The sequence below is a fragment of the Bifidobacterium primatium genome (assembly GCF_002802875.1).
Lineage (GTDB): Bacteria > Actinomycetota > Actinomycetes > Actinomycetales > Bifidobacteriaceae > Galliscardovia > Galliscardovia primatium.
In genome coordinates this window covers 358,367-416,037 of the sequence record NZ_PEBI01000002.1, presented here as the reverse complement: position 1 = coordinate 416,037, position 57,671 = coordinate 358,367, and the positions used below count along the sequence as shown (strand labels likewise).

Below are 57,671 nucleotides of genomic sequence, written 5' to 3'. Positions count from 1 at the left end.
GAACAAACTCGGCCGCATCGAGAAGTTCTACAATCTCGGCAGCCGGTACATACTCCACCACGACTACGTGTTCGACGACAGCGGCAACCTGCTCGTACTCGCCACCGATATGAAGGGCAATTCCGTACAGGACAAGGTCGTGCGCGTGAACCTCGCATCCGGCAAGACCACGCTGGCCGTGGACATGGGCACGCTCATGGCATCGTACAAGGCCGGCACCAAGCACGACGCCGACGCCAAGGCCACGTCGACGGATTCCGGCTCCGACGCATGGGACTGGATCCATCTCAACACCATCCAGTACGTGAGCGACGACAACAGCATCATCGTCAGCTCGCGCGAGACGTCGTCGGTCATCAAGATCGACGACGTGAGTTCCAAGCCGACGCTCAAGTACATCATCGGCGAGAAGACGTTCTGGCAGAGCACCGACTACGCGAAGTACAACCTCACCAAGATCGGTGATTTCCCCAGTTCGGGAGGCCAGCACACGGTGACGTATGTGAAGGACGATTCACTGCCCGAAGGCCAGTACTACATCTACATGTTCAACAACAACGGCGGCGTGAGCTCGACGACCGACTACGACTGGTCGCAGATCCCCGGCATGGTGACGGAGCTGGCGTCGCGGGACACGAGCAACAAATCGTACTTCCAGAAGTATCTCGTCGACGAGAAGGCGGGCACGTACAAGCTGGTCAAGCGCTTCGCGGTGCCGTATTCGGGCTACATCAGCAGCGCCGAGGAGTATTTGGACGGCACAATCATCACCGAGTCGGGCATCAAGGGCACGTGGGGCGTATACAACTCGGATGGCACGCTGCTGCGCGACTACACGATGAAGATCAACAGCGCGTTCATCTATCGCGTGTTCAAGTACGATTTCAAGGGATTCTGGTTCGCGTAGCGGCACGGCGAAGCAGCCCGTAAAAAACGCAGACCGGCGCAGAAACAGGGGCGGATGATCCCGATATCCGGAATTCACGGTGCCTTATGGTCGTTTTCACGGCGAAGAACGACCATAAGGCACCGTTAAAGTCCCGGCTTCCCTGGTTCCGAGATACGCGAAGGGGCCTCTCCCGTTCATGGGAGAGGCCCCTTGTCATGCCGATATCAGACGGATGATCAGCTGTGGAAGCCGGTGTAGTTCGGGGCTTCCTTGGTCATCACGATGTCGTGCGGGTGGGATTCACGCAGCGCGGCGTCGGTGATGCGGATGAACTTGCCCTTCGTCTGGAGCTCCGGGATGTTGTGGGCACCGACGTAGAACATCGTCTGGTGCAGGCCGCCGACCAGCTCGTACAGCACGTAGTTGAGCGGTCCGCGGTAGGGCACCTGGCCTTCGACGCCTTCCGGCACGACCTTGTCGGCGGTGGTGACGTCGGCCTGGAAGTAGCGGTCCTTGGAGTAGGACTTCTTGCCACGCGGGGCCATGGCGCCGAGGGAGCCCATGCCACGGTAGATCTTGTACTGCTTGCCGTGCAGCAGCACCTTCTCGCCCGGAGCCTCCTCGCAGCCGGCGAGCAGGCCGCCGAGCATCACGGAGTCGGCGCCGGCCACGAGGGCCTTGCCGATGTCTCCGGAGTAGTGGATGCCGCCGTCGGCGATGCACGGAACGTCGAATTCCTTGCAGGCGCGGGAGGCCTCGTACACGGCGGTGAGCTGCGGGACGCCGACGCCGGCGACCACGCGGGTGGTGCAGATGGAGCCGGGGCCCACACCGACCTTGACGGCGTCGACGCCGGCCTCAATCATGGCCTTGGCGCCGTTGTAGGTGGCGATGTTGCCGCCGATGATCTGCACGCCGTCGAAGGCGTGGTCGGCCTTGATGCGACGGATCATGTCGAGGGCCAGACGGGCCTCTCCGTTGGCGGTGTCGACGACGAGCACGTCCACGCCGGCCTCCATGAGGGCGGTGGCACGCTGCCAGGCGTCGCCAAGGAAGCCGATGCCGGCGGCCACGCGCAGACGACCCTGCTCGTCCTTGGTGGCGTCGGGGTACTGCTCGGTCTTCACGAAGTCCTTCACCGTGATCAGGCCGGCGAGCTTGCCGTTGCCGTCGATGAGCGGGAGCTTCTCGACCTTGTGCTGGGCGAGCAGACGGTGGGCGTCCTCCTTGGAGATGTCGGCCGGGCCGGTGATGAGGTTCTCCTTGGTCATCACGTCGGAGACGCGGAGGCTGTCGTAGTCGTCGGGGTTCACGAAGCGCATGTCGCGGTTGGTGATGATGCCGACCAGGTGGTCGTCCTTGTCGACGACCGGCAGGCCGGAGACGTGGTAGGCGGCGCACAGCTTGTCGAGGTCGGTCAGCGTGGCATCGGGCTGCACGGTGAGCGGGTCGGAGATCATGCCGGACTCGCTGCGCTTGACGATGTCGACCTGGTTGGCCTGGTCCTCGATGCTGAGGTTGCGGTGGATGACGCCGATACCGCCGTTACGGGCCATGGCGATGGCCATCTGGGCTTCGGTAACCGTATCCATGGCGGAGGAGAGCACCGGGGACTTCATGGTGATCTCGCGCGTCAGGCGGGTCGAGGTATCGACTTCGGAGGGAATGACGTCGGTCTCGTTGGGGAGCAACAGAACGTCATCATAGGCCAGTCCAAGCTGCTGGAATGGAGTGGCGAGCGGTTTGTAAGTGGACTCTTGTTCTGAAGTGTTAGAAGCCATAGATTTACTCTATAGGCGTGCGTAGACCTCATTACCATTTCGTGTCTCGGACACGAAATCGACATCTCAGTCCTCGAAACGATCGCGCTTCGGCGGGTCGACATACGGAACGCGCGACGTGGCCGCCGTATGAATCTCCGCGGCGAGCACGATGGCCGCGCCGATCAGCAGGAACACGGCGCACAGCTTGGGATCGAGCCACTGCGCGTCCTTGATGCCCAGCAGCACCGCCACGACGATGCCGACCTTGATCATCCAGCCCAGCAGGAACCATGTCAGGTACGCGGCGGGGCGCAGATGCAGGCGGCTGAGCACCGACACCAGCACCGGGTTCGACAGGCAGAACAGAATGACCGCGACCAGCGCCATGACCGCCGACCAGATGCCGTGCAGGCCGGAGAACATGTAGCCGGCGATGGCGCTGACCACGGCGAAGACGCCGATGAACAGCAGGCTCTGGTAGATCGCGCGGTACATGAGCTGCCAGACGGTCTCCTCCCCCACACGCGGCGGCTTGTGGAACAGTCCGCGGCCCTTCGTGCCTTCGGAGCCGGAAGCAGTGCCGTCCGTCGTCTCGGTATGCGCAGTCTTGTCGGTGAGATTCGTTTCGTCGCTCATATTCGATGCTCTTTTCTTCCCGTTGTCCGTCATGCCTGGCCGCGCGTATGATTCGTGCCGTCATACGCGACCTGTGGTCACTGGGGTCTTCCGTGCTTTCCGGTAGACACCGTATCCGTGCTGTGTTTCGGCCGGCCCATGTTCTCCCTGGCCGGGTCGCGCGATGCGGCCAATGCCGCGTTCTCCGCGCGCAACTCCGGTATACGCCTACGAAAATACGGGTAGAGGGTGGCGAATGTCAAGACCACGGTGGCGATGGCGAAGCCGATGAGGACGTACTTCACGGGGAAGAACAGCACCATGATGGAGCCGAAGGAGATCAGCGCGGCCCAGCCCCACAGAATCAGCACGGCCCCCTGCACGGTGTGCCCGATCCGCAGCATGCGATGATGCAGGTGCATGCGGTCGGGGTGCATGGGCGACTGGCCCTTCGCAAGACGTCGCGTGATGGCGAGACACATGTCGAGCACCGGCAGGAACAGCACGAGGATCGGCAGCAGAATCGGCATGAACACCGGCAGGTAGATGCTCGCGTGGATGGTGGTCGGGTCGAGACGGCCGGTCATCACGATGGAGGCGCAGGTGACGAGATAGCCGAGCAGCATGGAGCCGGAATCGCCCATGAACAGCTTGGCCGGATGCCAGTTGTGCAGGATGAAGCCGATGCAGATGCCGACCAGCGCCACGTCGATCATGGTGGCCATCGAGGCGTAGCTCGGCGAATTGCGCGCGATGATGTACGAATATATGGCGAAGGCGACGCCGCCGATGGCGACGATGCCCGAGGAGAGGCCGTCGAGGCCGTCGACGAAGTTCACGGCGTTGATGGACGCCACGATGAGTATGGCGGTGATGGCCATCGACATGCTCGGCGAGGCCGCGACCAGGGAGCCGAACGGCAGCGACACCACCTGCAGTCCGCCCCATGCCACGAACACGGAGATGATGAGCTGTCCGGCGAGCTTGAGCATCCAGTCGAGGTCCCAGCGGTCGTCGCATACGCCGAGCAGGCATATGAGCACGGCGCCGATGGTGATGACCCATGGCTGCATGGTGTTGTGGAACAGTCCGCGCGTCAGCGACATCTTGCTGGCGAAGCACATGGCGACCACGAAGCCGAGCATCATGCCAACGCCGCCCATGCGCGGGGTCGGCACGGTATGCACGTCGCGCGCACGGACCTCGCCGACCGCGCCGAACTCGATGGCCAGGTGGCGGATCAGCGGCGTGAGCAGGAATGTGGCGCCGCCCGCGATGGCGGCGATGAACAGATAGACCCTCATGCGCGCTCCTCTCCGTCCTCGTCGTGACCTTCGGTGCCGGCGTGCCGGCCGGCCGTCATATGCAGTGCCTGGCGGATGCGGTTCTGGTCGATCACGCCCTCGCGCAGAATCGCGATGCCGTCGCGACCATGGATGTCTGCGGCCACCACGGTACTCGACAACGGACCCGGCGTGGGACCTCCGTCGAGGTACAGGGCCACGGAATCGCCCAGCGCGTCGGCGGCCTGCTGTGCGGTCTGGGCCGAGTCTCCGCCGGAAAGGTTGGCGCTCGATGCGGCAAGCGGGCCGGTGGCGCGCAGGATGCGCAACGTATCACGCGAATCAGGCACGCGAATGCCCTGCGTGCGGCTCGGATGCATGTTCGGATCGACGCGGACGGTCGCCAGCGGGCATCCGTCACGGGCCACGCAGATCGGCGAGAACGCACCCGGCAGGAACCGGCGGGACAACCTGTCCAGCGGCACGGGAAGATCGAGCGCATAGTCGGCGAGCTCGTCGACGGACGAGAACAGCACCTGCAGCGATTTGGCCGCGGGACGATGCTTGGCGGCGAAGATCTTCGCCACGGCATCGGGGTTCCTCGGATCGCAGGCGACGCCATACACCGTGTCGGTGGGCACCACGATGATTTCGCCGGCGCTGATCGCCTCGGCGGCCAATCGCAATGACTCTTCGTCGATCGGCATGATTCGGGCCATATATTCCTCCCGTGTCCTTAAGCCTCACCATTGCACCACTGCGTGCCGACGATGGGCGGGCACGCCTGTCGACCCATGAATTATGATACGTTAAGAACGTTCTAATGAGAGCGCACACATACATATTGCATATACTAAGGAAGTGCATGATGAGCGAAGAAGCCCAATTCACCGTTCCCCCCGTCGAACCACGCACGCCGCGCGCCAGCGAGCGCGAGGAGATGCTTTCCGGCAAGCTGTACGATGCGTCCGATGCCGAACTCGTCGAACTGCGCAAGAAGGCCGGCGACCTGTGCACGAGGTTCAACTCGCTGTCGCGCAACGACGAGAAGACCCGCGCAGAGGTATTGGATGAGTTGCTGCCGGGTCATGGCGAGGGGCTCGACGTGATGGGGCCGGTGTTCTTCGACTACGGCATCCATACGACGATCGGCAAGCGCGTGTTCGCGAACTTCAATTTCACCGTGCTTGACTGTGCGCCGGTGACGATCGGCGACGACGTGCTGTTCGGACCGAATGTGTCGCTGCTGCCGCCGATGCATCCGCTGCGCTGGCAGGACCGCAACGTGCGTCAGCGCGAGGACGGCACCTTCTACGACTACGAATACGGCAGGCCGATCGTCATCGGCTCGAACTGCTGGTTCGGCGGCAATGTGACGGTATTGGGCGGCGTGACCATCGGCGACGGATGCGTGATCGGCGCCGGAGCCGTGGTGACGAAGGACATTCCGGCGAATTCGGTGGCCGTGGGCAATCCGGCCCGCGTGATCAAGACCATCACCGACAAGGACGCCAGCGTCTATCAGGATTACGCGCAGTAGGCCATTACGCGCAGTAGGCCGCGAACAGGTATCGCGGCCTGCCGGCGAGGTCGTCGCCTGTGCGGGCGTCGGCGAATCCGTGCGCGGCGGCGTATTCACGCAGCGCCTCGCCCTGCGAGATGTCGTGTTCCATGACGAGTGCGCCGCCGTCGCGCAACAGCGCCGCCGAACGGTCGATGATGCGTTCGGGGATGCGCAGTCCATCCGCCGAGCCGCCGTATAGGGCGAGCTCGGGGTCGTGGTCACGGACTTCGGGCTGTTCCGGCACGTTGGTTTCGGGGATGTACGGCGGATTGGATATCACCAGGTCGATGATGCCGTCGAGATCACGCAACGTGTCGGCGTCCGTGGCGTCGCCGAGCGTGAGATGATAGCGGTCTTCGATGTCCGGATGGTCTGCGGCCACGCGACGTCGGTTGCGCTCGGTCCACGCGTGGGTGGTTTCGCTCAGCTCGACCGCCCAGACCTCGCTGCCGGGGATTTCGACGGCGACGGACAGGCCGATGACGCCGCTTCCGGCGCACAGGTCGACGACCTGCGGATGATCGATTCCACGCTCGGAAAGCCAGTCGATTCCGGCCTGCACCACGGTTTCGGTTTCCGGCCGGGGGATGAACACGCCCGGTCCGACTTCGACGTCGATGTAGCGGAACGGCGCATGACCGACGATGTATTGCAACGGCTCGCGTGAGACGCGTCGGGCCATCATGGTGTCGAACGCGGCCTCGTCGAGGGGCAGGGCGTCGCCGAGCAGTATCGCCTTGTCCACGTCGCGCGGTTCCACGCCTGCGGCGTGGGCGAGCAGCAGCTTCGCATCGAAGGCCGGCGTATCGATTCCCGCCGCAGCGAGCCGACGCGCGGCCTCTTTAAGCGTTGCGGCGATGTTCATGTGTTCCGCCATGGCGGTATCCCTCCCCTCAGCCTCGCTTCGCGAGCCAGCTCCCCTCAGCGAGGGGAGCCATTGGCGGCGCCTTCAATCTCATGCCGCGAGCCAGCGTCCCCTCCATGAGGGGAGCCATTGCCCGATTTCCCTATTCTGGCTCCCCTCAATATTGAGGGGAGCTGGCCGCCGCAGGCGGTCTGAGGGGAGTTATCCCCAATATGCCATGCGCGCGGTCACTGCTTGTCGGCGGCGGCGAGACGGGCGGCCTCGTCGGCCTGGATGTCGGAGTCGATGACGGCCTGCAGGTCGCCGTCGAGCACCTGGTCGAGGTTGTACGCCTTGTAGTTGGTGCGATGGTCGACGATGCGGTTCTCGGGGAAGTTGTAGGTGCGGATGCGTTCGGAACGGTCGAGGGAACGCACCTGCGAATGACGCATGTCGGCGGCCTCGGCGGCCTCCTGCTCGTGCTTCATGGCCAGCAGGCGGCTCTTGAGCACGCGCAGCGCGGCGGCGCGGTTCTGGATCTGCGACTTCTCGTCCTGCATGCTCACCACGATGCCGGTGGGGATGTGCGTCATGCGCACGGCGGAGTACGTGGTGTTCACGGACTGGCCGCCGGGACCGGAACTCATGAAGATGTCGATCTTGAGGTCCTTCTGGTCGATCTGAATCTCATCGTCGTCGTCATCGGCCTCGGGGAACACGATGACGCCGGCGGCCGACGTCTGGATGCGTCCCTGCGATTCGGTGACGGGCACGCGCTGCACGCGATGCACGCCGCCCTCGTACTTGAGCGACGCCCAGACGCCGTCGGCGGGAGCCACGGCGCCCTTGGCGCGGATGGCCACCTGCACGTCCTTGACGCCGCCGAGCTCGGTGCCGTTCTGGCTCTGGATCTCGGTCGCCCAGCCTCGGCGTTCGGCATAGCGCATGTACATGCGCAGCAGGTCGCCGGCGAACAGTGCGGCCTCCTCGCCGCCGGCGCCGGCCTTGATCTCCATGATGGTGTCGCGCGCATCGTCGGGGTCACGCGGGATCAGCGCGGTACGCAGCTTCTCGCGGGCGTCGGGAATCTCGACCTCAAGACGCTTGGCCTCCTCGGCGAAGTCCGGGTCCTCGGCGGCCATCTCCCTGGCGGCCTCGTAGTCGTCGTTCAACGACGTGTAGCGCTGGTATGCGGAGACGATGGCGCTCAGTTCGGCGTGACGACGGCCGAGCTTGCGCATCTTGTCGGGGTTGGAGGCCACCTCGGGCTGGCTCATCTCCTGCTCGATGCGGTGGTACTCCTCCAATGCGGTCTTCGCCGCGGGGAACTCTTCTGCCATGATCGCCTTTTCTATAGGGAAGTCGTCTATCGGGAAGTCTTAGTAAGTCTTTTCAAGCATACAAAAACGCCAGCCCGTGGCGGAAACAAGCGTTTCCACACGGACTGGCGTTGCAACGTCTGCTACTTGGCCTTCTTGCCGTAACGCTTCTCGAAGCGGGCCACGCGACCACCGGTGTCCAGAATCTTCTGCTTGCCGGTGTAGAACGGGTGGCACTTCGCGCACACATCGGCCGTGATGTGGCCGGAGGTGACGGTGGAGCGGGTGACGAAGGTGTTGCCGCACGAGCACACAACCTCGGTCGGCACGTATTCGGGGTGGATACCCTTCTGCATAGTTAACTCCTAAGGATCTATTTCAGGACCGGGTCGCCACGCCCCTACGGCGCAACGTGAACCGGAACCTTCGAGATTATACGCGAGCGGGCGGACGAACGCAAAAACAGGGATGGCCCCGATGCCGGGTCGCCGTCAACGCTTCCCCCGGCGATCCGAGGCCGCACCGCCGAAACGGGTGAACCGGCATGCATACCAGAGTTCGGCGACCGTCTGCGGATCGGCAAGATCGACGGAAAGGGCCTTGGATATCCTCGCCATGTATTTCGTGACGGTGTGGCGATGCAGGCCGAGCGCGCGGGCGACCTCCTCCGCCCGCCCCCGGCAGCGCAGCCACGTGCGCAGCACGTCCACGGCATGCAGGGTCATGCCCTCCCCGGAGCCACCGGCCGGCGTCTTCCTCCCCGACGAACGCGTGTTCTCGCCGTGGGGGCCGACCGACAGATTGAATTCGAGCGATGCGATCGGCGCGAGCTTGAGGTCGGCGAAGGCGCGCATCTTGGACGGCTCCACCATGTTCTCCAGCGAGCCGCCGCCTTCGGACTGGCCGTACCGCAGCGACTGCTCGCCCGAGGTCATCGCCTCGGACGCCGCCTGGTACGCCTCGTGGCGGGCGCGCGGCAGGTCGCGCCAGATGCATCCCGACGACTGGCCGACGACCACGCGCGAGTCGCGCAGCAGGCTCGTCATCCACTCCCCCGCGTTCGACTGCGAGACCACGGCCCAGAGATCGCCCTCGATCATGCCGAACACGGCCGGGTTCATGTTCTTGGCCAGAGACTTCCTGAACGGCTCGAACAGACGCTGGGCCGTCTCCAGGGCCTCCTGCTCGCCGGTGACGCGCAGCACGGCGAGCGGTTCGGCCGGCATGCCGTCCCACAGGTCGGAGGCATACGGACGCACCATCTCCGCGCCGCCTTCCAGGCATTGGCGCACCATGGCGGAGCGCAGACGGCCCAACGCGCGGTTGGCGTCGGCGGAGCTGCTGATCGCCAACGACAGCAGGGCCGCCGCCTGTGCGACCAGGGGATGGTCGAGCGTGCCCTTCTCGCCGCGGTATCCGGCCACCAGGTAGCCGAGCGTCTGGCCGGTCGGGGAGACGATGTGGAACACGGCGATGTCGTAGCCGCGCATGGCCACGAACTTCGCCTCGCCGAGCGTGCTGAACGTGAGGGTGTCGCCCAGCGCGGATATCTCGATGGGCAGGAAACGGTGCGACGACTCCACGACGGCGCCCGCCGGGTTGAGCAGTGCGGCCCAGCCTCCGATGAGCTCGGCAGTCCTGGAGATGATGGTGCTCACCGGATCGAGCGTATGCACGGAGCGCATGAGCTGCTGCTGATTGCGGTACAGGCGGGCGAACCCCTGCTGCTTACTGTCGGCCACGCCGCGCGAGATGGTCTTGGTGATGGCGATGAACGAGATCTCCAGCGGCACGGAGAACAACGGCATGTCGCTCATCTCGCACTGTCTGACCAGCCATTCGGGGATGTCCGCATGATGGACGCCCACGCCGAACCCGATGCCGCGAATCCCGGTGTCGGCCAGACGCGCCACATACCGGCGGAACCGCTCGTCCGGCGCGTCCTCCGGCATGAGCAGTCCGGTCAGCAGCAGCAGTTCGCCGCCCTCGAGATACGGCGTCGGGTCGGCGGATTCGGAGGAATGCACCCAGGATATGGGGGTGTCGATGGCCCCGGCGGCCCCCTCCACCACCAGGGAAAGCTTCAGCGAGCGCTGTTCCAACAACGTGTTGAGGGTGATCGGCATGGTTCACATCATATCAATCGATATACGGCGCCAGTCAATCGTTTCCACTACGAAACACATAATCATGGACAGAGCGTCCACGTTTCCACGCTATTTGCTCCAGCGCGTCCATGCCATGACGATTTTCGGGAAATTATCTTGAGAGCCAACGAACGCAGACCACGAAACGAAAAGAGTCCGCCATGACCACGCCGAACATGACAGCACAACGCATCCAACCGCAGTCGATGGCAACCGCAGCCGCCAACATCCTCGACTCCGCCAAGCCGGCCGAGCCGGCGCTCAAGCGCACGATGGGACTGCGTTCCGTCGTCCTGCTGGGTCTCGCCTACATGTGCCCAATCATCGTGCTCGGCACGTTCGGCGTGATCGCCGCCGCCTCGCGCGGCGCCACGGCCATGAGCTACACGGCCGCCACGATCGCCATGCTGTTCACGGCGGGCAGCTACGGCCGCATGGCCGTGCTCCACCCCGAAGCCGGCAGCGCCTACACGTACGTGGGCAAGACGATCAGCCGCAAGCTCGGATTCCTCGTCGGCTGGGCCGTGCTGCTCGACTACATGTTCCTGCCCATGGTGGTGTGGCTGATCGGCGCATCCTATCTTTCGGCGCAGTTCCCCGCCGTGCCGATCTGGGCGTGGGTGCTCGGCTTCATCGTGCTGACCACGGGCATCAACATCGTGGGCCTGAGCGTGGCCGACAAGGTCAACTTCGCGCTTATGTCGTTCCAGGCGGTCGTCATCGTGGTGTTCGTGGCCCTTTCCATCCGCTCCGTGCTCGGCGGCACCGGAGCCGGCACGCTGGTGAGCGCCGAGCCGTTCCTCGGCCAGGGCTCCTCCCTTTCCGCAGTGGTCGCCGGCGGTGCCATCGCGGCCTACTCCTTCCTCGGATTCGATGCCGTCACCACGCTGAGCGAGGAGACGAAGAACCCGAAGAAGACGATGCCCCGCGCCATCCTGCTCATCGCCGCGGTCGGCGGCCTCATCTTCATCGCCGTCTCCTACTTCACCCAGCTGGTGCACCCCGGCGGCGTGTTCATCGACGAGTCCTCCGCGGCCTATGAGATCGCCGCGCAGATCGGTGGCAACCTGTTCACCTCCGTGTTCATCGCCGGCCTGTGCTTCGGCCAGTTCACCTCCGGCATCGCCACCCAGGCCAGCGCGTCCCGACTGCTGTATGTGATGGGCCGCGACGGCGTGCTGCCCAAGAAGTTCTTCGGCCGTCTCAGCGCCAGGTTCGACACCCCGGTCCCGTCCATCCTGCTCGTCGCCGCCGTGGGTCTGATCGCCATGTTCCTCGACGTGGCCACCTCCACCTCGTTCGTCAACTTCGGCGCCTTCACCTCGTTCACGCTCGTCAACGTCTGCGTGATCGTGGCCTACGCCAAGGCCGATGCCGCCACCCGCAAGGAATACTTCTCCGGCGGCGTGCTGCGCAACATCCTCCTGCCGATCCTCGGCGCACTGTTCTGCCTCTACCTGCTCGTGCACCTCGACATCCACGCCCTCGTGCTCGGCCTGTCCTGGCTGGTCATCGGCGTGGTGATCCTCGCCGTGCTCACCAAGGGCTTCAGGAACGATCCGCCCGAGTACACGCACGACTGACCGGTCGGCCCTCGTGGCCGATCATCAACACTTGGCCTGCCGCTCAGCTGCAGCAAACCGCGCGGCAGGCCACCAAACCAAACACAACGATCAGACATCGAATTTTTCATCAATCAGAAAGGAAACAACCATGTCAGTCCCTCAGGTCGCCCGTAAGATCGCAACCGCCATCCCCGGCCCGAAGTCCCAGGCCCTCGAAGAGGAGCACAAGCAGTACGTGAGCGCCGGTGTCGGCCAGCTCATGCCGGTCTTCGCGGAGAGCGCCTCCGGCGCCACCATCACCGATGTGGACGGCAACCGCTTCATCGACCTCGCCTCCGGCATCGCCGTGACCGGCGTGGGCAACTGCGCCCCCGAGGTCGTCAAGGCCGTGCAGGACGAGGTCGCCAAGCTCACCCACACGAACTTCGCCACCACCCCGTACGCCAACTACATCGAGGTGTGCAAGAAGCTCGCCGAGCACACGCCGGGCGATTTCGCCAAGAAGAGCGTGCTGGTGAACTCCGGCGCCGAGGCCGTGGAGAACGCCATCAAGATCGCCCGCAAGTACACGGGCCGCTCCGCCGTCGTCGTGATGGAGAACGCCTTCCACGGCCGCACCAACCTGACCATGGCCATGACCACCAAGTCCATGCCGTACAAGCAGGGCTTCGGCGCCTTCGCCCCCGACATCTACCGCGTGCCGTTCAGCTACCCGCTGCGTGACGGCTTCGGCTCCGACGGCGCCGCCGCCGCGAAGGCCGCCGCCGCGAAGATCGAGCTGCTGGTGGGCCACGAGAACGTCGCCGCCATCATCGCCGAGCCCGTCCAGGGCGAGGGCGGCTTCATCGTCCCGGCCCCCGGATTCCTCTCCGGCCTGGCCGACTGGGCCCACGAGCACGACGTACTCTACATCTCCGATGAGATCCAGGCCGGCTTCTGCCGCACCGGCAAGTGGTTCGCCTGCGAGTACGACGGCGTGACCCCGGACCTCATCACCACCGCCAAGGCGCTGGGCGGCGGCATGCCGATCGCCGCGGTCACCGGCCGCGCCGAGATCATGGACAGCGTGCAGGCCGGCGGCATCGGCGGCACCTACGGCGGCAACCCCGTCTCCTGCGCCTCCGCCCTCGCGGCCGTCAAGCTCATGGAGGACAAGGGCCTGCCGGCCCGCGCCGCCCACATCGGCGAGCTGGCCGACGCCGCCCTCAAGCCGCTGGTCGACGAGCTCGACACCGTGGCCGAGGTCCGTGGACTCGGCGCCATGATCGGCATCGAGTTCGTCAAGCCCGGCTCCCTCGAGCCGAACAAGGAGCTGGTCGGCCGCATCGCCAAGCGCACCGTCCAGGAGGGCCTCATCGTGCTCACCTGCGGCATCAACGGCAACGTCATCCGTCTGCTGCCGACGCTGACCATCACCGACGAGGAGTTCGGCGAGGCGCTCGACGTCCTCAAGGAGATCATCACCGAGGAAAGCGCCAAGTAAGGCAAGCGATCCAACCGCGATACCCGCAACAACGAATGGCGTCGGCCGGAGGCCAGAGGAATCGGCCTCCGGCCGACGCCGTCTTCGGCGGCGAAAGCCGCCATATCATCGTATTGACCACCGGTCGATTCCATATATAAAAGGACATCATCATGAAACTGCTTACCGTCGGACCGAAGGACATCTTCAGGTTCCCCACCGTCGAGGCGTTCGCCAAGGAGTTCGAGCTCGGCGAGAAGGACCTCGTCGTCAGCATCGAAATGATCTACGAGAAGTTCCTCAAGCCGTATCTCAACGGCGCGAACGTGCTGCTCGTCGACAAGTACGGCAACCAGGAGCCCACCGACGTAATGATCGACGAAATCATCGCCGACGCCGGCAAGTTCGACTACGACCGCATCGTCGCCATCGGCGGCGGCGCCGTCATGGACATGTCGAAGATCGTGGCCGTGGCAGGCGGCGCCAGCATCGACGACGTCATCGACCATCTGCCCGACTTCAAGCGCAAGGTCGGTCTCGTGCTCATCCCCACCACCTGCGGCACCGGCAGCGAGGTCACCGAGATCGCGGCCATCAACCGCACGCGTCTCGGCTGCAAGGCCGGCATCGCCGGCCCCGAGATGTTCGCCGACCACGCCGTGCTCATCCCCGAGCTGCTGTACGGCCTGCCCGACCATGTGTTCATGACCAGCTCGCTCGACGCGCTCGTCCACTCTGTCGAGTCGACGCTTTCGCCGAACTCCACGCCGTACACGAAGCTGTTCGGCTACGAGGCCATGAAGACCATCCTCAACGGCTACAAGGCCATCGTCGAGGCCGGCGAACCGGGCAGCGAGGAGCGCCGCGCCAAGCGCAACGAGCTCATGGACGACTTCCTCATCGCCTCCGACTACGCGGGCATCAGCTTCGACACCGGCGGCTGCGCGGCCGTGCACGCGCTGAGCTACCAGCTGGGTGGCAAGTACCATGTGCCTCACGGCGAATCCAACTACGCGATGTTCACCGGCGTGCTGCGCAACTACATGGAGATCAAGTCCGACGGCGAGATCGCCAAGCTCAACGCCGTCATCGCCGACGTGCTCGGCTGCGACGTGGCCGACGTGTACGACGAGATGGAGAGCCTCATCAACCAGCTGCTGCCGAAGAAGGCTCTGCACGAGTACGGCGTGACCCGCGAGGACCTGCCCGAGTTCACCGAACGCGTGATGACCACGCAGGAGCGTCTGATGCGCAACAACTTCGTGCCGCTTGACGCCGACCGCGTGCGCAAGATCTTCGAGGAGCTGTACTAGGCGACACTAGCCCCGCAAGCTTCCGCGATCGCGCGAATCCCCCTTGGCCCTCTCTTCGGAGAGGGCCTTCTGCGTTTCGGCGAGCTGCGAGGCGAGCATGTCGATCTTGGCCTCGAGGCGGGCGGCGCGCTCGTCGTCGTGGCGGCTGTCCTCGTCGAGTTCACGGTTCACGCCCGCCTGCAGCTGCTTCGCGAGATTCGCCTGGTTGCCCACGGCCACGCGTTCCATGATCCACGAGGCCACCATGGCGGAGACCACGCCGATGAGCGTGATGCCGCCGAGCATGAGCGCCGCCGCGATGAGCCTCCCCTGCCAGGTGACCGGCGCATAGTCGCCGTATCCCACCGTGGTCATCGTGACGAACGACCACCATACGGCGTCGCCGAAATCGTCGATCTGCCGATGCGGCGCGAACCGCTCCACATCGTAGATGGCCAGCGACCCGACGTATATCATCATCGACACCGCGCCGATCACGTAGACGGTGATCCGGCCGCGCAGCGCCATGCCCGACGTGCGGTTGAGCATCTTGAGCACCATGAACAGGCGCAGCAGCCGAAGCGGCCGCAATACGGGCAGCACCACCGACGCCAGGTCGAACAGATGGCGGAAGAACCACATCTGCCGGTTCTCCGCCAAGGCCAGGGACACCACGTAATCGACGACGAACAGCGCCCAGATGACGTTCATGACGATTTCCGTGGGCATCGTGTTCTCCGGCCGGGCCAGCACCTGATACGAATACACGACGAGGAACACCACGGCCGCGGCCGTCATCGGCCATTCCGTGCGCCTGCGCCATTGTTCCAGCGTCATCGACGGGAACGTCGTCGTTCTGTCGGTCATGATTCCAGCGTAGCCGAACGACGGCATGGGCATCCGTGCATCGGCGATTCACCTTCAATTGAACAAAGGTTCATCCAGATGAATGGACATTTGTAAAAATCGGTGGTAGACTCATAACCACAAGGCAGCCAACGACGGCGGCCCCTTCACAATCCAGTGAATAATCAGAAAGGCACAGCCCATCATGTCCCTCACCCAGGCTCAGCTCGCCAAGTACATGGACCACACGCTCCTCAAGGCCAACGCTACCGCCGAACAGATCGACAGCACCGTGGCCGAAGCCATCAAGTACAACACCGCATCCGTATGCATCAACCCGTATTGGATTCCGCGCGTCTCCAAGGCCCTCGCCGGCACCGGCATCGCCACCTGCACCGTGATCGGATTCCCCCTCGGCGCCAACACCACCGACGTGAAGGTGTTCGAGACCAATGACGCCATCGACAAGGGCGCCGACGAGATCGACATGGTCATCAACATCGGCGAGCTCAAGGGCGGCAACGACGATGTCGTCCTCGCCGACATCAAGGCCGTGGCCGACGCCACCCACGCCAAGGGCAAGCTGCTCAAGGTGATCATCGAGACCGCGCTGCTCACCGATGACGAGAAGGTGCGCGCCTCCAGGCTCACCGTCGAGGGCGGCGCCGACTTCGTCAAGACCTCCACCGGCTTCTCCACCGCCGGCGCGACCGCCCATGACGTCAAGCTCATGCGCGAGACCGTGGGCCCCGACTTCGGCGTCAAGGCCGCCGGCGGCATCCACAGCCTCGCCGACGCCTACGCCATGATCGAGGCCGGCGCCACCAGGCTCGGCGTCTCCGCCTCCGTGGCCATCCTCGAGGAGGCCGCGCAGCAGTAAGTCGCGCACGAGACGCGACATCCCACACTTCGGGAGGCCGGCTCTTTTTCTCTCCCCGAGCCTCCCGAACACGAATCACATTCGCTCATCTTTTCCTATGATTTAGATTCTTCTGTCTTTCAACGGCGAAAGGAAGCCTTCCCATGGCATACACCTACAAACGCGTCCTGGCCATCGCGCTGGACTCCATCGGCATCGGCGAGGCGCCGGATGCCGCCAGATTCGACGACGTCGGCGCCGATACGCTCGGCCACATCGGCGAGTTCTTCAACGGCGGCCTGCATCTGCCCAACCTCGCCCGCATCGGACTGGGCAACATCCGCGCCGACAACCCCATCAAGGGCGTCCCCGCGGCCGAACCGGCCGTCGGCTGTTTCGGCAAGATGACCATCACCTCGCACGGCAACGATTCGCTCGACGGCCACTGGGAGATGATGTGCCTGCCGGTGAAGTTCGAGATGGCGACCTTCCCGAACGGCTTCCCGCAGAGCATCGTCGACAAGCTCGAGAAGTTCTCCGGCCGCAAGGTCATCGTCAATAAGCCGTACTCAGGCACCGAAGTCATCCATGACTACGGCGAGCACCAGATGGCCACCGGCGACCTGATCCTCTACACCTCGGGCGACTCGGTGCTCCAGATCGCCGCCCACGAGGACGTGATCCCGATCGATGAGCTGTACCGCATCTGCGAGTACGCCCGCACGCTCATCAACGGACCCGAGATCGTGATGGGCCGCGTGATCGCCCGCCCGTACGTAGGCCCCGACAAGGACCACTTCACCCGCACGTCGAACCGCCACGACTACGGCCTCGAGCCCATCGAGCCGACGGTGCTGGACTTCCTGCACGACGCCGGATACGACGTGCTCGCCGTCGGCAAGACCAACGACATCTTCTCCGGCCACGGCATCACCAAGGGCTGGCGCAACAAGAGCAACATGGACGGCATGGACCATGTGGACGAGGCCATGGCCTCCGACTTCACCGGTCTGTGCTTCACCAACCTCGTGGACTTCGACGCCATGTACGGCCACCGCCGCAACGCCCAGGGCGACGGCGAGGCGCTCATGGCCTTCGACGAGCGTCTCGGCCACGTGATGGAGAACATGCACGACGACGACCTGCTGCTCATCACCGCCGACCACGGCAACGACCCCACCTACAAGGGCACCGACCACACGCGCGAGTTCGTGCCGATCCTCGCCTACTCCCCCGGGATGACCAACCCCGGCACGTCGCTCGGCATCCGCGAGACGGCCTCCGACATGGGCGCGACCATCCTCGACAACTTCGGCGTCGAGGGCAATGGCAACGGCACGAGCTTCCTCGCCCAGGTCGGCTGACCTACGGTCCCCGACCAGTCAATAACCGATCAACCAGCCAAACGTCACCATCATCGAAAGGACCATCATCATGGCAACTCCCCACATCGAAGCAGAACCGGGCGATTACGCCGACGTCGTGCTCATGCCCGGCGACCCGCTGCGCGCCAAGTACATCGCCGAGACGTTCCTCGAGGACGTCGTGCAGGTCAACGGCGTGCGCAACTGCCTCGGCTTCACCGGCACCTACAAGGGCCATCGCGTCTCCGTGCAGGCCAGCGGCATGGGCATCCCGTCGCTGTCCATCTACACCAACGAGCTGGCCACCATCTACGGCGTGAAGACCATCATCCGCGTGGGCTCCTGCGGCGGCATGGCGCCGGACGTCAAGCTGCGCGACGTGCTGCTCGCCTCCGGCTCGACCACCGACTCCGCCGTGGTGACCAACACGTTCGGCCACGGCGTGCACTACGCCCCGCTGGCGAACTTCGAGCTGCTCGACACCGCCTACCACGTGGCCAAGAAGCAGGGCGTCGACGTGAAGGTGGGCGACATCTTCGCAGCCGACCGCTTCTACAACGACGAGCTCGACATGAAGAAGCTCGCGGACTATGGCGTGCTCGGCACCGAGATGGAGTCGGCCGGCCTGTACCTGCTTGGTGCGAAGCTGGGCTTCCGTGCCCTGTCGATCCTCACCGTCTCCGACCTCATCTTCGGCGAGGGCAAGACGACGAGCGAGGAGCGCGAGAAGACCTTCAACGACATGATCACCATCGCGCTGGAGACCGCCATCGCATAACGCGCGAGGCGTCATCCAGACGCAGCCGACGACCGGACGGGAGACAGGCATGAACACCCAGGCGAAGAAGACCCGCGACGCCCTGAAGGTGGCCAAGCTGTACTACCAGCAGGACTACAGCCAGAACGACATCGCCAAGGCCATGCACATCTCCCGCCCGACCGTCTCCCGTCTGCTGCAGTATGCGCGGCAGACGGGCCTGGTCCGCATCGACATCGCCGACCCGCTCGGCGAGGCCCCCGACCTCGCCGATGCGCTCGAGCAGCGGTACGGCCTGAAGAAGGTCATCGTGGTGCCGATGACCAACATCGCGCCCAAGGACCGGCTCGACACCGTCGGGCAGGCCGCCGCCGACTACATCGAATCCATCGTGCGCAGCGACGACGTCATCGGACTGGGATGGGGCCGCACGCTCTACGCCATCGGCACGCATCTGGCCCCGAAGGACGTGCACGACGTGTCCGTCGTGCAGATCAAGGGCAGCATCTCGAACACCGAAAGCAACAACTACGCCTTCGAAAGCGCCAACGCCTTCGCCGCGGCGTTCCACACCCTGCCGCAGTATCTTCCACTGCCGGTGATCTTCGACCGCCGCGAGACCCGTGAGCTCGTGGAGCAGGAGACCTACATCTCGCATATCTTCGACATGGGCAGGCGCGCGAACATCGCCGTCTTCACCGTGGGCTCCGTCCAGGATTCGGCGCTGCTGTTCCGCCTGGGATACCTGACCCGCGACGAACGCGACCGGCTGCGCCGCGAGGCCGCCGGCGACGTGCTCTCCCGGTTCATCGACATCCGGGGCCGCATCGTCGACGACGACATCGACGCCCGGACGATAGGGCTCCGCCCCGAGGAGCTCAAGACCAAGCCGCACAGCATCCTCGTGGTCTCCACGCCGGTCAAGGTGCCGGCGGCCCACGGCGCCGTCGTGGCCGGATACGCCAACACGCTCGTCATCGACGAGAACAGCGCGGCGGACCTGCTGGAATATGGCGACTGAACCGACGTTCATCGTCGATGACATCACAATTGAACAAACGTTCTTAAAACGACACGCACATTTGTAAAATCCACGGTTTTGATTTACCGTTTTATCATCATCAGGCAAAGGAGCCATCATGAGAATGATCGACGTCATCGACGCCAAGCGCAGCGGAGGAACCCTGACCAAGGAGCAGATCGACTTCTTCGTCGAAGGCTACACCAACGGCGAAATCCCCGACTATCAGGTCAGCGCCCTGCTCATGGCCATCTGGTTCAACGGCATGACCGCCGACGAGACCCGTGACCTGACCATGGCCATGCTGAACTCCGGCGACCGTCTCGACCTGAGCGACATCCCCGGCAAGAAGGTGGACAAGCACTCCACCGGCGGCGTCGGCGACAAGGTGAGCATCCCGCTCGCCCCGCTCGTGGCCTCGCTGGGCATCGTCGTGCCGATGATCTCCGGCCGCGGCCTCGGCCACACCGGCGGCACGCTCGACAAGCTCGAGGCCATCCCCGGCTACACCGTGGAAATCGAGGAGGACGCCTTCAAGCGTCAGCTTCGCGACGTCGGCTGCATCATCGCCGGAGCCACCGGCAACATCGCCCCCGCCGACAAGAAGATCTACGCGCTTCGCGACGTGACCGACACCGTGGACTCCATCCCGCTGATCGCCGGTTCCATCATGAGCAAGAAGATCGCCAGCGGCACCGACGCCCTGGTGATGGACGTCAAGACCGGCGCCGGCGCGTTCATGAAGGACGAGAAGGACGCCGTGGCGCTGGCCCACGCGCTGGTCGACATCGGCAAGGGCGTCGGCATGGACTGCATGGCCGTCATCTCCGACATGAACCAGCCGCTCGGCCTCGCCATCGGCAACGCACTGGAGATCGAGGAGTCGATCGCCGTGCTGCGCGGCGAAGGCCCCGCCGACCTGACCGACCTGGTGCTGACCATCGGCAGTCAGATGGTCGTGATGGCGGGAGAGGCCGCCGACCTCGACGAGGCCCGAGGCAAGCTCGAGGCGAAGATCGCCGACGGCTCCGCACTCGAACGCTTCCGCGCGATGATCGAGGCGCAGGGCGGCGACGGACGCGTGATCGACGATCCGACGATCATGCCGCAGGCCAAGTACCGCATCCCGATTCTCGCCGACAAGGACGGCGTGATCACTGGCATGCGAGCCGACGAGATGGGCATTGCCTCGATGATGCTCGGCGGCGGCCGCTCCACCAAGGACGACCAGCTCGACTACGCGGTCGGACTGATGCTGAACCACAAGGTGGGCGACGAGGTCCATAAGGGCGACGTGCTGCTCACCGTGCACAGCGACCGCGAGGACATCGCGGACGTTGAACGACTCATCCGCGACAACATCACCATCGGCGAGGAGGCCGAACCCATCACGCTGATCCACCAGGTCATCGTCTGACATCCGACGGTCGAGGCGGGTGGACCGCGTCACAATCACGGGCTACCGTGGATAGTGCAAACGCTTGAGCGATCAAGAACTGCAATGAGAAAGAATTAAGGAAGGGATCACATGTATCTCGCGATCAACATCGTTGGCCTACTGGTCTTCCTGGCCTTGGGCTGGGTATTCTCCCACGACAGAAAGAACGTCGACTTCAAGTCCGTCGGCTGCATGGTGGTGCTGAACCTCGTCATCGCCTGGTTCCTCACCAGCTTCGAATGGGGCCGCGCCGCCGTGAAGGCCGCCGCCGACGGCTTCGCCGCCATCGTCAACATCTCGTACAAGGGCGTCAACTTCGCCCTGGCGAACTGGGTCGGCGCAGACGGCACCAACCCCGCCCCGGTGAACTTCATCGCCAGCGCCCTGCTGCCGATTCTCCTCATCGTGCCGCTGTTCGACATCCTCACCTACATCGGCTTCCTGCCGTGGATCATCAAGTGGATCGGCCGCGGCCTGAGCTTCGTCACCCGTCGCCCCAAGTTCGAGACGTTCTACGCCGTCGAGATGATGTTCCTCGGCAACACCGAGGCGCTGGCCGTCTCCAAGGTGCAGCTGCAGCGTATGAAGGCCGGACGTAACGTGACCCTGGCCATGATGTCGATGAGCTGCGTCACCGCCGCCATCATCGGCTCCTACATCCAGATGGTCCCCGGCGAGTTCGTGATCACCGCCATCCCGCTCAACTGCATCAACGCCCTGATCGTCAGCCACATGCTCTACCCGGTCACCGTCTCCAAGGACGAGGACGTCATCTACTCGCTGGGAGACCCGGCGTCCGAGGACGAGGTCGTCGAGCTCACCGCCGAGGAGCAGACCGCCAAGGACAAGGCCATCGAGGAGTACAAGGCCCTCCCCTGGTACAAGAAGCTCACCACGCACAACCCGAGCAAGCCGGTCAAGGAGCCGTTCTTCTCCTTCCTCGGCGACTCGATTCTCGGCAGCGGCAAGCTGATTCTCATCATCACCGCCAACGTCGTCGCCTTCGTGGCGCTGGCCGCCCTCATCGACGCCGGCCTCGGCATGATCTGGGACAAGCTCTCGCTCGAGTCCATCCTTGGCGTCGTCATGTACGTGCCGGCCTGGCTGCTCGGCCTCGACCCGGGCACCGCCTGGGAGTTCTCGCAGCTCATGGGCCTTAAGCTCGTGACCAACGAGTTCGTCGTCATGGGCCAGATCACCGGCGAGGTCGCCACCTACGCCGCCCACTACAAGGCCGTGCTGACGGTGTTCATCACCTCCTTCGCCAACTTCTCCACGCTGGGCATGGTCATCGGCTGCTTCAAGGGCATCGTCGACAAGGAGAAGAACGACGCCATCTCCAAGCAGGTCGGCCGCATGCTGCTCTCCGGCATCCTGGTCTCCCTGCTGTCCGCCGCCACCGTCGGCCTGTTCGTCTGGTAATCCGCAGACAATCCACGTAAGGGGCATTCCATGACCAAGAAGCTCATCCTCGATCTCGACACCGGCATCGACGACACCCTCGCCACCGCCTATGCGCTGGGCAGCCCGGAGGTCGAACTCATCGGCATCACCGGCACCTACGGCAACGTGCTGCTCGAACAGGGCGTGCGCAACGCCCTGGCGGTCACCGACCTGTTCGGACACCCCGAGGTGAAGGTGTACAAGGGCCTGCCGCATGCCAGCACCAAGGACTCGTTCGAAGTGCAGCCGGTCTCCGCGTTCATCCACGGAGCCAACGGCATCGGCGACGTCGACATCCCCGATTCGAACCGCGAGCCGGAGACCGAATCCGCCGTCGACTTCATCATCGACGCGGTGAAGACCTACGGCAAGGACCTCGTCTACGTGCCGACCGGCCCGATGACCAACATCGCCGCAGCGCTGGACAAGGCGCCCGAGATCAAGGACGAGATCGGCGGCATCGTGCTCATGGGCGGTGCGCTCACCGTCTGCGGCAATGTCTCCGCGTGGAGCGAGGCGAACATCTCGCAGGACCCGGACGCGGCGAACCAGCTGTTCCGCTCCGGCGCGCCGGCCACGATGATCGGCCTCGACGTCACGCTGCAGACGCTGCTCACCTACAAGGAGACGCAGCGCTGGCGCGACCTCGGCACGCCGGCCGGACGATTCCTCGCCGACATGACCGACTACTACATCAAGGCCTACGAGACCACGTCGCCGCATCTCGGCGGCTGCGGCCTGCACGACCCGCTTGCCGTGGGCGTGGCCGTGGACCCGAGCCTGGTGACCACGCTCGACATCAACATGCAGGTCGATGTCGACGGCCCGACCCGCGGCCGCACCATCGGCGACAACGAACGGCTCAACGACCCGGTCAAGACCATGAAGGTCGCCGTCGGGGTCGATGTGCCCAGGTTCCTCGACGAGTTCATGAACCGCATCACCGGACTCGCCAAGGCCTGATAAACAGACGGATTGACTCCCTGACCTTGAAAGCCGGGGAGTCAATTCGTTTTCGATTGCCGTCCGAGCGTTCACTGCCGCGGACGGCAATCGCCACGAAACCCGAACGCGGGCACGATACGCGGTGCGGTGCAGCATGTTCCCGCGTTCGGCATCCCTGCCACTACACTGGTAACTGCGGTCCTCCGGCTCCTCCGCATAAAAATGTACGAGCCGATTACCCAAGAGACTCCACATACGCGCCATGCGTATCGCCAACGAAGGTAGGACTCGTCATGAGCAATCGGCCACAGAGCACGACAGACACGACCGCATCCGTCGAATCATCCGCCGCCACATCGTCCGACACCGTCGCCGCCAAGGCACGCAAGACCCTCATTCCCCTGCTGTTCATCTACATGCTGGGCACCCTGTGCCTGCAGGCGTTCAACCTCGTCTTCCAGCAGGTCGGCAGCGACGTCGGCGCCGCCGGACAGGCCTCGCTCATCACCGCCGTGCCCGGAGTCGTCCTCGGCATCGTATGCTTCGTCTACGGTTCGCTGTGCGACTTCGCCTCGCTCAAACGCATGACCATGTTCGGCCTCGTGCTGCTGTGGACCGGCTCCATCCTCGGCTTCATACTGCACGGCAGCCTGCTGGAGATCATCATATTCCGCGCCATCCAGACCGCCGGATTCCAGGCCGCCGGCTCCGTATACCTCGTCATCGTGGCCCGATACCTCCATGCCGGCAAGAAACTGCTGTACTTCGGCATGTTCACCGCGGCCTACCAGCTCGCCACCGCCATCGGCGTGGTATGCGGCGGGGTCTTCAGCGCCATCGACTGGTCGTACCTGTTCCTCATCCCCATGGCATCGCTTATCGTGGTGCCGATGCTGCTCGCCGACCTGCCGCACACTACGGGCAGGGCCACGCATGTGGACGTTCCCGGATTCATCATCTTCGCGCTCGCCGTGCTGCAGCTCACGCTGTTCTTCTCCGACCTGTACTGGCCGCTGCTCGCCGGCGCCATCGCCACATTCGTCGTGTTCGCCGTGTACATCAAGCGCGCCCGCGACCCGTTCATCACCCCGGAGTTCTTCCGCAACACCCGCTGGTGGAAGGCCGTGGCCCTGATGTTCCTCTTCTACTTCACCAACTTCTCCATCACTCCGCTGTTCAACGCCCTCGGCGCGAACGTATACGGCATGACCAGCGCGCAGGTCTCGCTCGTGCTGCTGCCGGCGCTGATCATCGCCACCATCAGCGGCACGTCGTCGGGCGCCATCGTCGGGCGTCTCGGCAGGAGGACGACGATCACGCTCGGCGCCTCGCTCATGTTCCTCGGATCGCTCAGCGCCGCATTGTGCGTGCTCGCCGGCCCCGTGGCGCTGACCGCATGCATCGCCCTGTTCTACGGCGGCATGGCCATGCTCTACTCCCCCACCGTCGACACCGTGCTGGGCACGCTGCCGGCCGAACAGTCAGGCCGCGGCGTCGGCATGAACGATCTGGCCATGCAGGGCGCAGGCTCCATCGGCATCGCCATCTTCGGCACGCCCATCGCCACGAACTCCCTCGCCGGCGGCAATCCGGTGACGAATCTCATCGGCGCGAGCGGCGCGGCCTCGAACTATACGAATCTACTGCTTGTCTACGCGGCGGTCATGGCGGTGTCCATCATCTGGTTCCGCGTGAACAGCCGCGCCATCTACGGCGATTCGACGGCGGACAACGGAAAATAAACGAAAAACAGGAAGTGGGGCCTCAGGGGCTTGAACCCTGGACCGACGGATTATGAGTCCGCTGCTCTAACCGACTGAGCTAAGGCCCCACGTCGCCAATAGGCAACTTGGCAATGATAGCAAAGCCCACGGAAGTCCTTCGACACAGATCGCAGGGATGCCGGTGCGTTACAGTTTTCATATCCAACGACATGAGGAAGAGACGAAGGAAACACGCATCATGGCAAAACATTCCGCAAGCGACCTCGCGAGAAGACATTCGAGACGTCCGCTGGTCATCCTTATCGTCGTTGCGATGGTGGCCGCCATCGCGGTCTCGGGCGGTGTGGCATTCACTCGCCATAATCGACATACACAGGCGCTGAATCAGTGCTCCACAGCCCGCACGACACTGACCAGTGCCACGGAACGGCTTGATAATGCGGTGAAGGACGCCAAGACGAGCACCACGGTGCAGGCATCCACGCTTGAGGATCCGTCCGTGCTCGCCTCATTGCAGACCACTGTGGCCAAGGCCGGAAAACTGGTGTCCGCCGTGGATTCCGGAGACGGCTACCGATGCGCGGAGACGCTGTCCGCCGACGAACTCGACGCAAAAACACGGAAGCTGAATTCCGCCGCAGACGATGCGAAAAAGCAGACGACCGCCATCACCTCCGGCATACGCAGCGTGCGGCAGAACGTCGCGAACAAGACCAACGAGACCGTACGCTTCACGCTCACCGCAGCGGTCTCGCAGTCGCAGGGGCTGCTCGCCCAGACCAAGGACCAGGTGAGCGACGAATCCACACGCACCAAGCTCCAGCAGCTCATCAGGACCGCGGACGGTCAGCTCAACGGCAACGACATCATCACCGACGGCACCGTCTACCAGCAATCCATCGACCAGCTGAACGCCGCCATGGACGCCGTCACCGCGTCGAACATCGCCAAGCTGGGCGTGGATTGCAAAAAGGTCCAGTGCGTGGCGTTGACGTTCGACGACGGACCCGACGCGACCAATACGCCGCCCGTAATCGAAGCACTGAAGAAGACCAAGGCCACCGCCACGTTCTTCTCGGTCGGCGAGCACATCACCGGCACGACCACGCCCATGCTCAAGCAGCTCGCCGAGGCCGGATACCCGATCGAAAACCATTCGTGGAACCATCCGCACCTGCAGACGCTGAGCAAGGCCGACGTGGTCAAACAGCTGACGGATACCAGCACCGCGGTGAAGAAGGCCGTCGGCACCTATCCGTCGATGATTCGTCCTCCCTACAGCGAATGGAGCAACGACGTACGCGACCAGGCCGCGGTCATGAACTCGTCGATCATCAACTTCAACGTCATGGGATACGACTGGGAGAAGGACGCCGACGGCGTGCATGACGCCGTGCTCGAATGGGCCAAGCCGGGCGACATCATCCTGCTGCATGATCTGCAGGGCAGCACGGCGAAGGCCACCGAACGCATCATCACCGACCTTCAGGCCAAGGGGTACACGCTGGTGAGCGTGCCGCAGCTGCTGGGAGAGCGGCCGAAGCCCGGATACGTCTACTATTCGCAGGACCAGGTCGTCAAGCCTGGCGAACCCTGGAAGCCCTCCACCAACTACGCCGAGCAGTGGTAAAGCAACAAACCCTCACAACTCGGGTTTTCGCCCGGAAAATACGATTTTCCCAAGGTGAAACCACAAGTTGTGAGGGTTTGTTTTTAGCGTCGATCCTCGATCGGCACGAAATCGCGTTCGGGAGAGCCGGTGTACACCTGACGCGGGCGGCCGATCTTCGTGGCCGGGTCGTTGAGCATCTCGCGGTACTGGGCAATCCAGCCGGGGATGCGGCCAAGGGCGAACAGCGTGGTGAACATCTCCCTGTCGAAGCCGATGGCCCGGTAGATGAGCCCCGTGTAGAAGTCCACGTTCGGGTAGAGATGGCGTGAGACGAAGTAGTCGTCGTGCAGGGCGATGTCCTCCAGCTCGAGCGCCACGTCGAGCAGGTCGCGCTCGCCGGAGAACGCGTCGCCGCGCAGCTCCATGATCTGCTTGAGGTACTTCTTGGCGATGGCCGCGCGCGGATCGTACGACTTGTAGACGCGATGGCCGAGGCCGGAGATGCGGTGCCCCTCCTTCTTGGCCTCCTCCACGAACTCCTTGACGCTCTTGCCGGAGTCGCGAATCGTCTCGAGCTGGCGCAGCACGGCCTCGTTGGCGCCGCCGTGCAGCGGGCCGGACAGCGCGTTGATGCCGGCGGCCACGGCGGAATACAGGTTCGCATGGGCGGAGCCGGCGATGCGCACGACCGACGTGGAGCAGTTCTGCTCGTGGTCGGCGTGGATGATGAGCAGCTTGTCCAGCGCGTCGACCATGAGCGGGTCGGATTCGAACTGCGTGTAGGGCACGGCGAAGCTCATGCGCAGGAAGTCGTCCACGTAGCCGCGCAGATAGTCCGGGTACAGCATCGGCTCGTCACGGCGGCGACGCCAGATGTGCGAGACGATGGTGCGTACCTTGGCCATGATGTTCGCCGCGGCGGCGTCGAGCTGGGCGGGGTCGTTGATGTCGACCGTGTCGGGATGGTAGGCGGCGAGCGCGTTCACGGCGGAGGCGAGTACGCTCATGGGGTGGGAGTTGCGCGGGAAGGTGCCGAGGAACGTGCGGAAGTCCTCGCCGATGACGGTGCGGCGCAGGATGCCGTCGCGGAATCTCGTGTACTGCTCCGAGTTCGGCAGTTCGCCATGCTGGAGCAGCCATGCCACTTCAAGGAAGTTCGAGTGCTCGCACAGCTGCTGGATCGGGTAGCCGCGGTAGCGCAGCACCGAGTTGTTGCCGTCGATGAACGTGATCTTGGACTCGCACTGTGCCGTGGTGAGGAATCCGGGGTCGAGCGTGACCCATCCGTCGTTACGCAGCCTCGATACCACGATGCCGTCAGGTCCGCTGGTCGCCTTCACCACCGGCAGGTCGTAGGCGGTGGATTCCACCTCCAGCCTTGCTGTTGACATATTCCCTCCCTTGATATCGCTACACGACGTAGTCGAACAGTATTCGCCTCAGGTTACCGCATGATTATGCCGCACGCCGTCGTTCGCTCATTTCCGGAGGATACGATGACGGCCCGGCCGACGCGTATCGCGTCTTGCCGGGCCGTCGAGGCGGTCGTTCGATCGACCTGCGTGGGCCGTGCGGTCGGCTTACTCAGTCACGAGCGGTGAGGATGATGGGCTCGCCGTCGGTGATAGCGATGGTGTGCTCGGTGTGAGCGCCGCGCGAGCCGTCGGAGGATCGCAGCGTCCAGCCGTCCTTCGGATCCTGGTAGATCTCGTCGGTGGTCTTGAGGAACCACGGCTCGATGGCGATGACCAGGCCGGGGCGCAGCTTGTAGCCGTGGTGGGCCTTGCCGTCGTTGGGCACATGCGGATCGCCGTGCATGATGTGGCCGACGCCGTGGCCGCCGAACTCGAGGTTGACGGTGTAGCCCTGCGAGCGCGCGATGTCGCCGATGGCGGCGGAGATGTCGCCGAGGCGGTTGCCGGCCTTGGCCTGGGCGATGCCGGCGGCGAGCGCGTCCTCGGTGCACTTGATGAGGCGCAGGTCCTCGGGGTCCTGGTTCTTGCCGACGACGAAGCTGATGGCGGAGTCGCCCACCCAGCCGTCGACGTTGATGGCGAGGTCGAGGGAGATGAGGTCGCCGTCCTTGAGGTTGTAGTCGTAGGGGACGCCGTGCAGCACGGCGTCGTTCACGGACGTGCAGATGTAATGCGCGAACGGGCCGGTGCCGAAGTCGGGGGCGTAGTCCACGTAGCAGGATTCGGCGCCGTTGCGCGCCTCGATGCGCTGCTTGACGAATTCGTCGATTTCGAGGAGGTTGGTGCCGACCTTGGTCATGGCCTTCAGATCCTTGAGGATGGATCCGACGAACTTGCCGGCGGGACGCATTTCCTTGATTTCCTGAGGGGTTTTGAGTTCGATCACGTCTGCTTCGCTTTCTTCGATTGTTTCCCCACTACCATACTTCAACGTCATGCCATATCGTCCGATGCGGAATATGATGGCGGAAGTATGGTTCGGCCGTTAATCTGGGTCGTATGACAGACACGCTTATCTCCGGCATCGATCCGGCTTCGTTCTCCTCCGTCACCAGGCCATCCGACGATTTCTTCCGTTATGTGAACGGCCCGTGGATCGACACGTATATCCTTCCCGCGGACCGCGCCCGTTTCGGCGCGTTCGACAAGCTGGCCGAGAACGCCGAACAGGACGTTCGCGACATCCTCGAGGACGAGGACAGCCCGGCCATCAAGTCGGCCGTCCTCTACCGTTCGTTCCGTGACGAGGACGCCATCGACGCCGCCGGCCTGGACCCCATCCGCCCCGATCTCGAAGCCGTGGACTCGGCCGACGACAAGGCCGCGCTGACGCGCGTGCTCGGCGCCCTGAACCCGGCGGGCGGCCCAGATCTCATCGGATTCATGGTGTACCCGAATCCAGGTGATCCGGAACGCAACATCACGCATGTGGAGCAGGCCGGCCTCGGCCTGCCGGATGAGGCGTACTACCGCGAGGAGCGCTATGCCGCCGTGCGCGAGGCCTACGTGGACATGGTCGCGAACCTGCTGCGTCTGGCCGGCTATGCGAAGACGGGCGACGAGGCCGATACGCAGGCGAAGCGCTTCCTTGACGTGGAGACCCGCATCGCCAAGCACCACTGGGATGTGGTGGCCACCCGAGACGAGGACAAGACCTACAATCCCACCGATTTCGAGCAGCTGAAGGCCACGCTCTCCTCGTTCGACATCGAGGCGTGGGCCGAGGCATGGCAGCAGGCATATGATGTGACGGCCGCCGCCTCGATGCAGCCCATCGACATGACCACGGTGCTGGCGCACACCATCGTGCACGAGCCGAGCTTCCTCACCGGCATCGACCGCTTCTGGCGGGAGGCCGATCTCGACGACCTGAAGCTGTGGGCCCGCGTGCATCTGCTCAACGGTTGGGCCCGCTTCCTCAGCAAGGATTTCGACAAGACGAGCTTCGACTTCTACGGCAAGGTGCTTTCGGGCACGACCGAACAGCGCGACCGTTGGAAGCGCGCGGTCTCGCTGGTCAACGGCATCTGCGGCGAGGACGTCGGCCGCGAGTATGTGCGCCGTCACTTCCCCGAATCCTCCAAGGAGCGTATGGAGGAGCTGGTCGGCAATCTCATCAAGGCGTATCACGCCTCCATCTCGGCCAGTGACTGGCTGGGCGAGGACACCAAGGCCAAGGCGCTGGAGAAGCTTGCCAAGTTCACGCCGAAGATCGGCTACACGAACCATTGGCGCGACTACGGCGCGCTGAGCGTCTCCGACGATCTCTCCCTCGTGGAGAACCTGCGCAACGCCTGGCGCTACGAGGCCGGCTATCAGCTGGCCAAGGCCGGTCAGCCGGTCGACAAGGACGAGTGGCTGATGAACCCGCAGACGGTGAACGCCTACTACGAGCCGACGATGAACGTGATCGTGTTCCCGGCCGCGATTCTGCAGCCGCCGTTCTTCAACCCGGATGCCGAGGACGCCGCCAACTACGGCGGCATCGGCGCGGTGATCGGCCACGAGATCGGCCACGGCTTCGACGACCAGGGCTCGAAGTACGACGGCGACGGCAGGCTGCATGACTGGTGGACGGCCGAGGACCGTTCGAACTTCGAGGAGCGCACGAAGGCGCTTATCGAGCAGTACAACGGGTTCGTGCCCGCACAGCTGGCCGAGAAGTACACCCGCAAGGGACATCCCGAGCAGGCGCCGCATGTGAACGGCGCGCTGACCATCGGCGAGAACATCGGCGATCTCGGCGGCGTGAACATCGCCATCAAGGCGTATGCCATCGCGTTGGGCGCCGGGGACGGCCGTCCCGAGACCGTCGAGCGTGTGCTGGAGCATGCGCCGGTCATCGACGGGTTCACCGGCCTGCAGCGTTTCTTCCTCTCCTATGCCTCGGTGTGGCGCGGCAAGAACCGTGATGAGCTGGCCGAGCAGTATCTGCAGATCGACCCGCATTCGCCGGCCGAGTTCCGCACCAACGGCATCGTGCGTAACGTGGACCTGTTCTACAAGGCGTTCGATGTGACCGAGGGCGACGCCATGTGGCTGGCGCCCGACCAGCGCGTGCGCATCTGGTGACGGTCCGCCGATGACGAGATAGCGATTCATTTCCGATCACGGGCATGTGGATATGGCTTCGGCCATCCACATGCCCGTTTTTTGATGCCTAGTTTTCCACAATTCCGGGGCAGGGGTGGGTCGTTTTTCCACAATGCCGTCTCGGCTTTCCTTTCATGCCGCCGCCGATGCACAGTGGGTATCACCGTTCCGGCGACGACCGGAATCACCGGCGGTTTGCAACCTCCTCTGTTTTCCCCATCGTCGGTGGATCCGGCGCCGTCGGCGGAACGGTCCAAACGTTCATGCCGAGGTTTCGCACCTCGGCGAGGAAAGCATGGAAGGGGCCGAAGATGGCACAGCAGTCACAGATCGTAATCACCGGCAACGTGGGCAAGGAGCCGGTTCGTCTCGGCGTGCAGGGCGGCACGCCGATGTGCACGTTTCGCCTGGCTTCGACCCGTTCGTTTTGGAACCGCCGCACCGGGCAGTGGCAGGAGGGCAACACCACATGGATCACCGTCAAGGCCTTCCGGTCGCTGGCGATGAACATCATGCAGTCGGTGAAGAAGGGCGATCCCGTCATCGTGGTGGGCGATCTGATCACCGACGTGTGGGAGCGCGACGGCGCGCAGCGCAGCAGCATGGCCATCGAGGCCTCGCATGTGGGCCATGACCTCAATCGTGGCGCGGGCGCGTTCGTGCGCAATCAGAATGGCGGGGGAAGCTCCAACGGCGGGGATGCCGAACGCGCCGCCGCGGGCAACGGGTTGGGCGTCGGCATGGGCAATGGCCCGGATGCCGGCATCGGCAACGGTTCAGGTATCCCGAACAACGGCGTGCATGGCATGAACAACGACGCCTCGGACGAGGAGTTCGGCTCCATGGAGAACGAATCGGGCCTGTCTCCGTCGCCGTGACGGTTCCGGTCATGGCGACGGAGGCAAGCCCGATGATATACGGTCGCGGAGAGCCGGCTGCAGAAACTACTTGAGCAGTGCGGCGACGCGCTCGGCGATGACGCCGGCGGCCTCGGCGACCGGGACGGCCACGTTGTTCTCGCCGTCACGGTCACGCACCTCGATGGTGCCGTTGTTCACGGTGTCGCGGCCGGCTACGGCGACCAGCGGAACGCCGATGAGCTCGGCATCCTTGAACTTCACGCCCGGAGAGACCTTCTTGCGGTCGTCGTAGATGACCTCGATGCCCTTGGCCTCCAGTTCGGAGACGAGGTTCTCGGCGGCCTCGAACGCCTCGGCGTTCTTGCCCGTGGCAACGACGTGCACCTGGGCGGGGGCGATGACGGACGGCCATGCCAGACCACGCTCGTCGTGATGCGTCTCGGCAATGCAGGCGAGCACGCGGGAGACGCCGATGCCGTAGCAGCCCATCCACACCGGGACGGCCTTGCCGTTCTGGTCGAGCACCTTGAGGTCCAGGGCCTTGGAGTACTTGAGGCCGAGCTGGAACACCTGGCCGATCTCCACGCCACGTTCGAAGCTCAGCGGACCGGAGCCGTCCGGGCTCATGTCGCCGTGACGCACCTCGACCGCCTCGACGGTGCCGTCGGCCTCGAAATCGCGACCGTAGACGAGATCGTAGTAGTCGACCTCGTGCTCATCGGCGCCGGTGAACCATGCGGAGCCCTTGACCACATGGGCGTCCACGAAGTAGCGGCACGGGTTCTCGACGCCGGCCTTCTCGGCCTGCGGTCCCAGCACCATCGGTCCGATGTAGCCGAGCACCAGCTCCGGATGCTTCTTGAGGTCCTCTTCGGTGGACTCCTCGATCTCGGCGGGAGCGAACTGCGCTTCGAGACGCTTCATGTCGACCGTGCGGTCGCCGGGCACGCCGACGACAACGACCTCGCGCCACGGCTCGTCGTGGTCCTCATCCTCGGGGTGCTTGATGGTGATCGCCACGTTCTTGAGGATGTCGGAGGCCTCCCACGAACGGCCGTCGGCACGCGGGTGGTCGGCGTTGGCGCGCTCGATCATCTTGTCGATGGTCTTGGCGTCGGGCGTGGCCTCCTTGTGGGCAGCCGGCGTGTTCGAGAAATCGACGGCCGGCAGTTCGGGCGTGGTAAGCGCCTCGACGTTCCAGGCTTTGCCGGAGGGGGCGAGCGCGAACGTGTCCTCGCCGATCGGCATGGGGGCGAGGAACTCCTCGGATGCGGAGCCGCCCATCGGGCCGGACATGGCGAACACGGGCACGTACTTGAGGTCGAGACGCTGGAAGACGCGCTCGTAGGCGCCGCGCTGATCGTAGTAGGCCTTCTTGAGGCCCTCCTCGTCGATGTTGAACGAGTAGGCATCCTTCATGACGAACTCGCGGCCGCGGATCAGGCCGGCGCGCGGACGGAACTCGTCGCGGTACTTGGTCTGGATCTGGTAGAGGACGACGGGCAGGTCCTTGTAGGACGAGTACATGTCCTTGACCAGCAGGGTGAACATCTCCTCGTGCGTCGGCGCGAGGAGGTAGTCGGCCTGGTGACGGTCCTTGAGACGGAAGATGTTGTCGCCGTACTCCTCCCAGCGATGGGTGGCCTCGTACGGCTCGCGCGGCAGCAGGGCGGGGAAGTGCACTTCCTGGGCGCCGATGCCGTCCATCTCCTCGCGGACGATGCCCTCGATCTTGTTGAGGACCCTCAGGCCCAGCGGCAGCCACGTCCAGATGCCCGGGGCGGCCTTACGAATATATCCGGCTCGCTGCAGCAGCTTCGCGGAATCGACGTCCGCATCGGCGGGATCTTCGCGCAGCGTGCGAAGGAACAGCGTAGACATACGCAATGCTTTGGAACTCATAAACCCCAAGGGTATTCATGTTAAGGGACATCATCGGCGGTCCGGGCACGACGAAAAACGCCCTCCCCCTTCCTTCCCGCCGGCACGGAAATGTGACAGACTTGAAGAGGCAGTGAATCAGAAGGGACTGCACATGAACTACAACGTCGTACCCGCACCGAACGGCGTGCCGGCCATGAACCGCTGGCCACGGTCCGTCTCGCAATTGCGTTCCACGACCCTGAATCCCGACACGTTCACGCCGGTGACCGGCCGCTTCACCCCCACCGGCATCGACCTCGACGACCCCCGTTCCCGACGGCTGCTCGACATCAGCCGACGCGCGGCCAGGGCACTGGAGCAGCGGGACCGGCTCATCAACCGCCTGCGGGACCCGATGGCGCGACCCCCCAAGGGTGTGACGCTCAATGCATGGCCGCGCAATCCCGACGTATTGACCAATCCGAACATCTACCCCGACACGTTCACCTCGATCACCGACCCGCGACGCTCCCCCACCGGCGTGGACCTCACCGACCCGCAGGCACGACAAATCCTCGAGCTCGGCATGGAGGCGGCGAAGCTGCTGCGCGAACGTACGCAGCTGCTCGACGAGATGCGTCTGAATCCAACCCCCATACAGTCCACGCAACAGACCGGGCCTCCGCACACCGCCATTCCGGCACAGGACGAGCCATCGCAGCACGCGCCCACACCCGCACCGCCCACCACGCCTCAGGTCGCCCTTTCCCAACCCGTTCCCCCGCAGACCGTGGTGCAGCAGACAGCCGCACGACAGCCCGCCGCGCCACAGCCGATCATCGAGCCACAGCAGCCCACATCCCCGCGCCAGCGGTTCAACGTGCAGATCCTGCTGTTGGCCGTGGGCATCGTGCTGGTGTCGGCCGCGGTGTTCGTGTTCGCCGCGCTCACCTATTCACTGCTGAACGACACGCAGCGTGGCATCGCCATTGCCGTCATCGGCCTGCTTGGCCTTGCAGTGACGTTCGCGCTGCAGGACCGCCTGCGCATCACGGCGGAAGGCGTCGGCTGGGCGTCGCTCATCGCCCTGTCCATAGATTCGCTGCTTGCCCCGAAGCTTCCGGCGTTCGCAACGGTGCCGGGCGATGCCGTCACCGGCCTGGGCATGCTGTTGGTCTCCGGACTCAGCATGGGATTGTGGGGCGTCGGTCGCATGCGTGCGCATCAGGCGCATGAACCATCCTCCTCACATCGCCCGTTGCGCGTCTTCACACTGTTTCCCGCCTTCGTCGCCCCGTACTCGTTCATGAACGGACTGTATGGCATGTTCGCCATCGACCCCATCAACACGGCCCTGTTCCACGACGTCGAGACCACCCGATTCTGGGCGTCGGCGATCATCGCGACCGTCGTGCTCATCCCCGTCGGTGCGTTCCTGCCGGCACAACGATATGAGGGAGCCAAGGCCCCCAATGTGGAGCGCAACGCCGTAGTCGTCATCGGCATGGTCGCCGGCGCGTTCGCGACCATAGGGAACATGGGTCTCGCCACCCAGCCCGGAAGCCCGATGCTCATGCTGTTCGCAACCATCGTCACCACGCTGGTGTGGCTGGCGGCATGGCCGTTCCTGCACCGACGTTTCGCCCTCACGGCGCCGGTCGTTCCGGCGCTGACGCTGCCGGCCGCGGCGCTGTCCCTCATACCAATCGCCTTCGCCATCGACAAGCTGGCGTTCGCCGGAGTCGACACGCAGCAGCATCGGGACTGGCAGTTCCTGATTCCCTGCGCCGAGGCGGCCGTCTTCGCCTGCGCGTTCGCCGCATTGGCCCGCATGCTCAAAAGAGGAATTTCCACGAAGCAATCGGCGTGGAAGCCGTCCTCGAAGGAATGCGAGGCGGGCCGCATATTCAGCATCATCATCGCCGCCGCGGCGCTGGCCATGCAGACGCTGTTCAGCATTCCCGCGATGTTCACCGTGTTCCTTGACGTTCTGCTCACCGTTCTGGTCTCCAAATGGTCGTCGTTCTTCTCCATATTCGAGCCGGATCCGTCCATTCCCACACTCGTCACCATGCTGCTGCTGACCGTCACGCTGCTGTGGCTGTCGCGCACGCTGGAACGTCGGTTCGTCATCCCGACCCTGGTATTCACGACAACGACGTTGTCCCTGCTGGTCACGTTCCCCTCCAATCGCGCAATGGTGCTGGCGCTGTTCCTGCTGCTGCCGGTCGTCTATGCCGCAGCCGTGCTGGCGCTGCGCCTATTCACCGGCAAGGGAATCGCCGCATCACGCCCGGTTCCCCGCCCGAAGCCCCTGTCGATGTCGCTGCAATCGACGATGTCGGCAGCGGCGCCGGCACCCGAGGCGACATCCCGGCAGGCGGCCGTGCAGCCGCTTACGGCCGTGCAGCCGCAGCCACAACCGCCACAACCGCAACCGCAACCGCAACGACCGGTAAAAACCCAGCCGTCCTATGCCGTCTATACGCTGCGCACCCTGCAATGCCTGTCGCTGCTGTCGGCGGTGTCGCTCGCCATGCTGAACACCAGCGGACACGACGGCATGGAAGTCGCCATCGGCCTTGTCGCCGTACTGCTGCTCGCCGCCTGGTATCTCATACTGGCGAATGACGTTCCCGAAGGCCCTCGCATCGTCGCGGGACTCGTCATCGTACCGCTTATCGGCTTCTATGCCGAGAACATCGCCCATGCGACGCAACGGCTGGCAGATCTCATGAACAGCGACATGAGCACCATACGCTACCTCCTGTGGGGTCTCATCATGATCGGCGTGCTCGCGTGGGCCGCCTTCGCCAAGGCCGACGGCCGAATCATTACGCTTACGACCTCGGAACGCACCGGCCTCATGCTGCCGAGCGGCGTCTGCGCCATCGGCGGCATAGGCGCCGCAGGTACGCTGCCCTGCCTCAAGGGCTGCGGCACGTTCGTCGACGCCATCCCGTTCATCACCGCTCCGACGGTCATCATCATGCCGCAGCTAGTCGCCCTGTGCGTCCTGGCCGCAATCGCATGGCTTGGCATGCCGCCCTCCGTTCCGTCACCCGCCGACGTCGAGTCAGGGAACCGTCGCCAACGCGCCGTCATCCTGCTCGTCATCGCCATAATCGGCACGCTGATCATCGCCGTCATGAACTTCAACGCGCTGGTGTTCGATGGCCGCACCACCTACGCCCCGGTCACACCGCCGGAGCTGCCGACGCTCACGTTCGCCATAGCCGCGCTCATCGTCGGAGTCCTGCTCATGCGCCGCGACGCCGCCTTGCGCAGTTGGAAGGCGCTCGGTCTCGGTCTGCTTGCCGCCATGCTGCCGTCACTGCTGCTCACATGGATTACTCCGATGCCGTCGAACATCCGCATCGTCGCCGTCGGCACGATGGCATTGGCGGCGATCATCGCCGGCGGAGTCCGCGGCCTGCAGGCACCGCTGCTATGCGGCACCATCGTGCTGGCCGCCCATGTGCTGGTGCAGCTCTGGCCGGCGATCAGCGCCTTCAGCGCGGACTACTGGTGGGTGTGGCTGGCGTTGGCCGGCATCACACTCATCGTCGTCGCCGCGTTCTACGAACGCAGTCTCAAGGCCATGCGCATGCTCGGCCGCCGCATCCGCGACCTGCGGTAACCACCGCCACAGATCAGAACAATGCGTCCTGCATGAATTCGTCGAAATCGCCGCCGTCCGAAGACTCCCAAGCTGCGATACCGGCGTCCGAGCGGTTGCGTGGGTCGAACGCATCGGCGCCTTCGGCGGCGAGCCGTTCGGCAGCAGCACGGGACTCCTCCCGCAGTCGCGAGTCGAGTCGTACGGCGTCGGCGGAGACGAGGAACGCCTTCTCGTTGATGCCATGCAGATACAGTCCGTCCAACGCCTCCACTCGGGACAACGCGACGTATCCCATGCCGGGTGCGAACGTGCGGCGCAGGTCCATGACGGCCCGGTCGAGCGTCATGCCCTGCGATTTGTGGATGGTGATCCCCCACGCGCAGCGCAACGGCACCTGGTTGACGCTGGCGAGCACGGTCTCGCCGTCCATCATCTCCCATGCGGCGGGCTTCATGGTCACGATGTTGCCGTTCTCGAACCGTACGATGGGCCATCCGCCCTTGTTCTCCTGCTCGAATTCGACGACCGTGCCGATGGACCCGTTCACGTACTGACGGTCCTGGTCGTTGCGCAGCGCCATGACGGCGGCGCCGCGTTTCAATACGAGGTGCTCGGGGGCAAGCATGTTCTTCTTCAGCCGCGCCACCAGTTGTGCGGAACCGGCCGATTCGGCGTGAAAATCATGACTTTCGTCCGGTATCGCGGCGAGCATACGGTCGTTGAGGGCGTCGGCCTGACGGTTCGTGGGGAACAGGTTCGTGGCGACGACGCCCGGACCGGGGAATACGCCGATGCGCGAGTCGAGCGCGGCACGGTCGGCGTCGGTCACGCCGCCGTCGCGGATGTCGGTGAGCACGCCGAGCAGTCGGCCGTCGTCCTGGCGATGCTGTTCGGTCAGATAGCAGATCGTGGGCGCCAGCCGCTGCCATACCAACGATTCGGTGACGAATCCCTCCGGGTCGAGGCCGCGCCGCGCGTATTCCTCGCGCGTTCGCAGGAACGTTTCGCTTGGCGCGATCATGTCGTTGTTTCGCCCCGACCGGCTGACCGGCGGTAGCTGGAAGAAGTCGCCCGAAATTACCACCTGCAGTCCGCCGAAAGGACGGTCGTCGCGGCGCAGCACGCGACAGACCTCGTCGACCATGTCGAACAGCCATGCGTGCATCATCGAGACCTCGTCGATGATGAGGATGTCGGTGGCGCCGACGGCCTTGCGCCGTCGTGTTTTGATGCGTTTGAGCGTGGCCGGCTCCAATGCGGTCGCCACGCCGACGCCGCTCCACGAGTGGATGGTCTGTCCGTTGACGTGCGTGGCGGCGATGCCGGTGGACGCGGTGACGGCCACCGATTTGCCGGCCGTCCGCGCGTTGCGGATGAATTCGTTCAATACGTAGGTCTTGCCGGCGCCGGGGGCGCCGGTGAGGAACACGTTGGCACCGGCGTCGAGCATGGCCAAAGCCTCAGTCTGCAGCATAAGGACCCATCGTACCCGCCGGCACGGCCCGGCCGGCCGATGCCCGTATCGACGCCGCCCGCATCAACGTGACGCTAGTCGGCCATGGCGGCCATCCAGCGTTCGACGTCGTCGGCGGTACGGGGGATATAGTCCGACAACCATTCGGGTCCATGCTCGGTCATGAGCACGTCGTCCTCGATGCGCACGCCGATGCCGCGGAATTCCGGCGGAATGAGCAGGTCGTCGGACTGGAAGTACAGGCCGGGCTCGATGGTGAACACCATGCCGGGCTCCAGCGGCCGGTCGAAGTACTCCTCGTTGCGGGCCTGCGCGCAGTCGTGGCAGTCGAGACCGAGGTGATGGCCCACGCCGCAGACGAGCCAGCGTCGGTGCTGCTGGCCTTCGGGGCTCAGCGTCTCCTCCACGCTCACCGGCAGGATGCCCAGCTCGTGCAGTTTCTGCGCGGTCACGCGCATCACGGTGTCGTGGATGACGGAGAACGGCACGCCCGGCCGGCAGGCGTCGAACGCGGCCTGCTGCGCCTCGAACACGGCGTCGTATATGCGCCGCTGCAACGGCGTGAACCGGCCGCCAAGCGGGAAGGTGCGGGTGATGTCGGCGGTGTAGAGGTCATCGACCTCCACGCCGGCGTCCATGAGCAGCAGCTGGCCATTGCGGGGTGTGCCGGTGTTGCGCATCCAATGCAGGCGCGGCGCGTGGTCGCCCGAGGCGACGATGGTGTCGTAGCCCACGGTGTTGCCCTCCACGCGGGCGTTGGCGTTGAACACGCCTTCGATGATGCGCTCGCCACGCGGCCGGTCGATGGCCTCGTCGAGATTGCGCAGCACCTTGCAGAAGCCGTTGTAGGTGGCGCGCACGGCCTTGCGCAGCTGGTCGATCTCGTAGTCGTCCTTGATGATGCGCGCCTCGGCGCAGGCGGTGTGCAGCACGGCATCATCGGCGTCGTTCGCGGTCGGGTCGTCGAAGCCGCCGGCGGCGCGGGCGGCGTCCACAAGCGCGGTGGCATGCGGGTCGGATTCGCGGATCACGCGCACGCGCACCGCATCGGGGCCGACGTCCTTGGCCACGGCGTCGGCGAACTGGGCCAGGTCATGGGTCTCGATGCCGGTCATCGTCTCGAATTCCTTGAGGCCCGGGCGCGGACCGATCCAGTATTCGCCGTATTCGGCAGACATGTAGAAGTCCGTGGTGCTGTTGTCGGCCGGCTGATGCATGTACAGCATCGGCACGTGCGTGGCGCCGGCCTTCGCCTCGGGCGAGCCGTGCCGCACCGGTTCGAGCACGAGCACGGCGTCGGGGTCGTAGTCCTTGCCGAGACCGGTCAGGTAGGCGAACGACGTGTTGGGCCGGAACGCGTAATCCAGGTCGTTGCTGCGCTGCTTGTGCGCGCCGGCGGGGAACACCAGGCGCTCGCCGGGAAACAGCTTGCCTATGGCCTTCCATCTCTCCGGCGTGTAGTCGCTGGACGGCAGGGGCTCGGTATCGAGTTCGTGGTCGGCCCATCCCGTGCGCATGAAATCGCGGAAGTTCGCGCCCAACGGTCGTCTCGAGCTGGAGTCGCCCTGCGGCTTCGGCTGCGTCTCCGATTCCCGCTGCGGCCTTTCGTCATCATCGTTCGTTGTCGCTTGCGTCATGATGCCCATCCTTTCCTATACGTCCTATACGGTCTACGCCTTCCATCCATCATCCGTCGAGGTGCCGGCGGCATCCGCAACGTCACCGGCCAACGTACCGGCGTCATCGCAGGGCGCCGCCGCGCTGCGCGATGAGCTCGTGCAGCCGGGTGAACATCCCGGCGTGGGTGATGCCGTCGTGCTGGTATTCGTTGGTCACCCAGGCGCGGGCGTTGCCGATGCCGCTCAGCGTGCGCAATTGGATGCGCGAGTCCACATACAGGTCGTCGAAATAGACCAGCGACTGCACGGGTACCTCGTTGCGGGCCAATACGTCCGGGCGATAAATCGTCGGCCATTCGTCGCGTTGCATGAGCAGCTCCACGGCGGGTCTGAACGGCCGCAGGCACGATATCTCGTCGAACATCCACGGGAAGGTCATCTCGCCGAAGAACATGAGCGGACGCCTGCTCTCGTCGAATTCCGGATGATTCGCCAGTTCACGCTGCGCGGCCCAGTTCATCGGACCGCTGTGGTCGTTGCCGTAGATGAACTCTTGCAATGTCCAGTACAGCGGGCTGCCGGCGTTCGACGTGCGGCCCAGCACCTGGTAGAGGAACGTGTCGGAGAGCCGGCCGTCGGGGGTGAACGCCTCGTCGAACAGCCAGTGGATCTGGTCGAAGCCGGTGCCCATGCCGAACACCGAGCCCACGGATTGCAGCCGGGCCACGCTGAACGGGTCGCCGTTGGGCAGGCGCACGTCGTGGGAGGCGAGCTGATCGGCCACGTCGGCCACGATATGCTCATCCTGCGGATAGCGTTCGTAGTACATCCGGCTTTTCAGCGCCGCCCTCGGATACGTGTGCCGGTAGACCTCGTCGGCATCCGGCGGCACGCCGGGGATGCCGCCCATGGTCATGCACGCGCCGAGGCCCTCCGGGAACAGCGACAGGTAGGTGAGGGTGAGGAATCCGCCGTAGCTTTGCCCGATGGTCGTCCACCGCCGGCTGCCGAACCGCTTCTTGCGCAGGTATTCGAAGTCGCGCACGATGGAGTCGGCGAGAAAATGACTCAAGTAATCCGCAGCCTGCCTCGCGTCGTCGAATTTGGCGATGATGCCGCCGTCCACGGGCGTCGACCGACCGGTGCCACGCTGGTCGGGCATGATCACGCGATAGTGTTGCACGGCCTCGCCCAGCCAGGCGTCGCCCGGCATCGGCCGCTGCCCCTTGCCGCCGGGACCGCCCTGCAAGTGCAAGAGCAGCGGCAGGTCGTCGTCGCGTTTGTCCGGGTCCACTATCTCCCGGTAGAACAGGGTGATGGTGCCGGCCGTCTCGTCGTTCCAATCCAGGGGAACGTCGATCGTATGGTCCTCCACGTAGAAGCCGGGCACGAAGTATCCGCCGGCCGACGTGTCCTGGGTCGTCGGCGCCGTCGGCTGCGCCGGCGCGCCGGACGATCCCGTCACCAGAAAATTCGTCATATCCATCGTCGTATTCGCTTTCTCGATGTCATTCGACCGATGTCATTTGTCATTGCGTCTCGTCCGGCGTCATCGCCGCAGCGTCGGCTCCAACGCCACGTGGAGGATGTCGACGAGCAGGTTCATCATCACGATGAAGAATCCGCCGAGCAGCACCACGCCGATGATGACGGGCCGGTCCTGTGTGTTCACCGATTTGACGGCGAGCGCGCCGACGCCTTGGAGTCCGAAGACCTGTTCGATGATGATGGAGCCGGAGAGCAGGGAGCCGATGTCGGCGCCGAGCTGCGTGGTGAGCACAGTGAGGGTGGAGCGCAGGCCGTGCTTGTAGATGACCTTGCGTTCGGAGATGCCCTTGGCCCGTGCGGTGCGGATATAGTCCTCGCCGAGCACGTCGATCATTTCGGCGCGGGTGAGGCGCTGGTAGAGGGCGGCCATGAGCAGGGCGAGGGTGAGCCATGGCAGCACCATGTGCCATGCCCAGTCGATGAAGCCGTCCTCGAGGGGCTTGTAGCCGCCCGGGGGGAAGAGCGTGAAGCCGTTGCGCTTGGGCAGGTAGTAGAGCAGGTAGAGCAGGAACATGCCAAGCACGAACGAGGGGAAGCTGATGAACAGCTGGCTGAGCACCTGGGCGAGGCGGTCCTTCCACGTGCCGGGATGGGTGGCGGAGACCACGCCGAGCGGTACGCCGATGAGCAGCCAGATGATGACGGCGCCGCCGACGAGCGAGAACGTGACGGGCAGTCGGGAGAGGATGAGTTCGGTCACGGGAGTCTGGTTGCGGTAGGAGATGCCGAAGTCGCCTTGGAACGCGTGGGTGATGAACCGGATGTACTGCTGCCATAGGGGCTTGTCGAGGCCGAGGTTGCGGGTGACCTGGTCGAGCACCTCCTGGCTGGCCTTTTCGCCGGCGATGAGTCGGGCGGGGTTGCCGGGCGCTATATAGAACAGCGCGAACACGAAGATGCTCAGGAGGAACAGGATGATGACGGCGAAGAGGAGTCGTCGGAGAATCTGCTTGACCATGTCAGTCGCCTTCCTTCGTCATGGATGCCGCCGACGTCGATGATGAGACCGACGTCGATGACGTTGCTTCGGCCGATTTCGCCGCGGCGATGTCGTCGTTGGCGACGGCGATCTGCGCGGTGACGGGCGCGACCGCGGCCACGGCCGCCGCTCCCTTCCGCCTGCGTTTTTTCGCCAGCATGCGGCGGCCGGCCTTCGGGTCGAGGGCATCGCGCAGGCCGTCGCCGAGGATGTTGAACGAGAGCGTGGTCATGAGCAGGAACAGGCCGGGGAAGAACACCAGCCATGGCGCGACCATGTAGATGGAGTTGCCGGCCGCTTCGGAGAGCATGCCGCCCCAGCTTGGCGTCGGCGGCACGATGCCCATGCCGAGGAACGACAGCGACGCCTCGAACACGATGCAGCTGGGGATGCCCTGCGTGGTGTAGACGATGATGGTCTCGGTGAGGTTCGGCAGGATGTCCTTGACGATGATGGATGCGTCGGATGCGCCGAGCGACCGTGCCGCCTCGACGAACTCCTTCTTTTTGAGCACCTGCACCTGGGCTCGGATGACTCGCCCGGTGACGGCCCATGAGAAGAAGATGACGACGAACAGACACATGCGGATGCTCGCGCCGAACACGGAGACCAGCGCCAGCGCGCACAGCAGGAACGGGATGGTCATGACGAAGTCGGTGATGCGGGAGAGCACGTTGTCGACCCAGCCGCCGAAGTAGCCGGCCAATACGCCGATGACGACGGCGATGAGCGAGCCGCACATGGAGGCGACCACGCCGACCAGTAGCGACACGCGGGCTCCGTAGGCGATGCGGACGAGTTCGTCGCGGCCCAATTGGTCGGCGCCGAACCAGAACGCCTTGCCCGGGCCTGTGGGCAGACCGGTGGCGGTCAGGCCTATCTCGCGGTACTGCTGTGCGGGGTCGTGCCCGGTGACGGCGGCGAGCGCGGGCGCGAAGACGGCCATGAGCACGAGGAACACGATGAAGCCGAGGGCGATCATCGAGGCCTTGTCGTGGCGCAGGCGGCGCCATGTGGCCTGTCCAGTGCCGAGCTGTTCGATCTTGCGGGCGGGCGCGGGTTTGTTGCTGGCCGCGCCTACCGCGCCGAGACTGGTCTTGGCGTCGGTGGATGTGGTGTTGCGTACTGTTGCCTCGCTCATGCCGCCACCTCCTTGACGAGTGTGCGATGGGCTGTTGCCTCCGACTGCGGCGGCACGGCGCGGATGGATGCGGCGAGCAGACGCTTGGTGAAGGGTGCCTGCGGATTGTCGTAGATCCGTTCGGTGTCGCCGCGTTCCACGATCCGGCCGTTTTCGATGACGACGACGCGGCTGCATACGTGACGGACGACGGCCAGGTCGTGCGAAATGAACAGGTAGGTGTAGTCGAAGGCGTCCTGCAGGTCCTGGATGAGGTTGAGGATCTGCGCCTGGATGGAGACGTCGAGCGCGGAGACCGGCTCGTCGAAGATGATGAGCTCGGGGTCGAGGGCGAGCGCGCGGGCGATGCCGATGCGCTGGCGCTGGCCGCCGGAGAATTCGCCGGGATACCGGTTGTAGTGTTCGGGATTGAGTCCGACGAGCTCCATGAGCTCCTGCACGCGCTTCTTCAACCGGTCGCCGGACCAGTGGTGCTGGATGCGGATGGGTTCGCCGATGATGGAGCCGATACGGCGGCGCGGGTTGAGCGAGCCGTACGGGTCCTGGAACACGAGCTGTACGTGGCGGCGCTGTTCGCGCCATTCGGTGCGGCTTACGGTGCTGTTGTCCTGGCCGAGCAGCGTGACCTTGCCGCTGGTGGCGGGCAGGAGTCCCGCGATCACGCGGGCGAGCGTGGTCTTGCCGCAGCCGGATTCGCCGACGAGGCCGATGGAGTCGCCGCGGTTGACGGTCAGGTCGACGCCCTTGAGCACTTCGACGGCCTTGCGGGTGCCGGCGTTGTATGTCAGGTGCAGGTCCTCCACGAGGGCGATGGGCGCGTTCCTGTCTAGCGGCCATTCCTTGTCTTCCGCAGTTCCGTCGGCCTGTTCCTCGGCGCGGTCGCGGGCGCGCTGGAGCACGAATTCGTCGATCTCCGGCTTGGCTTCGGCTGGGGTGGGGTCGGCGCGCCTCCAGCAGCTTACGGTCACGCCGTCGCTGAGCGTGCGTCGCGGCGGGGCGATGAGCCCGCACCGGTCGGTGGCGTTGGGGCAGCGCGGCGCGAACACGCAGCCAACGGGGATGTCGAGCAGGCTGGGCATACGGCCTTCGATGGGGGTGAGCCGCTTGCGGTCCCCCTCGGCATCGGGCGAGGAGTGCAGAAGGCCGAGCGTGTACGGGTGAGCGGGGCGCGAGAACAACGCGGAGACGGGACCTGTCTCCAGCTGGTGGCCGGCGTACATGACCATGGCCCGGTCGGCGAACGAGCCGAGGAGGGTCAGGTCGTGGGAAATCATGACGACGGTGGTGCCGAGACGCACGGACATGTCGCGCAGCACGTCGAGCACCTGCTTCTGGATGGTCACGTCGAGTGCGGTGGTCGGCTCGTCGGCGATGATGATCTCGGGGCGCAGCACGAGCGCCATGGCGATCATCACGCGTTGGCGCATGCCGCCGGAGAACTGGTGCGGGTAGTTGTTGAAGCGTTTGTCGGCGTTCTTGATGCCGACCATCTCGAGCATTTCGATGGCCCGGGCCTTCGCGTCGTCGCGCGAGGTCTGCGGTTCGTGGGTCTTGATGACCTCGACGATCTGCGAGCCGATGGTGAAGTATGGGTGCAGGCTGGAGAGCGGGTCCTGGAAGATCATGCCGATCTTGTTGCCGCGCATGGACCGCAGCTGCCTGGATGTGGCCTTGAGCAGGTCGACGCCGTCGAACACGGCGGAGCCGTGGACCTCGGCGCCGGGCATGAGGCCGGTGATGGCCTGGGTGAGCACGCTTTTGCCGGAGCCGGATTCGCCGACGATGCCGAACACCTCGCCTTTGTCGACGTCGAACGACACGTGCTGCACCGCGTGCACCACGCCGTCCTCGGTGGGCAGGTCCACGCTGACGTCGTGTACTTGAAGAATGGACATTTCCGTAACTCCTTGTGCTCTATGCGGTTCAGAAGAGCCTATGCAGGGGAAAAGGGCGGCGCCCCGCCCGCCCATACGGGACGGGAACGGGCGGGGCGCCGAATCCGTTACCGTTCGACTGAGACGTTGGTCCAGTCGTAGCCGGCGGAGAGGGCGAAGATGGAGGCGTTCTTGATCGCGCTGCTGTGGATCAGCGTGGCCTTCACCGAGTAGAGCGGCAGCACCGGCGGGTCGTCCATGACGGCGTCGTTGACCTCGCCCCAGATCTTCTCGGCGTCCGAGGTGCTGGAGCTGGCGAGCGCCTTCTTGGCGAGTTCGCTGGCCTTGGTGTTGTTGTAGTTGTCGTAGTTGTACACCTGGGCGGTGCCGGTGTAGGTGAACTGCGGCTGGAAGACGGAGCGTGCGGCGCCGCCGACCCAGTCGGGGTTCCATCCGCACAGGGCGATGTCCCACTTGCCGTTCTTGGTGTTGTCGGGCGTGGTCATGAAGCTGGCGTAGAAGTCGGAGGCGGGCACGGGCACGAGCTGCACGTCGACGCCGGCCTTCTTCATGTCCTGCTGGATGATCTGGGCGATGGAGGGTTCGGTCGCGTTGTCGGAGCGGTAGGCGAGCTTGAGCTTGAGGTTGCCGGCTCCGGCCTTGGCGAGCAGCGACTTGGTCTTGGCCGGGTCGCCCTTGTTGCCGTCGGTCTTGTATGGGTCGCTCTTCTCGTCGAAGCCGACGACGCCGCGTCCGAAGATGCCGACGGCGGGTTCGGCGAGTTCGGAGCCGCCGAGCTTCTGCACGAACGCCGCCTTGTCGACGGAGTACTGCAGGGCCTTGCGCACTTCGGTCTTCTTCAGTGCGCCGCCGTTGTTGTTGGAGAGCGTGTTGAACCACAGGAAGTTGGTGCCGCCCTGGGAGAACGCGCTCATGCTGTCGCCGTTGGTGGTCTTGAGGGTGCCCCACTGCGCGGCGGGCACGTTCATGGCCCACAGGCCGTCGGCGTCGCCGTTGGACACCTGCTGCAGGGCGTTGTCGGCGCTGACGCCGAACGTGAACTCGATGCGGTCGGCGTTGGCGGCGCGCAGCGGGTCGGACACCTTCTTCCAGTTGGGGTTGCGCTTGAGGTACAGGTGACTGTCGGCCTTGTACTCGTCGACGGTGTAGGGGCCGGACGAGATGTAGTTCTTGCGGTAGTCGGGGCTGTCGGGCTCGTAGTCCAGCGATTCCTTGGCCACCGGGGAGACGTTGTCGAGCGACACCATGTAGATGAAGTCGGAGGCCTTCTCCTTGAGCTTGAACACGATGGTGTGGTCGTCGGGCGTGGTGATACCGGGGACGTTGTCGTTCAGGATGTGCTTCTTCACGTTCTCGGTGGTGGGGTTCTTGGTGTCGTAGGCGGCGCAGTACTGCTCCATGCCGTCGATGACGTTGTAGTAGGAGGCGGCGGCGGAGGGCAGCAGCGGGTTGCATACCTTCTTGAAGCCGTTGGCCACGTCCTCGGAGGTGATGACGCGGGCGGGGCTGGTGCTCCACATGGCGTCCTTGCGCAGCTTGAACGTGTAGGTCAGGCCGTCGGAGGAGACGGTCGGCAGCGCTTCGGCGAGGTCGGGCTGGGCCTCGACCTGCTCCTTGGCGTCGTTGCTGGCCTTGTAGCTGATGAGCTGTCGGCTGATGGCGCGCTGGAACGTGTAGGTGCTCACCAGCGAGCTGCCGGTCGGGTCGAGGTGGTCGATGTCGTCGGTGCCGACCAGTTTGATGGTGCCGCCGGTCTTCGCCGTGCCGGAGTCGCTCGATCCGGAGCCGCCGCAGCCGCTCAACGTCATGGCGCATACGGCGACCAGGGCCGCCAGCGCCGTCATTTGCTTTTTCATCGTATTTTCCTCTCTGTGAACGGCGTTTCGCAATATGTGGGAATGGCTGAGACGCCGGAGATATGGACCGCGATGACACCGGTCCGGCATTTCCGTTGGTGGAGATGTTGATGTCCATATAACGGTTTGAATTCGCCATAAGATTTGCCAATATGTAAAACGAAGATGAACTATGGTCTAGTCTTGAGTCTTGTCGTTACATGAATCGCACTTTGCCGAAACGTTGGCGATGGTAACGTAGGCACTCCGTTCAAAGCTTCCCGACAGGGGGTGCAAAAGCTTGGAAATACAACTGATTACGCATGATATGCGGTTCCATATGACCAATGGCCTTATCAGCCATGTCATACAGGTGCTTCCCAATGGCGACCTCAATACGTTGTACTTCGGTTCAGCGATTCATGACCGGATGGATTTCTCCGACCTGCAGGAACTCGACGTCCGCGACACCATGCAGGTCGACGCCGACCATCCGGGCATCTCCCTCGAGCAGATACGCCGCGAGTATCCGCAGGCCGGTTCGTCCGACCTTCGCCCCTGTGCGCTGTCCGTTCGCAACGCGGCGGGATCGCAGGCCGTGAAACTCGCATACGAAACATATCGCATCGTTCACGGCAAGGTTTCGCTCGACGGCCTGCCGTCCACGTTCGCCAACATCGCAACCGACAACGTCGAAGAATCCGGGCAAGCCGACTGCGAGACGCTGGAGATCGACCTTGTCGACGCATCCTTCGGCCTGAAGGTCACGTTGTCGGAGACGATGTTCCGAGGCCTTCCCGTCGTGGCGCGCAGCGTACGCATCAGGAACCTCTCGCACCTGCCGCAGACCGTCGAGGCCGCCTATAGCGCCAGCCTCGACCTGCCCGACGCCGACTGGGACATGATCACGCTCACCGGCGCGTGGGCGCGCGAGACGCACGTCGAACGCGCACCGCTGCGCACCGGACTGCAGGGCGTATCGTCCATCCGCGGCCACAGCAGCCAGCATGCCAGCCCGTACATCGCGCTCGCTCGGCCGAACGCCGACGAGATGCAGGGCGAGTCCGTCGCCGCCACGCTCGTATACAGCGGCAATTTCGACGCCTCCGTGTTCGTGGATTCGTACGCCCGCACACGATTGCGCATCGGCATCAATCCGGAAACGTTCTCATGGCGGCTTGCGCCGGGCGGGACGTTCCGGACGCCCGAGGCCATCATCGCCTGCAGTCGCACAGGCCTCAACGGCCTGAGCCAGACGCTGCACGCGCTGTATCGGCGCAATCTCATCCGTTCTCCGTGGAATACGCGCCGCTCCCCCATCGTCGTCAACACATGGGAGGCCGTGCATATGGATATGGACGAGGCCTCGTTGACGGCCATGGCCCGTTCGGCGAAGGACCTCGGCATGGAGATGCTGGTCGTGGACGACGGATGGTTCGGCCATCGCGACCGCGCGGATTCGTCGCTGGGCGACTGGTTCGCCGACCGGCGCAAGTTCCCGAACGGCCTGAAGTCGCTTGCCGACGCCGTGCACGACATGGGTATGGGATTCGGATTGTGGTTCGAGCCGGAGATGATCAGCGAAGACAGCGACCTGTTCCACCGGCATCCCGACTGGGTGCTCGGCGACCCGCGACTGCCGTTGCGTTCGCTGGGTGTGCAACGATGCCAGTACGTGCTCGACATGACCCGTCCGGAGGTCGTCGATTACCTGTTGCAGGCGATGGGGAACGCCATCGGGCGAATCGGCGTGGACTACGTCAAATGGGATATGAACCGTTCGCTGTCCGAGGCGTATTCACGGGCTTTGCCACCCGACCGGCAGGGCGAGGTGTTCCATCGGCATGCTCTGGGCTATTACCAACTGCTGCATGGCCTTGCCGCACGGTTCCCGAACCTTTTCATCGAATCGTGCGCGAGCGGCGGCGCACGCGTGGACGCCGGTACGTTGGCGACCGCGCCGCAAGCGTGGATCTCCGACGACACTGACGCGCTCGAACGCGTGAAGATTCAATACGGCACGTCGATGCTGTATCCGGTCGGCGCGTGTTCAAACCATGTTTCGGCCATTCCCAACGAGGAGACGGGACGACGGCTGTCGTTGAAGATGTGCGGCGATGTGGCGTTGTTCGGCGCGTTCGGCTACGAGCTCGACCCGACCGTGCTCGATGAAGACGAGCGCAAACGCATCCGCCGGCAGATCGCATGGGCGAAATGGCTGGGCCCGCTGATGAGGACCGGCACGTTCTGGCGTCTGCGCAGCCCGTTCGACCGGCGTCCCGGCTTCGATGCCGCCGACGCCGCATGGATGATGGTCGCCGATGATGGACGGATGGCCGTCGTTGGCTGGTACCGGGCGCTGACCGGTGTGAACGCGCCGGTGCCGTGGCTGAGGCTCGCCGGCCTGCAGGACGATGTGCGGTATGCCGTGACGGAGATCGACACGACGGTCGCCGACGCGGATGACACGGCCATGGCCGGCAGGGGGTTCACGCCGTGGCGGCCGCGATACGGCGACGAGCTCATGCGCGCCGGACTGCCGTTGACCGACCGCACCACCGCCACTTGGGGCCGCAGCCCGCTCCCCGGCGACGGCTTCTCCCGCATCTTCATCCTCACCGCCATCCCCACCGCCAACACCTCCCTCTAAGGACGCTTCATGACCGCTACCGCACAATCCGACGCCGACGCCATCACGCTCGGCAATCTCGCCACCGTGGAGTTCGATCTCGACCTGCCGTCGACGGGCCGGCATGGCTCCCGTATCGCCTGGCAATCGTCGGACGATCGCTGGCTGGATTCCACCGGCCGCGTGCATCGTCCGGTGTTCGGCCGAGGCGACCGCAAGGTCACGCTCACCGCCACGGTCACGAACGACGGCGACACCGTGACGCGCGATTTCGCCGTCACCGTGGTGCAGCAGCCGTATACGGCCGCCATCCGCTCCGTGCCTCCAATCATGCGACGATGTGTCGCCGATGACGGCCGCACAGCACCCTTGCATGTTCGTCTGCCCTCATGGAGAGCGGCGATCACCGATATCGGCGCCATCGCCGTGCCGTTGGTCTGGCCCGATGCCGAAGCCGTCGTTCGGCCGGCTCCGGGCCGGACCGTCGTCACCGGCCATACCGGCACCGAACCGTCGTTCCCCGTAACGGCGGTCATCGACGTCGAATCGGAGCATTCCGGAAGCGCCGAAGATTCTGCGGACGATGCCATGGGAGACAACGGCTCGGGCGGCAACGATGACACCAACGCCGATTCCATGAAGTTAAAGCCGACGCTTCGCAACGTTCCTCTCACCGCCATCCGCTTCGACGCGGATTCGGTCATCGGCCGCGATCAGCGTCTCCGTCTGGAGTATCTGCGTTCGCTGGACGACGACCGGCTGCTCTACGCCTTCCGTCAGGCGGCCGGCATCGATACGTGCGACGCGCAGCCGATGACCGGCTGGGATTCGCCGGATTGCCTGCTGCGCGGCCACACCACCGGGCATGTGCTCTCCGCCTACGCGCTGTGCGTGCAGGCGACCGGTGACGCCGGAATCCGCGGCAAACTCGACCATCTCGTCGACGGCCTTGCCGAAGTGCAGCGGGCGTTCGCGAAACGGTCCGGTTGCCGTCCCGGTTTTCTCAGCGCCTACGACGAATGCCAGTTCGACGATCTGGAACGTCTCGTGCCCTATCCCGACGTGTGGGCACCGTACTACACACTGCATAAGATTCTCGCCGGCCTCATCGACGCCTATGAGGCCGGTGCGACGCAGGCACTGCCGATAGCCGAAGGCATCGGCCGATGGGTGGCCGACCGTCTTGGACGGCTGACTCCGGAGCATCGTCAACGCATGTGGAGCACGTATATCGCCGGCGAATTCGGCGGCATGAACGAGGCGCTGGCGCGTCTCGCCGCCATCGTCGGCGAGCGCGGCGGCGGCAGCGGCGACGACAACGATGACGACAGCGACCACCATGGCAAACATTGCGGTGCCGAACGGTTCCTCACGACCGCCCGCTATTTCGACAACGACCGTCTGCTCGAACCCCTGCGGCAGCATGTGGACGCATTGGACGGGATGCACGCGAACCAGCACATCCCCCAGGCCATCGGATATCTTGCACTGGCAGAACAATCAGGAATTCACGTCATCGACCGACGAACCGGAAACATGTATCTTCAGGCGGCGGAACGTTTCTGGCACGAGGTCGTTTCATCGCATCTGTATGCGATCGGCGGAACGGGACAGGGCGAGATGTTCCGCACGCCGAACGTCGTCGCCGGATCTCTGGCCGACGATACGGCCGAGACCTGCGCCACCTACAATCTGCTCAAGCTCGCCGACGGGCTGCGGCGGCACGGAGACGTCCTCTCCCCCGAGTACGGCGACTACATCGAGCTGGCGCTGCGCAACCATATCGCCGCATCCATCGACAGTTCGGCACCGAACGGCGGCAGCACGTATTTCCTGCCGACGTGCGAGGACGGCCGCAGGTCGTTCGACATCGACGGCAACACCTGCTGCCACGGCACCGGTCTTGAGGTCCACTTCCGTGCCGGCGAGGGCGCGGTGCTTATCGACGACCGATCGGACGCCGTGCATATCCAGCTGCTGGAGTCCATGAACGTCGATGCTCCGGACGACGGCATCGTCATGCGTATCGACGCGGCCGACGAGACGCCGAACATCATCCATATCCATATCGACCGGTTGGCGGCTGCGACGCTGCGCGTCCGCGTGCCATGGTGGGCGCTTGGCCGCGCATTTCCCGATTTCGACGGCCACGACGACCGACATCCGGAACAGCCGCGCGGCGGCGGCCCCGATGTCACCGGCATCGTCGTCGCCGTCAACGGCTGCCCGGTCGATGTCGGACGCCATGCCGGCTGCAATCACGACACCGCCGAATACGGCATTGTGGAATACGGCATTGTGGAATACGACGCCTCCACGCATGAGCTGGTGTTTCCCATGAAACGCCCGTCCGGCACGTCGATGACCGACATCGACATTCGATTCCCCATTGGTATAGGCATCGTCCGCACACCGGACGACGCCGGCACGGCGGCGATCACCTGGGGACCATACGTGATGGCCGAGTATGGCGATTCCCCGCGATTCGAACCCATCGCACGAATTCCGGCCGATGTGCCATACCAGTTGTATTTCCGTATCGACGAGAAAGCCTGAAACGAATACACGGAGCGCCGCGGCGACCGATACGGTCGTTCGCGGCGCTCCAGTTCCCACAACACGGCGATCACAGAGAGGAACGATCGCCGTCAATCACAAAGAGAAATCACAGTGCTCGATAGATCGCCTCCACATCCTTCGGGGTGACGGCGCGCGGATTGACCGCGATGTTGCCGGATGCCATGGCGTCCCGAGTCATCTGCTCGACGACAGCGGGGAACGACTCGCGGTCGACGCCGGCGGCCTCCAGTGAATCGGGGATGCCGATGGATTCAAGCAGCGAGCGAATCTCGTTGATGAAGTCCTCCGGCTCGTAGTATTCGACGTCGGGGAACAACGCCTCGTGCATGAGCTCGTACTGGCCCTTGTCGGCGAGCGCGTTGAATTCCAGCACACTGGGCAGCAGCAGGCCGTTGGCCTCGCCGTGCGCCACATGGAAGAACGCGGAGATGGGGTGGCTCATGGCGTGCACGAGTCCGAGTCGGGTGGATTCGAAGGCGATGCCGGCCATGGTGGCGGCGACCATCATGCCACGCGCGGCCTCGGCGTCGTCGCGTCGGGCGTAGAAGCGCTTGAGGTATTTGCCGATGAGGCGCAGCGCCTCGAGCGAGTACATGCCGGAAAACGTGGAGTCCACGGTGTTGGTGAACGATTCGATGGCGTGGACCATGGCGTCGGTGCCGCAGGCGGCGGCCACGCGGGCCGGGACGGTGGCGAGCACGCCTGGGTCGAGGATGGCGTAGGCGGGCAGCAGCAGCTTGGAGCCGACGGTGAGCTTGTAGTTGCGGGCCTCGTCGGTGATGACGGAGAACGAGGTGACCTCGCTGCCGGTGCCGGCGGTGGTGGGAATGGCGATGAACGGCACGATGGGGCCGGGCACGGTGTTCATGCCCTCGTAGTCGCCGATTTCGCCGCCGTACTTGACGACCACGCCGACGGCCTTGGCCACGTCGAGCGAGGAGCCGCCGCCGATGGCGATGATGGAGTCGCATTCGCCGCTCTTGAACAGCTTGGCGGCTTCGTCCACGCAAACTGCGGTCGGGTTGGGCTTGACGTCGGTGAACATGGCGTGCCTGATGCCGGCCTCGTCGAGCGATGCCGTGGCCTGCTTGGCGAGCGGCGCCTCGGCGAGGAACGGGTCGGCGATGATGAGCACGTTGGTCATGTTGAGCTCGGCGGCGTAGGTGCCGAGCCGGCTTACTCCGCCGTAGTCGACGATGATGTTCTGCGGTATGGAAAACTTGAGCATGGTATCCCTTCGATCTGCGGCATCGTCGCCGCGGTTTCCAGCATAGAAGAGCCGATGGAAATAATCCAGGGGAACGCCCTCCCCTCGGTTACTCATCGGTATTCATAAAATAGCTCCCTCGGTCAGAGGACGTCGGTATTCATAAAATGGCTCCCCTCATGATTGAGGGGAGCTGTCGGCGAAGCCGACTGAGGGGAGTTGACCCCGGGCCATCTCCGACGGATGTCACTCCTTGCCGGCGGCGACGGCGTTCACGGAGTCGGTGAGGATCTCGATCGCTTCGTCGATCTGCTTCTTGGTGACGATCAGCGGCGGGATGCAGCGGATGATGCTGTCGCCGATGGCGGTGGTGAGCAGTCCGCGCTTGAGGGCGGCGTGCTTGACGTCGACGGCGTTGACGGTGCCGTCGAACTCGAAGCCGACGAGCAGGCCACGGCCGCGGGATTCCTTGATGTGCGGCAGGCTCTTGCCCTGTTCGATGAAGTATTCGCCCATCTTGGCGGCGTTCTCCGGCAGCTTGCGGCTGACGATCTCGTCGACCTCGGCGAGCGCGGCGGCGGTGCACATCGGGGAGCCGCCGAACGTGGTGCCGTGGGTTCCGGGGGTCAGGGACGCGGCGATCGGGTCCTTGGTGACCATGGCGCCAATCGGGACGCCGCCGCCGAGACCCTTGGCCATGGTGAAGATGTCGGGCTCGACGCCGTAGCCCTGCCAAGCGAACAGGGAGCCGGTGCGGCCCCAGCCGGTCTGGACCTCGTCGAAGATGAGCAGCAGTCCGTTGTCGTCGCACAGCTTGCGCAGGCCTTCGAGGAACTCCTGCGTGGCCGGGTGCACGCCGCCCTCGCCCTGCACGGGCTCGACCATGATGGCGATGGTGTTGTCGGTGATCTTGGCCTTGAAGTCGTCGAGGTTGTTGAATTCGGCGTAGGCGAAGCCGGGGGTCATCTGGCCGAAGCCGTCCTGGGCGAGGGATCCGGGCTGGCCGGTGGCGGCCAGTGCGCCGAAGGTGCGGCCGTGGAAGGAATGCAGCGCGGAGAGGATCTCGTACTTGTGGGGGCCGAAGTGGTCGATGCCGTACTTGCGGGCGAGCTTGATGGCCACCTCGTTGGCCTCGGTGCCGGAGTTCTGGTAGAAGATCTTGTCGAATCCGGCAAGGTCGCACACCTTCTTGGCGAGCAGTGCCTGCGGGATGGTGTATGGGTAGTTGAAGGTGTGCATGATGTCGCCCACCTGGTCGCGCACGGCGGCCACGACCTTCGGGTTGCAGTTGCCGGCGTTGTTCACGGCGATGCCGCCGTAGAAATCAAGGTAGGCGTTGCCGTCCGGATCGTAGATGTACATGCCTTCGGCGCGTTCGGCGACGAAATCGTAACGCTCGTACGTCTCGATCATGTACTTCTTCACGAGGCCCTTGAGCTCGTCCTGGGTGAGACCCGTATCCGCAAGCTTCATCTCATGCTCCTTCCGCTATGACGTGCGTTCCACGTCGATGCAGGTGTTCGTTCGATCACGCGCTTGCAGGTTGCCGGATATCGTTCATCCGCGACGTTCGGCGACCGCCTTGCTGTGCAATCTAGAACGGAGTCTAAGTTCGCCGTGTTTCCTCGCGACCGCGTTTATGTGTCCCCAAGATGACACCGAGAAGCCATTTAGTCCAATGAGATGATTTGCAGTAGACATATAGTCCATATCAATCAGCCTCCCTCCGACGAGGGAGGAGGCGCGCTATGGCCGTCCGTCCAGCCCCTGTAGACGCAGCTGCGACCACATGAGAGTCCGCACCGGCAGCAGCCTCGTCGCCGCGAAAATCGTCTTGGCCGGCCAGCCCGGCAGCGACAGCGCACGTCCACGGAACGTATCCTCGATGATGTTCCGCACCACAGCGCGCGCGTCCATGATGCCGACGAAGTTGTGGAACGGCCGCCGCTCCCCCGTCTTCGGCTGCGCCCGGTCGAAGAATTCGGTGCGCACCCAGTACGGGCATGCGGCCGTCACCTTGATGCCGCGGTGGGCGAGCTCGCGGCCGAGCGCCCGCGACCAGCTGACCATGAACGCCTTCGTTGCCGCATACACGTTGATGTACGGGCACGGCAGGAATCCGCTGATGGAGCACAGGTTCATGATTCTTGCACCGGCGCGCATGTACGGCAGACTGTGCGAGACCATGGCGAGAGGCGCCTTGATGTTGAGGTCCACCATGGCGAGCTCGTCGGAAAGCGGCACGTTTTCGAAGTGGTCCATTTTGCCGAAGCCGGCGCAGTTGGCGAGCATCACGATGTTCGGCCGCTCCTCGGCGAGTAGCTGGCGATACGCTTCGAGGTCGTCGGCGTCGGCGAGGTCGAGCGCCAACGGCCGCACCTTCACCGGCGCGCCGCCCGCAAGCTCACGCAATCGCTTCTCCCGTCGCGCGATCACCCATATCTCGTCGGCCCCGATGCGCCCGACCGCCGCCCAGTAGGCGATCTGCTGCACGAACTCGCGTCCCATGCCGCTCGACGCACCCGTCACCACGATGACGTTCGCACCCCTCCCCACGTTTCCACGTCCGTTTCCGTTCACATTTCCACCCATCTCGGCCTCCTCGCCATCAAAACCACGCATTCCACTCCCATTATCCCCGCTTTTCACGACGGATTCCCAACGCAACGACATTGGTATATCCTTATGTATATCCGTACTTACATTGACGAAACGCTCATTGGCAACTCAATCAGGGAGGCATCATGACCAGCACGGCGGTTGTGGCGACCTGGGGCAACAGCGAGGCCATTCGCATCCCCAAGGAGATTCGCGAACAGACCGGCATCTCGGCCGGCAGCTACGTGACGTTGGACGTGGAGGACGGCAACATCGTCATCAGGCCGGTCTCCCCCAAGACCACACGCGTCAGCGACTACAACGTCCCCGATCTGCGCGATCTGTTCGCCGATTGGAGGGGAACATGGCAGCCCGAGGAAGACGGCTTCGCCGCCCCTGTCGGACAGGAGGCGATGTGAACGGATTCAGACGAGGCGATGTCGTCGCCGCCGACCTCGACCCTTCGGCCGGTCACGAGCAGCGCAAACGACGGTACCTGCT

The 57,671-nt window shown here is 64.4% G+C and carries 43 protein-coding genes and 1 tRNA gene (2 of these 44 running past the window's edge); 21 read left to right on the top strand and 23 right to left on the bottom strand.

Annotated features, from left to right (window positions below; all coding sequences use genetic code 11):
- On the top strand, positions 1–907 hold the 3' portion of the coding sequence (locus CS006_RS05575) for an aryl-sulfate sulfotransferase (protein WP_243386765.1). 866 nt of this gene lie to the left of the window's left edge; the window shows 907 of its 1,773 coding nt (coding positions 867–1,773); its start codon lies beyond the left edge, outside the window; its stop codon occupies positions 905–907.
- A gap of 218 nt (positions 908–1,125) precedes the next feature.
- On the opposite strand, the gene guaB is transcribed toward CS006_RS05575, so the two are convergent.
- The 4 genes from guaB to CS006_RS05555 all read right to left on the bottom strand — a co-directional run bounded on the left by guaB (position 1,126) and on the right by CS006_RS05555 (position 5,269).
- Positions 1,126–2,670 (bottom strand): IMP dehydrogenase, encoded by a 1,545-nt coding sequence (gene guaB / locus CS006_RS05570; RefSeq protein WP_100510788.1) that lies wholly within the window; start codon positions 2,668–2,670, stop codon positions 1,126–1,128.
- 66 nt (positions 2,671–2,736) lie between these two features.
- On the bottom strand, positions 2,737–3,288 hold the full coding sequence (locus tag CS006_RS05565; protein ID WP_100510787.1) for a Cg1360 family ATP-synthase-associated protein: 552 nt from the start codon (positions 3,286–3,288) through the stop codon (positions 2,737–2,739).
- Between the two features lie 77 nt (positions 3,289–3,365).
- A complete protein-coding gene (locus tag CS006_RS05560; RefSeq protein ID WP_100510786.1) occupies positions 3,366–4,571 on the bottom strand; it encodes an MraY family glycosyltransferase in 1,206 nt (401 codons plus the stop codon).
- Positions 4,568–5,269, bottom strand: coding sequence for an L-threonylcarbamoyladenylate synthase (locus CS006_RS05555; protein WP_100510785.1), 702 nt, complete (start codon positions 5,267–5,269; stop codon positions 4,568–4,570). Before CS006_RS05555 ends, CS006_RS05560 begins: the two co-directional genes overlap by 4 nt.
- A gap of 146 nt (positions 5,270–5,415) precedes the next feature.
- Here CS006_RS05555 and CS006_RS05550 point away from each other — a divergent pair, with 146 nt between their 5' ends.
- Entirely contained in the window at positions 5,416–6,090 is a 675-nt protein-coding gene (locus CS006_RS05550; RefSeq protein WP_243386763.1) for a sugar O-acetyltransferase, read from the top strand.
- Between the two features lie 4 nt (positions 6,091–6,094).
- Here the strand turns inward: CS006_RS05550 and prmC are convergent, their stop codons facing one another.
- The 4 genes from prmC to CS006_RS05530 all read right to left on the bottom strand — a co-directional run bounded on the left by prmC (position 6,095) and on the right by CS006_RS05530 (position 10,403).
- Positions 6,095–6,979, bottom strand: coding sequence for a peptide chain release factor N(5)-glutamine methyltransferase (gene prmC / locus CS006_RS05545; protein WP_100510913.1), 885 nt, complete (start codon positions 6,977–6,979; stop codon positions 6,095–6,097).
- 227 nt (positions 6,980–7,206) lie between these two features.
- A complete protein-coding gene (gene prfA / locus CS006_RS05540) occupies positions 7,207–8,298 on the bottom strand; it encodes a peptide chain release factor 1 (RefSeq protein WP_165777264.1) in 1,092 nt (363 codons plus the stop codon).
- Positions 8,299–8,420: 122 nt separating this feature from the next.
- Positions 8,421–8,633 carry a 50S ribosomal protein L31 gene (gene rpmE / locus CS006_RS05535; RefSeq protein WP_100510783.1) on the bottom strand — a complete coding sequence of 71 codons (213 nt, stop codon included), beginning with the start codon at positions 8,631–8,633 and terminating at the stop codon, positions 8,421–8,423.
- Between the two features lie 135 nt (positions 8,634–8,768).
- On the bottom strand, positions 8,769–10,403 hold the full coding sequence (locus tag CS006_RS05530; RefSeq protein WP_100510782.1) for a PucR family transcriptional regulator: 1,635 nt from the start codon (positions 10,401–10,403) through the stop codon (positions 8,769–8,771).
- Positions 10,404–10,585: 182 nt separating this feature from the next.
- On the opposite strand from CS006_RS05530, the gene CS006_RS05525 reads away from it, so the two are divergent.
- The 3 genes from CS006_RS05525 (at position 10,586) to CS006_RS05515 (ending at position 14,764) form a co-directional block, all read left to right on the top strand.
- Complete coding sequence (locus CS006_RS05525; RefSeq protein ID WP_207760008.1) at positions 10,586–12,007, top strand: APC family permease; 1,422 nt, start codon at positions 10,586–10,588, stop codon at positions 12,005–12,007.
- A 130-nt stretch (positions 12,008–12,137) separates the two neighbouring features.
- Entirely contained in the window at positions 12,138–13,472 is a 1,335-nt protein-coding gene (gene gabT, locus CS006_RS05520; protein ID WP_100510781.1) for a 4-aminobutyrate--2-oxoglutarate transaminase, read from the top strand.
- Between the two features lie 152 nt (positions 13,473–13,624).
- Positions 13,625–14,764 carry a 4-hydroxybutyrate dehydrogenase gene (locus CS006_RS05515; protein WP_100510780.1) on the top strand — a complete coding sequence of 380 codons (1,140 nt, stop codon included), beginning with the start codon at positions 13,625–13,627 and terminating at the stop codon, positions 14,762–14,764.
- 6 nt (positions 14,765–14,770) lie between these two features.
- Here CS006_RS05515 and CS006_RS05510 read toward each other — a convergent pair whose 3' ends face one another.
- The gene (locus tag CS006_RS05510) at positions 14,771–15,610 is read right to left on the bottom strand and encodes a potassium channel family protein (protein WP_243386752.1); all 840 of its coding nucleotides are present in this window, start codon (positions 15,608–15,610) and stop codon (positions 14,771–14,773) included.
- A gap of 184 nt (positions 15,611–15,794) precedes the next feature.
- Here CS006_RS05510 and deoC point away from each other — a divergent pair, with 184 nt between their 5' ends.
- From deoC to CS006_RS05470, 8 genes are all read left to right on the top strand, one after another.
- A complete protein-coding gene (deoC, locus tag CS006_RS05505) occupies positions 15,795–16,469 on the top strand; it encodes a deoxyribose-phosphate aldolase (protein ID WP_100510779.1) in 675 nt (224 codons plus the stop codon).
- 143 nt (positions 16,470–16,612) lie between these two features.
- Positions 16,613–17,812 (top strand): phosphopentomutase, encoded by a 1,200-nt coding sequence (locus CS006_RS05500; protein ID WP_100510778.1) that lies wholly within the window; start codon positions 16,613–16,615, stop codon positions 17,810–17,812.
- 70 nt (positions 17,813–17,882) lie between these two features.
- Positions 17,883–18,590, top strand: a complete 708-nt coding sequence (gene deoD, locus CS006_RS05495; protein ID WP_100510777.1) for a purine-nucleoside phosphorylase — start codon at positions 17,883–17,885, stop codon at positions 18,588–18,590.
- A 49-nt stretch (positions 18,591–18,639) separates the two neighbouring features.
- A complete protein-coding gene (locus CS006_RS05490; protein WP_100510776.1) occupies positions 18,640–19,590 on the top strand; it encodes a sugar-binding transcriptional regulator in 951 nt (316 codons plus the stop codon).
- A 118-nt stretch (positions 19,591–19,708) separates the two neighbouring features.
- Positions 19,709–21,007 (top strand): pyrimidine-nucleoside phosphorylase, encoded by a 1,299-nt coding sequence (locus tag CS006_RS05485; protein ID WP_100510775.1) that lies wholly within the window; start codon positions 19,709–19,711, stop codon positions 21,005–21,007.
- 111 nt (positions 21,008–21,118) lie between these two features.
- Positions 21,119–22,450: a NupC/NupG family nucleoside CNT transporter gene (locus CS006_RS05480; RefSeq protein ID WP_100510774.1), complete on the top strand. Its 1,332-nt coding sequence runs from the start codon at positions 21,119–21,121 to the stop codon at positions 22,448–22,450.
- Positions 22,451–22,480: 30 nt separating this feature from the next.
- Entirely contained in the window at positions 22,481–23,434 is a 954-nt protein-coding gene (locus tag CS006_RS05475; RefSeq protein WP_100510773.1) for a nucleoside hydrolase, read from the top strand.
- A gap of 275 nt (positions 23,435–23,709) precedes the next feature.
- Positions 23,710–25,158 carry an MFS transporter gene (locus tag CS006_RS05470; protein WP_100510772.1) on the top strand — a complete coding sequence of 483 codons (1,449 nt, stop codon included), beginning with the start codon at positions 23,710–23,712 and terminating at the stop codon, positions 25,156–25,158.
- 15 nt (positions 25,159–25,173) lie between these two features.
- Here the strand turns inward: CS006_RS05470 and CS006_RS05465 are convergent.
- Positions 25,174–25,247 (bottom strand) — tRNA-Ile (locus tag CS006_RS05465).
- 131 nt (positions 25,248–25,378) lie between these two features.
- Here CS006_RS05465 and CS006_RS05460 point away from each other — a divergent pair.
- A complete protein-coding gene (locus CS006_RS05460) occupies positions 25,379–26,770 on the top strand; it encodes a polysaccharide deacetylase family protein (protein ID WP_165777263.1) in 1,392 nt (463 codons plus the stop codon).
- Between the two features lie 83 nt (positions 26,771–26,853).
- Here the strand turns inward: CS006_RS05460 and CS006_RS05455 are convergent, their stop codons facing one another.
- A complete protein-coding gene (locus CS006_RS05455; protein ID WP_100510770.1) occupies positions 26,854–28,143 on the bottom strand; it encodes a citrate synthase in 1,290 nt (429 codons plus the stop codon).
- Positions 28,144–28,336: 193 nt separating this feature from the next.
- On the bottom strand, positions 28,337–29,113 hold the full coding sequence (gene map / locus CS006_RS05450; protein ID WP_100510769.1) for a type I methionyl aminopeptidase: 777 nt from the start codon (positions 29,111–29,113) through the stop codon (positions 28,337–28,339).
- 104 nt (positions 29,114–29,217) lie between these two features.
- On the opposite strand from map, the gene CS006_RS05445 reads away from it, so the two are divergent.
- Both CS006_RS05445 and CS006_RS05440 read left to right on the top strand, forming a co-directional pair.
- Positions 29,218–31,299: a M13 family metallopeptidase gene (locus CS006_RS05445; protein ID WP_279324824.1), complete on the top strand. Its 2,082-nt coding sequence runs from the start codon at positions 29,218–29,220 to the stop codon at positions 31,297–31,299.
- 332 nt (positions 31,300–31,631) lie between these two features.
- Entirely contained in the window at positions 31,632–32,198 is a 567-nt protein-coding gene (locus tag CS006_RS05440; protein WP_165777262.1) for a single-stranded DNA-binding protein, read from the top strand.
- A gap of 66 nt (positions 32,199–32,264) precedes the next feature.
- Here the strand turns inward: CS006_RS05440 and CS006_RS05435 are convergent, their stop codons facing one another.
- Positions 32,265–34,082: a proline--tRNA ligase gene (locus CS006_RS05435; RefSeq protein WP_165777261.1), complete on the bottom strand. Its 1,818-nt coding sequence runs from the start codon at positions 34,080–34,082 to the stop codon at positions 32,265–32,267.
- A 133-nt stretch (positions 34,083–34,215) separates the two neighbouring features.
- Here CS006_RS05435 and CS006_RS05430 point away from each other — a divergent pair, with 133 nt between their 5' ends.
- Positions 34,216–37,683, top strand: a complete 3,468-nt coding sequence (locus CS006_RS05430) for an SCO7613 C-terminal domain-containing membrane protein (protein ID WP_100510765.1) — start codon at positions 34,216–34,218, stop codon at positions 37,681–37,683.
- Positions 37,684–37,696: 13 nt separating this feature from the next.
- Here CS006_RS05430 and CS006_RS05425 read toward each other — a convergent pair whose 3' ends face one another.
- The 7 genes from CS006_RS05425 to CS006_RS05395 form a co-directional block, all read right to left on the bottom strand.
- Positions 37,697–39,139, bottom strand: a complete 1,443-nt coding sequence (locus tag CS006_RS05425; protein ID WP_100510764.1) for a PIF1 family DEAD/DEAH box helicase — start codon at positions 39,137–39,139, stop codon at positions 37,697–37,699.
- A gap of 74 nt (positions 39,140–39,213) precedes the next feature.
- A complete protein-coding gene (locus tag CS006_RS05420; RefSeq protein WP_165777260.1) occupies positions 39,214–40,776 on the bottom strand; it encodes an aminopeptidase P family protein in 1,563 nt (520 codons plus the stop codon).
- A 103-nt stretch (positions 40,777–40,879) separates the two neighbouring features.
- Positions 40,880–42,238 carry an alpha/beta fold hydrolase gene (locus CS006_RS05415; RefSeq protein ID WP_100510762.1) on the bottom strand — a complete coding sequence of 453 codons (1,359 nt, stop codon included), beginning with the start codon at positions 42,236–42,238 and terminating at the stop codon, positions 40,880–40,882.
- Between the two features lie 69 nt (positions 42,239–42,307).
- Positions 42,308–43,264: an ABC transporter permease gene (locus CS006_RS05410; RefSeq protein ID WP_100510761.1), complete on the bottom strand. Its 957-nt coding sequence runs from the start codon at positions 43,262–43,264 to the stop codon at positions 42,308–42,310.
- 1 nt (position 43,265) lies between these two features.
- Positions 43,266–44,426, bottom strand: a complete 1,161-nt coding sequence (locus CS006_RS05405; protein ID WP_100510760.1) for an ABC transporter permease — start codon at positions 44,424–44,426, stop codon at positions 43,266–43,268.
- Positions 44,423–46,321 carry a dipeptide ABC transporter ATP-binding protein gene (locus CS006_RS05400; RefSeq protein ID WP_100510759.1) on the bottom strand — a complete coding sequence of 633 codons (1,899 nt, stop codon included), beginning with the start codon at positions 46,319–46,321 and terminating at the stop codon, positions 44,423–44,425. Before CS006_RS05400 ends, CS006_RS05405 begins: the two co-directional genes overlap by 4 nt.
- A gap of 107 nt (positions 46,322–46,428) precedes the next feature.
- Complete coding sequence (locus tag CS006_RS05395) at positions 46,429–48,177, bottom strand: ABC transporter substrate-binding protein (protein ID WP_165777259.1); 1,749 nt, start codon at positions 48,175–48,177, stop codon at positions 46,429–46,431.
- Between the two features lie 319 nt (positions 48,178–48,496).
- On the opposite strand from CS006_RS05395, the gene CS006_RS05390 reads away from it, so the two are divergent.
- Positions 48,497–50,806 (top strand): alpha-galactosidase, encoded by a 2,310-nt coding sequence (locus tag CS006_RS05390; protein WP_165777258.1) that lies wholly within the window; start codon positions 48,497–48,499, stop codon positions 50,804–50,806.
- 9 nt (positions 50,807–50,815) lie between these two features.
- Positions 50,816–53,341, top strand: a complete 2,526-nt coding sequence (locus tag CS006_RS05385; protein WP_100510756.1) for a beta-L-arabinofuranosidase domain-containing protein — start codon at positions 50,816–50,818, stop codon at positions 53,339–53,341.
- A 109-nt stretch (positions 53,342–53,450) separates the two neighbouring features.
- On the opposite strand, the gene CS006_RS05380 is transcribed toward CS006_RS05385, so the two are convergent.
- From CS006_RS05380 to CS006_RS05370, 3 genes are all read right to left on the bottom strand, one after another.
- A complete protein-coding gene (locus CS006_RS05380; protein WP_100510755.1) occupies positions 53,451–54,593 on the bottom strand; it encodes an iron-containing alcohol dehydrogenase in 1,143 nt (380 codons plus the stop codon).
- A 225-nt stretch (positions 54,594–54,818) separates the two neighbouring features.
- Complete coding sequence (locus CS006_RS05375) at positions 54,819–56,045, bottom strand: aspartate aminotransferase family protein (RefSeq protein WP_100510754.1); 1,227 nt, start codon at positions 56,043–56,045, stop codon at positions 54,819–54,821.
- 273 nt (positions 56,046–56,318) lie between these two features.
- Positions 56,319–57,128 (bottom strand): SDR family NAD(P)-dependent oxidoreductase, encoded by an 810-nt coding sequence (locus CS006_RS05370; RefSeq protein ID WP_165777257.1) that lies wholly within the window; start codon positions 57,126–57,128, stop codon positions 56,319–56,321.
- Positions 57,129–57,316: 188 nt separating this feature from the next.
- Here CS006_RS05370 and CS006_RS05365 point away from each other — a divergent pair, with 188 nt between their 5' ends.
- Both CS006_RS05365 and CS006_RS05360 read left to right on the top strand, forming a co-directional pair.
- Entirely contained in the window at positions 57,317–57,589 is a 273-nt protein-coding gene (locus tag CS006_RS05365; protein WP_100510752.1) for an AbrB/MazE/SpoVT family DNA-binding domain-containing protein, read from the top strand.
- Positions 57,586–57,671, top strand: partial view of a type II toxin-antitoxin system PemK/MazF family toxin gene (locus CS006_RS05360; protein ID WP_207760007.1) — the start only. It continues 253 nt past the right edge of the window; the window shows 86 of its 339 coding nt (coding positions 1–86); the start codon lies at positions 57,586–57,588; the stop codon falls past the right edge of the window. The genes CS006_RS05365 and CS006_RS05360 overlap by 4 nt, the downstream gene beginning before the upstream one ends.

Bases quoted from the DNA above. Each gene is read 5' to 3' on its own strand.
- guaB (WP_100510788.1), bottom strand. From the start codon at position 2,670: ATGGCTTCTAACACTTCAGAACAAGAGTCCACTTACAAACCGCTCGCC.
- CS006_RS05565 (WP_100510787.1), bottom strand. From the start codon at position 3,288: ATGAGCGACGAAACGAATCTCACCGACAAGACTGCGCATACCGAGACG.
- CS006_RS05560 (WP_100510786.1), bottom strand. From the start codon at position 4,571: ATGAGGGTCTATCTGTTCATCGCCGCCATCGCGGGCGGCGCCACATTC.
- CS006_RS05555 (WP_100510785.1), bottom strand. From the start codon at position 5,269: ATGGCCCGAATCATGCCGATCGACGAAGAGTCATTGCGATTGGCCGCC.
- CS006_RS05550 (WP_243386763.1), top strand. From the start codon at position 5,416: ATGATGAGCGAAGAAGCCCAATTCACCGTTCCCCCCGTCGAACCACGC.
- prmC (WP_100510913.1), bottom strand. From the start codon at position 6,979: ATGAACATCGCCGCAACGCTTAAAGAGGCCGCGCGTCGGCTCGCTGCG.
- prfA (WP_165777264.1), bottom strand. From the start codon at position 8,298: ATGGCAGAAGAGTTCCCCGCGGCGAAGACCGCATTGGAGGAGTACCAC.
- rpmE (WP_100510783.1), bottom strand. From the start codon at position 8,633: ATGCAGAAGGGTATCCACCCCGAATACGTGCCGACCGAGGTTGTGTGC.
- CS006_RS05530 (WP_100510782.1), bottom strand. From the start codon at position 10,403: ATGCCGATCACCCTCAACACGTTGTTGGAACAGCGCTCGCTGAAGCTT.
- CS006_RS05525 (WP_207760008.1), top strand. From the start codon at position 10,586: ATGACCACGCCGAACATGACAGCACAACGCATCCAACCGCAGTCGATG.
- gabT (WP_100510781.1), top strand. From the start codon at position 12,138: ATGTCAGTCCCTCAGGTCGCCCGTAAGATCGCAACCGCCATCCCCGGC.
- CS006_RS05515 (WP_100510780.1), top strand. From the start codon at position 13,625: ATGAAACTGCTTACCGTCGGACCGAAGGACATCTTCAGGTTCCCCACC.
- CS006_RS05510 (WP_243386752.1), bottom strand. From the start codon at position 15,610: ATGACCGACAGAACGACGACGTTCCCGTCGATGACGCTGGAACAATGG.
- deoC (WP_100510779.1), top strand. From the start codon at position 15,795: ATGTCCCTCACCCAGGCTCAGCTCGCCAAGTACATGGACCACACGCTC.
- CS006_RS05500 (WP_100510778.1), top strand. From the start codon at position 16,613: ATGGCATACACCTACAAACGCGTCCTGGCCATCGCGCTGGACTCCATC.
- deoD (WP_100510777.1), top strand. From the start codon at position 17,883: ATGGCAACTCCCCACATCGAAGCAGAACCGGGCGATTACGCCGACGTC.
- CS006_RS05490 (WP_100510776.1), top strand. From the start codon at position 18,640: ATGAACACCCAGGCGAAGAAGACCCGCGACGCCCTGAAGGTGGCCAAG.
- CS006_RS05485 (WP_100510775.1), top strand. From the start codon at position 19,709: ATGAGAATGATCGACGTCATCGACGCCAAGCGCAGCGGAGGAACCCTG.
- CS006_RS05480 (WP_100510774.1), top strand. From the start codon at position 21,119: ATGTATCTCGCGATCAACATCGTTGGCCTACTGGTCTTCCTGGCCTTG.
- CS006_RS05475 (WP_100510773.1), top strand. From the start codon at position 22,481: ATGACCAAGAAGCTCATCCTCGATCTCGACACCGGCATCGACGACACC.
- CS006_RS05470 (WP_100510772.1), top strand. From the start codon at position 23,710: ATGAGCAATCGGCCACAGAGCACGACAGACACGACCGCATCCGTCGAA.
- CS006_RS05460 (WP_165777263.1), top strand. From the start codon at position 25,379: ATGGCAAAACATTCCGCAAGCGACCTCGCGAGAAGACATTCGAGACGT.
- CS006_RS05455 (WP_100510770.1), bottom strand. From the start codon at position 28,143: ATGTCAACAGCAAGGCTGGAGGTGGAATCCACCGCCTACGACCTGCCG.
- CS006_RS05440 (WP_165777262.1), top strand. From the start codon at position 31,632: ATGGCACAGCAGTCACAGATCGTAATCACCGGCAACGTGGGCAAGGAG.
- CS006_RS05435 (WP_165777261.1), bottom strand. From the start codon at position 34,082: ATGAGTTCCAAAGCATTGCGTATGTCTACGCTGTTCCTTCGCACGCTG.
- CS006_RS05430 (WP_100510765.1), top strand. From the start codon at position 34,216: ATGAACTACAACGTCGTACCCGCACCGAACGGCGTGCCGGCCATGAAC.
- CS006_RS05425 (WP_100510764.1), bottom strand. From the start codon at position 39,139: ATGCTGCAGACTGAGGCTTTGGCCATGCTCGACGCCGGTGCCAACGTG.
- CS006_RS05420 (WP_165777260.1), bottom strand. From the start codon at position 40,776: ATGACGCAAGCGACAACGAACGATGATGACGAAAGGCCGCAGCGGGAA.
- CS006_RS05415 (WP_100510762.1), bottom strand. From the start codon at position 42,238: ATGACGAATTTTCTGGTGACGGGATCGTCCGGCGCGCCGGCGCAGCCG.
- CS006_RS05410 (WP_100510761.1), bottom strand. From the start codon at position 43,264: ATGGTCAAGCAGATTCTCCGACGACTCCTCTTCGCCGTCATCATCCTG.
- CS006_RS05405 (WP_100510760.1), bottom strand. From the start codon at position 44,426: ATGAGCGAGGCAACAGTACGCAACACCACATCCACCGACGCCAAGACC.
- CS006_RS05400 (WP_100510759.1), bottom strand. From the start codon at position 46,321: ATGTCCATTCTTCAAGTACACGACGTCAGCGTGGACCTGCCCACCGAG.
- CS006_RS05395 (WP_165777259.1), bottom strand. From the start codon at position 48,177: ATGAAAAAGCAAATGACGGCGCTGGCGGCCCTGGTCGCCGTATGCGCC.
- CS006_RS05390 (WP_165777258.1), top strand. From the start codon at position 48,497: ATGACCAATGGCCTTATCAGCCATGTCATACAGGTGCTTCCCAATGGC.
- CS006_RS05385 (WP_100510756.1), top strand. From the start codon at position 50,816: ATGACCGCTACCGCACAATCCGACGCCGACGCCATCACGCTCGGCAAT.
- CS006_RS05380 (WP_100510755.1), bottom strand. From the start codon at position 54,593: ATGCTCAAGTTTTCCATACCGCAGAACATCATCGTCGACTACGGCGGA.
- CS006_RS05375 (WP_100510754.1), bottom strand. From the start codon at position 56,045: ATGAAGCTTGCGGATACGGGTCTCACCCAGGACGAGCTCAAGGGCCTC.
- CS006_RS05365 (WP_100510752.1), top strand. From the start codon at position 57,317: ATGACCAGCACGGCGGTTGTGGCGACCTGGGGCAACAGCGAGGCCATT.